This is a genomic window from Trichocoleus sp. DQ-A1 (assembly GCF_039961955.1).
Classification (GTDB): Bacteria; Cyanobacteriota; Cyanobacteriia; order Cyanobacteriales; family FACHB-T130; genus FACHB-T130.
In genome coordinates this window covers 115343-173013 of sequence record NZ_JAMPKE010000007.1, presented here as the reverse complement: position 1 = coordinate 173013, position 57671 = coordinate 115343, and the positions used below count along the sequence as shown (strand labels likewise).

Sequence of the window (57671 nt, the reverse complement as noted above, 5' to 3'; positions counted from 1 at the left end):
GCAGATGTCGTGGCAAGTGGCATTCAGATGGCAATTGTCGTCGGTGGCGGCAATATCTTTCGCGGTGTCAAGGCAGCTTCGGCTGGCATGGATCGGGCGACAGCCGACTACATCGGGATGATTGCAACGGTGATGAATGCGATGACCTTGCAAGACTCCTTGGAGCAAATCGGAGTACCGACACGAGTCCAAACAGCGATCGCCATGCAGGAAGTAGCGGAGCCTTACATCCGGCGTCGCGCCATTCGCCACTTAGAAAAAGGACGGGTCGTAATTTTTGGGGCTGGATCGGGAAACCCCTTCTTCACCACTGATACGACCGCTGCCTTGCGAGCGGCGGAAATTGATGCGAATGTAATTTTTAAAGCAACCAAAGTAGACGGGATCTATGATTCAGATCCCCATCTCAACCCAGGGGCGCGTCGCTATCAGAGCCTGACCTACGGACACGTCCTCACTCACGATCTGCGGGTGATGGATAGTACCGCGATCGCCCTGTGCAAAGACAACAACATCCCCATCGTTGTGTTCGACCTCTCGGTGCGGGGCAATATCCACCGCGCCGTTACGGGAGAAGCGGTGGGAACAATTGTAGGAGGATCTTGTGAAATTAGCTGATGTTGAAAATCATATGCAAAAGACAATTGAGGCAACTCAACGGTCTTTTAATACGATTCGGACGGGACGGGCAAACGCCTCTCTCCTTGACCGGGTGTCGGTGGAATACTATGGTTCCCCAACCCCTCTAAAATCTCTGGCAAGTATTAATACACCAGATTCTAGTACGATTACCATTCAGCCGTTTGACCGCGGCAGCATGAATCTGATCGAAAAAGCGATTTCTTTATCAGATGTCGGTTTAACTCCGAGCAATGATGGCTCAGTCATTCGATTGAATATTCCACCCCTAACGACCGAGCGTCGTAAAGAACTGGCAAAAATCGCTGCCAAGTATGCTGAAGAAGGAAGAGTTTCTGTTCGCAATATCCGCCGCGACGCCGTAGACTCAATTCGCAAGCAAGAAAAAAATAGTGAAATCTCTGAGGATGAAGCGCGAGACTTGCAGGAAAAAATTCAAAAGCTAACTGACAAGTACGTTGCCAAGGTTGATGAGCTGTTAGCCGAGAAAGAAAAAGATATCACGACCGTTTAAAGTCATTAGTCACTCGTCATGGGTCGCTCGTCAAAAGCGATCGCGTTAGAGCTAAGGACTCAGGACAAAAGGCTAGAAACGGATACTAGGCAGGTTGAAGCGCTTGTCCATCTAAAGCAGGGCGAACCAGGAAAGCAACGTGCATAGGATAGCCCTGGGAGTAGATCGCATCGATGTACCGCAGGGCTGTTTCTCGATTTTTGCAGGTGCGTAAAACTTTCTCGTTGCCGTTGGCGTATTGGATGCGTAATTCCCAGAACATCGCTTTTCCCCTTATGAAAATAGTAGAAACACCAAATAGTCGGTCAGCGACTTTATAAAACTTTCATGAACCTATCCTATAAGCTTTATATAAACTTTGCACTCAGTAAAATTGATGAATTGAATAAATATCGCGATCGCGCTCTCTAGTTGTCTGGAAGAAAAAGCTGAACGACTACGTACTGGAAAACACGGTTTGTCTTCTAGAAGTCAAGAGAAAATTTAAATCAAGGCGAATAATATTTATCTTAAAAATCCTGAAAGCCTGAAATTGTATACGTTTTACCGAGATAAGCATAATTACGCAAATAGCTAGCTGGTAGGGAAAGCAATTAAGCTTAATTACCAGTGAGTGTCAAGCGTGAGGATGTAAATTCTTCGCTTAACAAGCTTAAATTGCAAGTGTGTTCAGAAGCAAAAATTAACACGATGTTTGACTGCATTATTGTCGGTGCTGGCCCAGCAGGTGGAACCGCAGCTTATCATCTAGCTAAGGGAGGACGTTCGGTTTTAGTCTTAGAAAAAGACGCAATGCCGCGTTACAAACCGTGTGGGGGTGGAGTATCACCAGCGATACAAGAGTGGTTTGATTTTGATTTTTCTCCAGCGATTTCCTTAAAGCTCAAATCACTCCGCTACACCTGGAAAATGGGCGATCCGGTGGAAGTAGGGCTGGAAACAGGACAACCGATTTGGATGGTAAGGCGAGACGTTTTCGACAACTTCCTGATGCAGCAGGCGCAGCAACAAGGCGCAGAACTGCGAGACAACACTGAAGTAACGGGGATTGAGTTTAAGAGCGATCGCTGGCAAGTCAACACTGCCAATGGACCCGTTGAAGGTCGCTATCTGATTGCCGCAGACGGAGCCAAAGGGCCAATGGCTAAGTGGTTAGACTTTAAAGAGCGCAAACGGCGTCTGGCTGGAGCCTTAGAAGCAGAAATACCCGCCCAAAATACCAACCAACAAAAGATTCATTTTGAATTTGGGATGGTCAAAAATGGCTATATTTGGAACTTTCCTAAAGCAGACGGCTATTCTATCGGCGTTGGCACGTTCATCGGCGGTGAACCCCAAGACTTTAAGAAAATTTTGGCTGAGTACGCCAAATCTTTCGGCGTAGAGGTCAATCAGAGCAAGCAATATGGTCATCCCCTTTCTCTATGGGATGGCAATCAAAGGCTGCATACGCAAAATGCAGTTTTAGCCGGAGAAGCCGCCTGTGTCGTCGATCCGTTTACTGCTGAGGGAATTCGTCCCTCAATGTTTAGCGGCTTGAAGGCAGCGGAAGCGATTGACAAATCACTCTCCGGGGATGGCAATGCTCTGGAAAGATATACCAGCACGATCGCCGAAGAATGGGGATCGGATATGCAGTGGGCACAACGCTTAGCAGGAGTGTTTTACAGAGTTCCTGGGATTGCTTATCGAGTCGGTGTTAAGCGCCCTGGTGCCACTGAGCGCATGGGCAAGATTCTGTGCGGAGAGAGTCGTTACTCTGAAGTGGCAGAGAGTGCTATCAAACGCCTCAGTAAGAGCATGATACCGGGAATGGGTGGGTAAAACGATTGAGCATTTAGTTAGTAAGGGTTGACTTCTTTTGGGTGGGCAAAAGCCCACCCAGATAAGATTTGGTAGGTATTCCTCACTCTACAAAATTAAATTTTTGAGAGTGCAACCCCCTTTTAAATCGTCAGTGGTGCAATTTCCTCATGTGTTATATTGGGGCTTTCATCCAGAAACTTGCTAGGTTATGTCTTCTAGGACTGCAAAGTTATCCAGGTTCGGGCTGATGATTTTAGCAGCGGGATGCTTAAGCTTCCTGACGCTAGGTTGTCAAAAATCAGAGGCTGACGCTAAAAAGTATGTTGACTCAGGGAATACTCTAGCTCAACAAGGCAAATTAAACGAAGCGATCGCTGACTACAACAAAGCCGTTGAGATTAATCCCAAGGATGCAGAAAGTTACAATAAGTTAGGAACTATTCTGGTCAACCAAAAGAAATTTCCTGAAGCCAGTGATGCTTTTCAAAAGGCAATTGCAAATAGTCCTAAAAATATAGAGCTATATCATAAATTAGGATTTGTTCAGGTTCAAGAAAAGAAACTGGAAGAAGCATCTGCTACTTTTAAAAAGGCAATTGAAATTGATCCGAAAAATGCCAAATCCTATAATGACTTAGGATTTATTCAGGTCAATCAAGGCAAATTACCTGAAGCGGCTGCCAACTTCAAAAAGTCAATTGAAATTGACCCGAAAAACGCCAGGTCTTACAATGATTTGGGAGTTGCTTTAGGTGCCCAAGGTGACAGTAAATTACCCGAAGCGACTGAGGCTTTCAAGAAGGCAATTGAAATTGACCCGAAAAGTGCAGATGCACACTATTTCTTAGGGGTTGCCTTGGTCAAACAAGGAAAGTTAAATGAGGGAGTAGCAGCTCTCAAAAAGACCACCGAAATTGCTCCGAAAGCAGCACCTGCTTACTTTGGTCTAGGGGTAGCTCTAAATCAACAAGGTAAGAAGTCTGAGTCAATCGAAGCGATGAAAAAAGCCAGAGACTTGTTTAAAGAGCAAGGTCAAACTCAGCAAGCTGACCAGATCGATCAGGGATTAAAGGCTTTAGGGAAACAGTAACCAGTTTTAACACTCCCGTTCCCTGAAAAGAGGATAGGGTTTTTACTCCCAGGAGTAGGGGCACAATTGTTGATTTAAAAAGTAGGGGCACGGCAATGCTGTGCCCCTATAATGGTTGAGCGATAAGGTTTTCTGAAAGTTCTGTAACTAGGCAACCAGCCCCAGGGAAACACTGAATACGGTTTGGTTAGGGCGAAAAATACCAAAGTTCGCATTTGTTGGATTTCGTTTCTCCACCCAACAAACAATAATTTTCACCGAACCATATTGGGGAGACAGACCCAAAGCTGGGTTGGGATGTTGGCAACAGGTACTTACCATCCTCAACTTTGATAATGCTGAATACTCGAGCGGCTGAAAGTCGCCTACTCGACTGCATCCCTTGCAGCAACAAGCATGGTAGAACTGGGACAAGCACTTTTATAGTTTCGACATGACGATTTACTTTTATAAATTTGAAGATCCCTACGGATGTTTTTCCAACTTTTCTCCTCATAACATTTATCTGCTGGGTCAAGATTGGATGACGGTGGAGCATTATTATCAAGCGCAAAAATTTGTTGGCACCGAGGATGAAGCGTTAATCCCAGCGATCGCTAGCGCGAAGACGCCAATGGAAGCCGCGACACTGGGACGCGATCGCACCCGCCGCATCCGTCCGGACTGGGAACAAGTGAAAACCCAAATTATGCGCGAAGCCGTACTAATCAAGTTTCTAACTCACCTAGAGATTCAATCCATTTTGCTTTCGACCGGCGATCGCCCAATCGTGGAGGATTCTCCCACCGATTATTACTGGGGTTGCGGTGTAGAAAAAACTGGACAAAATCATTTGGGAAAAATCCTGATGAGTGTCCGTCAAGAAATCCGGCAACGGTTAGGAAAAAAGTAGCGTTACTCCTTTGTGAATTTATATATTTAGCTAATCTGAATTAGCGATTTTTTTAGGGAAAATATTTTTAGCTTTTTATAGCATGTCTTATATAAACTGTCAACATTTTTGAGTTATTTTTCCTTGAAAATATTAAAGTTAACAATAATTTTAAAACTTTTATAAGATCAATAGTTTTACGAATACCCAGTATGACTTTTCAGTTACAGAATAGAAATATACAAAAACATTCATGCCTGAATTTATAAAAGTGGTGGATAGAGGGAATGAGCTTAAGTGATAATACGCAAACAATGCAGCACGAAATAGACCAAGCAAGCTTATTACACGGAATTACCAATCGGATTCGGCGATCGCTAGAATTGCCAGAAATTTTGACATCGACAGTCGCTGAAATTCGCTCATTGCTTGAAACCGACCGCGTGATGATTTATCGGTTTCATGCCGATGGCAGTGGAGAAGTGATTGCCGAGGCAATTGATAACAATCGCCTGCCATCTTTGATAGGGCTAAATTTTCCGGCTGATGACATTCCTCCCCACGCCCGCGAGATGTTTCTGAAAGCTCGCCAGCGCTCAATTGTCGATGTTTCCTCAGGGTTGATTGGTCTGAGTTCCTTGGATTGCGCCCAGACAGGTACTGCTTTGAAGGCGGAAGATGTTCGCTATCGCCCAGTAGATTCCTGCCATATTGAATATCTCACGGCAATGGGAGTCACATCTTCCCTCGTGGTGCCGATTCTATATCATGATGCCCGCACGCAGGAGACCCAGCCGGAACTATGGGGTTTATTAGTCTCGCATCACGCTGAATCGCGTTCGGTTTCGGAACAAGAACTGCAAATCGTCCAGTTAGTGGCAGATCAAGTTTCAATTGCGATCGCTCAATCTACCTTACTCGAACTCGCCTGCGCCCAAGCAACGCGGGAAGCGCGGATTAACCGAGTCGCCACCCTGCTCCATGCACTACCAACGATTCAGCTTTCTGAAGCCCTTACGGAAACGGTTGCAGCCTTTAAAGGTTGTGGGGGCAGAATTTACATAGCGGCAGAAAATCCAAGTCAAGCAATCCTATTTGCCTGCGGCGATCAACCGATGCTAGGAGCCATCGGGAAAGATCGTCCGCTTGAAGAGCATCCCGTTTGGCAGGAATATTTAAAATTACAAGACACTGCCTGCAATCCCATCAAGGCAGTGACGGATCTCTATAAAGAACCTCATCTGCGAGTCATCGCGCCAGCGTTCCGCACGACTCGAATTCGGGGCATCCTGATTGTCCCCCTCCAGTATCGTCAGCAGTTTCTGGGATACTTGTGCATTTTTCGTAATGAAATTGATACGGAAACTTTGTGGGCTGGAAATTTCGACCCGGATCGGAGACAACTGCAACCTCGTAATTCCTTTGAGGCATGGAGGGAACTGAAACGAGGTCAAGCACAAGCGTGGACGCCGGGAGAAATTGAACTCGCTCAAGCCTTGGGTCATCACTTCTCAATGGCGATTGAGCAGTATCTCCTGTACACACAGGTGCAGTCTCTCAATAGCAACCTGGAGCATCAAATTCAAGAGCGAACTGTCCAGCTAGAACAGTCCTTAGAGTTTGCCAAAGTCCTCAAGCAAGTCACAGACCAAATTCGCAGCACTCTGGATTTAGAGAAGATCCTACAAAGCATTGTGCAGGAAGTCAGGAAACTGCTAAGCACAGACCGAGTGGTAATTTACCAGTTCACCAGAAGTTGGCAAGGGGAGGTGGTTGTAGAAGCAGTGACAGGTAGCTGGAACTCAATTCTGGGAGAGATATACGAAGATGAATGCTTTCCTCAGGAGTACGCCTCTGCTTACCAGCAAGGAAGGATTCGAGCAGTTCATAACGTAGCTGAGTCAGATTTACATCCCTGTCATATAGAGTTTTTACTGAAAATTCAGGTTCAAGCCAACTTAGTTGTCCCGATTAACATGGGGGAACAGCTATGGGGGCTACTAATTGCCCATGAGTGCCAAGCTCCTAGGGAATGGAAGACTGCTGAAATTGATTTGCTGCAACAGCTGGCAAATGAAGCCGCGATCGCAATTCAGCAAGCCGAACTCTACGAACAAAGCCGTAGTGCCGCTGCTACTGCTACCGCTCAAGCACAACAGTTAGAACAAGCTGCCGAACAACAACAAGCATTGTTTGGAGTCATTACTAAGATTCGAGAATCCCTCGATCTAAATACAATCTTCAAAGCAACGACCACTGAAGTCCGACAACTGCTAGGGGCTGACCGAGTGGCAGTATTTCGCTTATATTCCGCCTCTGGCTCGCTGGATGATGAATTTGTCTCAGAGGACGTATTACCAGCTTTAAAGCCGATTTTAGGAACCAAAGTTTACGACCGCCACTTTTCCCAAAACTATGCTGTACTTTATCAACAGGGTCGGATTCAAGTAGTTGATGACATCTACAACGCAGGCTTAACTGATTGCCATATCGAGCTGCTGGAGCAATTTCAAGTCCAAGCTCAACTCGTGGTGCCGCTGCTAAAAGGGGATATCCTTTGGGGATTGTTATGTATCCATCAATGCTCGCAAACGCGACATTGGGATGTCTCAGAAATTGAGTTCGTCACCCAGACTGCTGTTCAGCTGGGAGTTGCAATACAGCAAGCAGAATTACTCGCTCAAACCCAGCATCAAGCAGAACAACTCGCTTGTGCCCTCCAAGAATTACAACAAACCCAAACCCAGCTGATTCAGACAGAAAAAATGTCGAGTTTGGGACAGCTAGTTGCAGGTGTGGCTCACGAAGTCAACAATCCGGTTAATTTTATTTACGGCAATCTCATTCACGTTGGCGAGTACGTAAAAGATTTGATCGATCTGTTGCATCTATACCAGGAGCGTTACCCCCATCCCGATCGGGAGGTTGCCAAACACGCAGAAGCAATCGATTTGGAATTCATTGCTGATGATCTGCCGAAAATGCTGTCGTCAATGAAGGTGGGAGCCGACAGAATCCGTCAACTGGTGCTGTCTCTCCGGAATTTCTCTCGCCTTGACCAAGCCGAGATGAAACGGGTGGATATCCATGAGGGTTTAGACAGCACGCTGTTAATTTTGCAACATCGACTCAAAGGGAAGGGTAATACTCCTACGATTGAAGTTGTAAAGGCTTATGGCGATCTGCCCTTAGTTGAGTGTTATGCCGGTCAGCTCAATCAAGTGTTTATGAATGTCCTTAGCAATGCGATTGACGCGCTGGAGCAGCAAAACAACTGGGAGCGATCGAACCACCCGATGGAAAGGGGAGAAGCTGCTGGTTATTTGCACCACGCAAGTGACACAGATACTGCCCTAACATCATCAGACGTTAAAACTTCACCCGCTCAGATTACTATCCGCACCTTTTTGAAGGAGGAAGCAGAAAGAATAAAAGGTGAAAAAATACAGGAGCAAGAAGGAAGGATAAAGCATGAAACCGATTCACCTATTCATCCTTTCATCCCTCATCCTGCTAACGTGGTGATTCAAATTATTGATAATGGCTCTGGTATGCCAGAGGCGGTGCAGGCGCAAATCTTCGATCCTTTTTTCACGACAAAGCCGGTTGGTAAAGGCACGGGTTTGGGACTGTCGATCAGCTATCAAATTGTGGTAGAAAAACACGGCGGCGTCTTTAAGTGTTTTTCTCAACCAGACAAGGGCACTGAGTTCTGGATTGAAATTCCCGTTCGCCCACAAAATTGAAAGAAGCAATTGATGCTGGGCCAAAAAACGAACTCTCTACACACTCGGAACCTCACCGCTAACCCCTCTCCGTTGACGGAGAGGGAATATTGAACTCCTTCCCGTTGACCGGGAGGGACAGGGGTGGGGCTAAACTCTGAGTGCTAAAGACAGCACAAATTAGAACTTCCGATCGCTCGAAAAAGTTTTACGGGCAAATTTTCTCGATAGCGATCGCTGCCATTTCAGTACCTGCTGGCTTCCGGGTACTTCGTGCAGCAGCACATACAAACAGGGAATAATAAACAGGGCGAGGATGGTGGCGATAGACATCCCAAAAAAGACGACGATGCCCAAAGGTTGTAGGAATTCCGAGCCTTCCCCGATGCCCAGGGCTAGCGGCAGTAAGCCCAAAACCGTCGTGATGGTAGTCATCATAATCGGTCGCAGACGTTGGGGAGCGGCTTTAATGATGGCAGTTTGGCGATCGCATCCTTCTCGTTCCCGAATCTGGTTCGCTAGCTCGATCATGATGATAGCGATATTCACCACAATGCCCACCAGCAGAACGGCACCGACTAGAACAGTAGCACCGATGGCGGTTTTAGTGACGTAAAGCCCGATAATTCCCCCAGCTAAAGCTAATGGCAAAGTCAGAATAATGGCTAGGGGGTCAATTAACGAGTTGTACTGCACCGCCATGACCACGAACACTAAGAAGGCTGATAGCGCCCCCAAAGTTTTCAGAGAATTTTGCAACTGCTGATTGGTTTCGGCTGCGGAACTAGGAAGTACAGTCACGCCTTCAGGTAACTGCAAATTTTCTAACACCCGATCTACCTCTGCAAAGGCATCGCTGAGGTTAGCTCCTTCGCTGAGACTCCCAGCAATGATAAAAACCTGTCGTTGGTTAATCCGTTGCACTTCTCCAGGCGCTTGCCCTTCGGAAATGGTCGCGACATCACCCAGCCGAACTAAGCTGTTGTTATTGACAAATAAGGGCAGCTCCTCTAATTGCGAAGCGCGTTGCACCGATTCTTCATTGAATTGTACGCGCACATCTACTAAGCGATTGCCTCTTTGCAACTGCGTTGGTACCGACCCCTCGATTGCTGTCTGAATCGTTTGCCCAATGTCTTGCGTCGTCAACCCCAACTCCTCTGCACGCTCCCAATCCGGTCGAATCTGCACTTCTGGTTGCCGAGGGTCAGCATCCGGTCGAAACGTTGCACTTTTTACTTGCTCATCCAAGGCTTGCACCACTTGCCGCCCTGCCTGTTGCAGCGGTCGATCTTCGTTTCCTTGGAGGATGATATCAACATCCGCTCCCCGCACTGGCGAGTTCGTTAGGATGATACCTCGCACCTGACCGGGATTGAGCCGCAGACGAATCCCCGCTAAATTCAGTTTATTTAACTCTTGGGTAACTTTTTCGACAAACTTCTCGACATCTGTACCGGATTTGAGGGTGATGGAGCTGGAACCTCGGAGGGGATTTGCACTGGTGCTACTGCCGAAAAGAGAACCTCCGGCTGTGCTAAATACATAGTCAGTTTCGGGCTGTTTTGTGAGGATTTCGTCAACCATTGCCATCACTTTCCGGTTAGTTTCCACGCTAGTTCCCGGAGGAAACTGGGCAGATAAATTTGCTTGACCAGTGCTAATACGAGGCAGAATTTCTTGAGGAATTTGCCCTGCCATCCACAAGCTACCGCCTCCCAAAACCAGAACCGAAATCGCAATTATCAGTATTCGATAAGGCAGCGCCCTCGTTAAAGTGCGAGTATAGCTGCCAGTTGCCGCCTCAAAAGAACGGTTAAATTGCCGCAACAACTGAAACTCACCTACCCGACTCGACCAGCGGATAGCCAATAGCCGAGATGTGAGAACAGGTACAACGGTCAGAGCTACTAAAAGTGAAGCTGCGACTGCAAAGCAAATCGTCAGAATTAATTCATTAAATAGTAGTGAGAAAAAGCCACCAATTAGCAAGAATGGCACTACAGATACCAGGTTAGCGCCTGTAGCAGCAACCATTGCTGATTCTACTTCCTGGGAACTGACAATCGACTGATCAATTATCTCTTGTTTGTTTAACCGTTGCTTTGTCCGAGTGCCTGGAGTCATGCCAATGCTTTCCGCAATGTTCTCCATGATCACGACGCTGGTGTCAATCGCCTGACCAATCCCCAACGCCAGACCTCCCAAACTGAACACATTCAAAGACAAGTCAAAAAACTTCATCAAGACGATAGCCGTCAGAGTACAAAGGGGAATCGTCAGGGAAATAATCAAAGTTTGTCGCAGTGACCCTAAAAAGAATAAAACTGCTACGGCTGCAAGTAATGCTCCGGAGATGGCAGAAACGATGACATCATTCAGGGAGTTGCGAATAAATTTTGACTCATCTAAGGTGGGTAGCAGTTTCATGTCTGCGGGAATTACACCCGATTGGCGGAGTTCTTCGATGCGTTTTTTAACTCCTTCCACCACCTCGATAGTATTGGCATCTGGTTGCTTTTGAATGCTGAGTTTTACCGCTGGTTGCCCATTAAGATAGACAAATACCCGCTGGTCTTCTGTACCATCAATGACTTCGGCAAAATCTCTTAGATAAACGCGAGATTGTGGTAAAAGTGTAGGGCTTTGCGCTCCTACTGGGCTGGGAGTTGAGGAAGCAACTTCAAAGGAGAGATTGCTAATTTCCTGTGCATCCTGAAAGCGTCCGACGGTACGGGTTAGCGTTTGGGAGTCGTTGCCTTGCAAGCGACCCCCAGAGATGTCCTGATTGCGATCGCCTAAAGCATTCAACACATCTACCAAACTCACCCCCAGCGCCTGTAAGCGATTCAGGTCAATTTGCACCCGCACTTGTTCTTCCACCCCACCCGCAACATCGACGGCGGCGACACCATTGACTACACTGAGTTCGCGGGATAATTCTTCATCGGCAAATACCCGCAAATCCGCATCCCCCAGGGAAGAGGATTGCAGCGCCATTTCGTAAACGGGTAGCTGGGAGGGGTCAACTTTAAACAAACGCGCATCTTCGATGGTGCTGGGGAGTCTGCTGCGACCCCGGTTAAAGGCAGCAGTGGCATCGTTGAGCGCTTGGTCAATGTTGCCTCCCGGTTCAAAGAATAAGTCTAAACTCACCTGCCCTTCGCGGGTTTGGGAGTAAACTTGCACCACTCCTTGTGTGGTACTTAGAGTTTCTTCTAGCGGCTTGGTAATTTCATCAACTCCCACTTCGGGGGAAATTCCAGGCGCTTCTACCCGCACGCCAATTCGCGGATATGTGATAGATGGCAACAAATCGACTTGGAGTTGGGAGAGAAAGAACACTCCCATCACCAACACAGATAATGTGAGCATGAGTGTGCCGATGTGACGGCGGATGGCGATCGCGCTTAGGCTAAATCCAGACATAATAATTTTGAATTTTGAGTTCTGAATTTTGAGTGAATTCGGAATTTTGAGTGCATGAGTGAGTTTTGAATTAAGAATTCAAAGCTCAAAACTCAAAACTCTAGGGCTTTGCGGTTTCTGATAAAACACTTAAGCTTACAAGTTCGCCATCCTTGAGCGGCTTACCAGCGCGGCTGACAAATCGCTCTCCTGGCTTTAATCCCGACATAATTTCTACTTTTCCATTTACGCGATCGCCCACTGTCACCGATCGAGCCTGCACTCTTGGCTGTTGCCCTTCACGAGTCACAACAAACACCGTCGCTTTGCTAGATTTGGCATTTTCTTGGGAGTTGGAAGCGCTCTCTCCCTCGCTCCTTGCCTGTCCCCCTTGTGCCTGCCTCCCTTGTGTCTGTCCCCCTCTCCCTCCTGCTTCTTGCAGCGCCGTTTGCGGCACCACGACCCGTGGGGATGCATTTGAGGCAAAGCTGACCCGTGCCAATAGTCCGCTGCCGATCTCACCCTTGGGGTTGGCAATCGTGACTTCTACCGGCACTTGACGAGCCGCTACATTCGCCGCCGGAGAAATGCGAGCTACTTGTCCAAGAAATTCCCTGTTCTTGAAGGCATCTAATTGCACCCGCACCGATTGTCCAGCCCGGATATTTGACAATTCCAATTCTGAAACTGGCACCACTACTGTGACGCGGCTGAAATCTCCAATTTTTAAGATTTCACTACCTGGATTCGCTAAATCCCCCGGTTCTAACCCTTTAGCAACGACAACGCCGCTAATGGGGGAAGTTAATACTGAATAAGATTGGCGTTCGCGATTTTGAGCCAGTACAGATTGTTGCGCCTTGACTCTGCCTTGAGCCGCTACGACTGCTTGCTGTTCTGTACTCACCTGTGCCTGAGCAGAGAGCAAAGCTTGTTGAGCCGTTTGAGCTTCGGTTTGAGCTAATTCTGCTTGTTGCTGCGCGATCGCACCCTGTCTCGCCAAGCCAGCCAGTCGCGCCGCATCCCGCTGTGTTTGCTGCAATTCAACTTTTGCCTGTTCCACCTGTGTCCGGGCATTCGCTACCTGAGTTCGGGCGCGGGCAACTTCTGCTTGAAGCGTTGCGAGTTCTGCTTGCGCCTGATTCACGCTAGTCAACAAGGTGGTGTCATCTAACTGGGCAACAATTTGACCCTGCGCCACCCGATCTCCCACATCTGCTTTAAGAGAGAGCAGCCGTCCTTCCACTTGGGGTTGCACCGAGACTTCTCTGAGTGGGCGAGTCGTGCCGATAAATTTTACATCTTCTTGAAGCGATTCGCTGCGAGCGATCGCCACATCCACTGGTGTAGGTTTTCCTTGCCCCCCTTCTTGCCCTCTGGGAGATTGAGCCTCCGCTTCTGCTTTCGGCAGAATGCCACAACTGGTCAACCCAGGCATCCCTAAAACAGCAAATATCAATATAAATAGGGGAATTTTTTGATTTTGCCGTTGGCTTGTTGATTTTTGACTCGTTTGCTGCCGAGAGGCTTGAGCAGCAGATATATCAGGAGACATACGCTTAAGTTGCACTTGGGTGTTCCACTCAGGAGACGGTTCGGACTCGCCTTGGGCGGGGCTGTCCAGCGGTGAGATGCAAAGGCAACAGGTTAGCTCTGTGCCTGCCTGTCTATTTAGACTGCTGATAGTTTACAAACGTTCACTTTACAAATCATAAAGTGCGAAGGCAGTTCTCTTGGTCAGCCTTAAGGTCGGATTTTGGCATTTGCCTTCTGGTTTTGGGCGAGCGATCGCCCTGAGCAACATTCCAGCTGCTATGCTTTTTTTAAAACCCTTGACAAACTCTCAAATCCTTGCGTTACCAATTCTTGCGGGTTAAAAATCTATTTCTGTCAGTCGTCCTGGCGGTGGCTGGGACTGTAGTAATTAGGGCATCCGAGAACGTACCCGTACAGGCTCGTCCCGCGCCTGTATTTACACGCCATTTAGAGACAATTCAAAGCAGCGTACCGCCTGGGTTGATTATGCGCTTGCCGTCCCAAATTCTCCTCAGTGGCCCCACCGATGTAGATCCTTCTGAGTTGATTGTCCGCGTCTTCCCCTCAGAAACTCCGTTAGCTTATACTGTTAGCCTTTTTACCTGCTACAGTAATCCCCAACCGTGCTTAGTCGGAAGTTTTTCGGTTGAGAAAAAGAATTCTCTCAATGCGATACGAGAATTAGAAAAACATAAAGCAGCAGGCGATCGCATCACCTTAAGGAAAGATATTAGAGGATATCTATTGGAAGGAAAAAAGCAGAAGCCATCCTATGAATTTTCTTCAGTGATGTGGCAGCAGGATGACTTCATTTATCGCGTTAGTTTTCCCACTATAGAACGGTCAAATATTCTCTTGATGGCGAATTCAATGGCTAACGATGTGCCGCTTTTCCGCAGGGTTTCTCGCCCACTTCCCTGATACTCATCCCAAGTTGCGTTCAGACAAAGTAGGGTCTTGAACGCAACTTAATTAGTATTAATTCCAGTAATCTACAATCCGCTGAGCGTCTCTAGCAGCTTCTCCACTTCAGCATTATGGTCGAGGAAGGAGAACAAATGTTTATAGCGCAGAATTCCCTGTTTATCCAGTACGAATTGGGCTGGCAGAGGCGCACCCAAAGCTTGACCCGTACAGTAAGCTCGAAACGTCCGACAACTGGGGTCGCTGAGCAAGGGCATCTTTAAACCCAGGTCTTTGACAACCGTTTTGCTCTGCTGTTCGTCGGTACTGGTAATCATCAAAACCTCGACGCCCAAACTGGTAAAGCGCTCGTAGTTTTCATTCAGCGCTTTGATGTGAGGAAAGCAAAAAGGACAATATTGCTTTTCGGTGAAGATGCGGGTGAAGGCAAGGATGACAGGTTGCTTTCCCCTGTAATCTGATAACTTAACTCTCCTCCCGTTAGTAATGTCCGGCAGTTCAAATGCTGGAGTCGTTTCACCCAGGTCTAAACGGCTGGTTGCTGGAATCGGCAAGAAATTCTCAAAGAAGCGTTGATTTAACAGTCCGCTAAAGTCAGTAGATGTCAGCATCGGTATATCATTTTGGTCTTATTGCTGTAATTGTAATAGTTCTTTACTTTTTTGCGAACAGGGGCGAATCGTCGAGAGCGATCGCATCCTTCATCCCTCAAAAAGTCGCCTCTCCATTTCAGGAATGCGATTAACTAACTGACGGATTACTTCTTCTTCTTAGAAGTCCCTGAATTTTGTTGTAACATCACTGGGCGCAAGACCCACGTATCAGGATTTACTCGCAGATTCACAGAAAACTGGCGATCCTGAGGGACAAGTAGCCTCTCTTACAAATCTTGGCTATGTGTTATAAGGAGGCTTTGGTAATTGCAAAGAAAATTCCTTTGTTCAGGGAGAAGGGACAGTTTTAGGAAATTTGGGCGTAGTTTTCTTTTCCTTAGAAGAATATAAGCAAACGATTGAGTTTTACGAAAAAGCTTTGGACATTTGGCGGCAAATCAGCAATCAACAGTCTGAAGCCCTTACTTTGGACAATCTGGAAAAGGCTTACCGTGCCTTGGGAGACTATGAAAAAGCGATCGCATACAATCACCAGCATCTAGATATCGTGCAAGCAGCGTTACAGGAGTTAACGCGATCGCAAGCATCAAAAACTAAACCCCAATACATCTGATAGGAAAAATCTCATCAAATGTATTGGGGTTTTTGATTAATTGACGACTGAATCAGTTCTGAAACTAACTCGACACCAGAAATTTAGACGGCAGAAAAGAAGACCTTTGACTTGACGGGGTCGGGAACCATCGTCTTGTCACCGGGTTGCCAACCAGCGGGGCAAACTTCGTCGGGGTTAGTTTGTACGTACTGGATTGCTTGCAGCGTCCGCAGAGTCTCATCGACGTTGCGACCAAAAGCCAGGTTGTTAATCGTAGCGTGCTGAATCACGCCTTCTTTATCAATGATGAACAGCCCCCGGAGTGCAATGCCTGCCTCTGGATCGAGGACATTGAAAGCAGCACTAATCTCTTTCTTAATATCGGAAACGAGGGGATAGTTTAGGTCGCCGACGCCGCCGGACTTGCGGTCTGTCTGAATCCATGCCAAGTGGGAAAATTCACTGTCTACAGAGACACCAAGGATTTCAGTGTTGAGATCCTGAAATTTTGAATAAGCGTCGCTAAAAGCTGTAATCTCTGTAGGACAAACGAATGTAAAGTCAAGAGGATAGAAGAACAAGACTACATATTTGCCACGATAGTCAGACAGTTTGATGGTCTTGAATTCCTGATCGACCACAGCGGTTGCGGTAAAGTCCGGGGCGGTTTGTCCAACCCGAAGACAGCCTTCTGTGTGGTGGGTCATGAATAGATTCTCCTTAAATGGAATAGATTTTGCATTGACTCGTGCTGAGTCAAGGGTAATCTAGTTGAGGTCTACCCTAGACGCAACGACAGCTAATTTACGAACTGTAACAACTATATCATACTCATAACGAGTTTGAGTAGGAATGAAGAATTTGGATACGCGCGAGTGGCTGCTGACCAACGGGTTAGGAAGTTTTGCCAGTGGAACGGTTTGTGATGCTCGGACTCGGACTTATCACGGTTGGTTAATTGCCGCCCTCGATCCGCCGAGTCAGCGCACTTTATTACTGTCTCACCTGGATGCCAGTTTGGATGTAGGAGGACGGGTATTTGCACTAGGGACAAATTTCTGGATAGATGGAAAAATTGACCCTTTGGGCTACGAGTTATTGCGTTCTTTTGACATTGACCCCTTTCCCCGTTGGGTTTGGGGTGAAGATAACTGGCAGCTAAGCAGGCAGCTGGTGATGCCCTATGGCTTAGTAGAAAGTAGCTCACAGAGCGTAAGTAGCGGGAAGGAGACTGAGCAAGTAGGTACTCCCCAGTTTTGTCACCGGATTTTGATTCAGTACCGCTATGAAGGCACTGAGTTGGCTACGCTGAGGTTACGCCCGGTAATTGGCGATCGCGACTTTCACCACCAGCAATCCGGCGCTTCCGGATTGTCCTTCTCGCAATTAGTCGGTCAAAAGCAAATTTGCTTGCAAGGGATGCGTCCTGACTGGACTGGGACTCCCTGGCAATTGCGCTGGAGTAAGGGTCGCTATCAACCAGACACCGTTTGGTATTGGCATTATTACTATCCAGAAGAGAAGCGGCGGGGATTGGGGGACAAGGAAGACCTCTACAGCCCTGGATACCTGACAGTACCCCTACAACCGGGAGACTCCCTCACCCTAGAAGCGAAAGTGGGATTATGTAACTCCAAACAATCACAGCTCAGTTCCCTAGACTTTGAGCAAGCAGTGCAGGTTGAGCAACAACGACTGAAAGCGCTTCGCCGTCCCTTGTTGAGGGTTCATGGCAACGAACCCTCAACCATTGACAATGACATTGTCAATGATATTTGGCAGCAGCTGTTGCGAGCAGGCGATCAATTTATTGTCTACCGCGCTTCCATTGCTGGCCCGACTGTGATTGCTGGCTACCCCTGGTTTAATGACTGGGGACGCGATACGCTAATTGCTCTACCAGGACTAGCTTTAGCGACTGGGCGCTATGAGTTAGCGAAGGGACTGCTGGAAACTTTTGGGCGCTATTGTCGGAATGGTTTGATTCCGAATGCGTTTCCAGATACTGGAGCTGAGCCATTTTACAACAGTATTGATGCTGCGCTGTGGTGGATTGAAACTTTGGGTCTTTACCTAGAAGCAACGCAGGATTGGGATTTTCTGGCTCAGCAATATCCTGTGGTGCGGCAGATTTACAAAAGCTTTATGGCTGGCACCCTGTACAATGTCCGGATTGATGCCACGGATGGGCTAGTTACCTGGGATGCGCCAGGAGTGGCGCTTACCTGGATGGATGCGGTGGTTGATGGTCAGCCGGTAACGCCTCGTCGGGGTAAACCTATAGAAATTAATGCCCTCTGGTACTCTGCTTTGTGCTGGGCTAGCCGATGGGCAGAATTGTTATTAAGGGAAGGAGGCGCGAATTCACAGAGGCGGATTAACCAGCGAGAACGCTATATTCAGCAGGCGCAACAGGTGAAGAGATCGCTGCAAAAGTTCTGGAATCCGACGCTGGGATATTTCTACGATACGATCGCACCGGATGATGTGCGAGACCCCACAATTCGTCCGAATGCAGTTTTGGCGCTCTCGCTCTATCATTGCGGGTTTCCTACCGAGCAAGGGCGGTCTGTCCTCAAGGTAGCAGGCGATCGCTTAGTGACACCCTACGGTCTCCGCAGTCTCGACCCCGCCGATCCCCGCTATGTGGGGACGTATGCTGGGAATTCTCAATATCGCGATCGCGCCTACCACCAAGGTACGGTTTGGAGTTGGCTGATTGGCCCCTTTATCCGAGCCTGGAAGCGCCTCTACGATTCAGAACCCGTCCCTTTTGATTGGCAGCCGATGATTGAACACTTGCAGTCCTCAGCCTGCCTGGGTTCGGTTTCGGAAATTTTTGATGGCGATCCGCCTCATGCAGCTCAAGGAGCGATCGCTCAAGCTTGGTCTGTTGCCGAACTCATCCGGCACTACTCTGACTGATTAGCACCCTTACTAGCATGGAGGAATGAGTACCATCACAAGCCTACTCATTCTTCAGTCCTGGCTTTTCATAACTTTTAAAATGGCTCTGGCGGGATTTGAACCTGCGACCTTGGGCTTATGAGTCCCCTGCTCTAACCACTGAGCTACAGAGCCAAGTTTTCTTGAACAACCTTATCATCCTAGCATACTGGCGGGATTATTGCTATCCCTCACGCAAGAAAAGAAAAAAGACAAAAGAAAATATATTTTCTTTTGTCTTTTGCTTTGTCTTTTGCCTTTTTTTAGCGTCGGGGTAGCAAAGCTATTGGGTTGATAGCTCCTTTTCCAGATGGATGCAACTCAAAGTGAAGGTGAGGTCCAGTGCTGCGTCCGGTGCTGCCCATCTCAGAAATCTGCTGACCTTGCTCAACTGCTTCGCCTTCGCGAACCAGGAGCCGGTTGTTGTGGGCATAGCGAGTCAAACTGCCATCCGGATGCTGAATGTCCACCAGATTTCCATAACCACCTGAATTCCAGCGTGCATAGACTACGACACCAGGAGCTGCCGCCACGACGGGTGTGCCAACCGGAGCCGCAATATCAATCCCCTTGTGCATCCGTCCCCAGCGCCGACCATAACCAGAGGTCAAAACGCCCTTTGAGGGCCAGATGTAGCCATTGAATTGGATTTGGCTATCCGGCAGGTAGGGATTTGGACCAGGGAGGGGCGGTAACTCTGGAGCAACTTGTTGCCCGAAGGGGGGCCGGAGTGTCGGGTTATAAGTGTCCGCTCCGGAGGGCGCTGCTGCCACCAATGGCTTCTGGGTTCTAGCCCGTGGTGCAGCAGGTGGGGGCACTTTGATTTCGATTGCCGCCTGCGATCGCTGTTGTTGCCGTTGCCGCTTTTGCATTTCTGCTTGTACGGCTTCGTTATAACGATTTGGGCTGAATTCTGGATTGATCGGAGTCGAGTATTCAGAACGTTGCAACGGTTTGTTGACGACAGGTGCAACCGGCTCGAATGCGGGAGTCACTGGCACCGAGATGTTAGCAACCGGAACGTTCTGTGAGTTAGCGGTATCCCCGTTTTGCTGGGTACGATACTGCTGCCGTAGTTTGATGATGTCTTCCCGTAGTTTCTCAATCTGGGTGCTGTACTCAGAGTTTTGCTTCAAGCCAGCAGACTGAGTTTGGTTCCTCTCGGCAATCGGTGTGGCAGCGGGTGTGGCAATGGGTAACGGATTACCCGCTACTAACATTGGTTTGACGATAGGTACGTTAGCACTACTTTGCACCCGTACCTGTGTTGCTGCGACGGGTAAGGGAACAGCCGTTGGCAAAGTAGGAACGGAGAGATTCGGTACAGCAACATTAGACTTGGATTGTCTAAGTGCAGCGTTCAAACCAGGAATTACAGTTACAGTCTGTTTTTTCGGGATTTTCAGTGCTTGATTCACTCGAATCATGTTCGGGTTATCTAACTGATTTATCCGCAGCAGTTCTCCTCTGGAAACGCCGTGAATGCGAGCGATCGCATCCACCGTATCTCCCGCCTTGACCTGGTAAACATCTGCCGTTACCCCATTAGGTTCGACGACGGCAATCGGTACGGGTGCCACTGTCTGGATTGGCAGCGCTTGGTTAGTCGCGGTCGGTACTGGGATTGGTACGCTTTCATTCACCCCTATCGCCTGCGGGGATGCTTCTAGCGATTCCCGTGCCTGTGCCGATGGGAGGTGGTTAATCACCCGATTGGAGGCGTTTTCTCCTGGCATCTGCACCGCGATATTGCGTGGTACGGACGGTACTTGGTTGATTACCTGATTGGGGGCGTTTTCCCCTGGCATCTGCACTGCGACCGGAATTTGCACTCTAGGAGCAGCTATTTCTACCTCAGCAGCTTCAGAGCTATCAATTTGGGCTGGTTCAGCGACTTCTAATTGACCAGCAGATGCTTTTGTCGTCTCCTCAGACCGCAACTCCGCCAGACTGCTCTGCAAGCGGCTCCGCTGCTCCTTTAAGCGGCTCATGGCAGCGTCTTGTCTTGCTTTTAATAGCTCATTTACGTTGCCGGGAATCGTGACTGATTGACCCACCGGCAGTCCATCCGATGTTGTCGCTCCAGATGATTGCTGCACCTGTATCGGGCGAACACCATAAGACTCAGATAGCTTTTCGACGGTATCGCCCAGCTTAACTTCGTGAACAATACCGTTCACTGAAGGAATTTTCACCACTTGCCCAGATGGAAGAGCTGAGCTGGACTTGATGTTGTTGGAAGTGGCGATCGCGGCAGGTTCTACCCCATAGTTCTTCGACGATTGCCAAATTGTCTGTGCCTGCTGCACCTTGTGTTCGATAACGCGCGGTGCTGGTTTCGATTCTGCTTTAGCGTCCAGCTCCACCTTCGGGGAAACGGCCTCAGATGTGAATTCTGGCTCTACTACCTTTGGGGAAGCAGCGACAGATTTGGATTCCGGCTTTATTGCTGCGACTGAAGCAGTTGTTTCTGGCTCCACTTTTGAGGCAGGAGCGGCAACAGCAATATCTGTTGCCGCAGGAGCGTTGGTAACAGTCGGCTCTGTGGCGACCGGATCGGCTGCCTTTGCTTCATCGCCTTGTTGAGGCAGCAATAGGCTGGAGGTGCCCATTGAGATTGCCAATCCAATCATGGCGGCAGAGGTGCGAGCCCGACGGTTAACCTCTGGAGAAATTGGCTTCAATAAACCTGACTCTCCCCCGGAAAGCTTTCCTGCGGACAGATTCGCTTTCGCATCTTTGTCTGCTGCACAGGAAGGAACTGATTTAATCTTGTGCGTGAATGGGCGTTTCAAACACGACCTCCTACTTATGACGAGCGCTTAACTGTCCCTGAATGATTGTTTTTTACCAGTCAATGGGACAAATCACATCAAAAAGTGATTAGGATCACTGCCGGTAATCATACCTAGGCAAGATTACCCTGCTTTTTTGATTTAGACAAGTTTACATGACTGGGAAAATTTAATCATGCACGACCTACATTTGACCCACCCTGCTGAAGACTTCATCATTGCGTTAATCAGGAGCCTTTTGTCAAGAGCTGGCAAGTCAATGGTGTATTCCTTTCTAAGGCGTGCATATTGGAACATACTTGCTTGACTTGCTTTACTCCGGAAGACTGAGAAAACAACTTTTTCGTTGTTGGCATCCTGCTGTTGATCCATTACAACATGAGACTTTAAGCTGATTTTGCCTTGAATAACAACCGTAGAATCATGGAGAAAACTCTGACAAATGGCATAGAGCATACCGACGCATATTTACTAAAAATCTTCCTAAAGATTGATTCGAGGTTGTTTTAGAGGCTCAGCACTGAAAGATTTTGGATAAAAAAATCTATCAATCAATTTCCCGTTGTTACTCTGTTGTTCATAGAAATTTCTTATCTAAGCCGCGCTCATTCGGTATTCTAGATAGCTGAAGGACGCAAAAGAAACTCTCTCAAGAAAGGGAAAAGAGTCATTCGTCACCGAGTGTTGAGCAAGAAGTCATAGGGAAAGCTCAGCCAGAAATGGTCACAAACAGTTGCCGGTTAACACGTTTGAGATTCCTAGAGAAAAGGTCAAACCAAATTTCTAACCTTTAACTCAATCTGCGAACACCTGACTAAAGATTGATAACACGCAATGAGCAAAGGACTTGTTTGCCTCCTTCAGGAGGACAAAATCCCCAGTTGGCGACGCGCTTCAAACAAACCGACTGCGGCACTAACAGAAAGGTTCAGGCTCCGAACGTGCGGCTGTGACATTGGAATATAGACAGTATTGGCACAAAGGGCGAGAACTTCTGGAGGTAATCCAGTTGTTTCGCTACCAAATAATAGCCAGTCATCTGCCCGAAACTCGAACTTCAGGTAGTTATCGCTTCCCGAAACGCTGAAGCCGATCCATCGTCCCCCTCGCTGCTGATGGAATGCCTGAAAATCCTCTAAACCAATGTGGTAGTGCAGATTGACGTAGGGCCAGTAATCCAGACCGGCACGTTTCAGATAGCGATCGCTAATGTCAAAACCCAACGGCCCGACTAAATGCAATTCCGTCCCAGTGGCAGCACAGGTACGGGCAATATTGCCGGTGTTGGGCGGAATTTGCGGCTTGTAGAGAACAACAAACGGCATGAGACTTACTAATTACTCTGGCTCTAACACTAAAATTCACGCTGGAAACTCAAATTATACCCAAAGAGACATGAACCTATACATATTTGTTATATGACTCACCCAGATCAAATTGATTAAATATTCTAATTCCCGAATGATTCTTTTTAGCCAATAAATTAAGCCATAAAAAGGCAAAAAAAGAAATCAGGGGCTAGGAAGGATCGAAGATAAAGAATGAAGGCTTTAGGATAATTCTCTGCCTTCAAGCTTCATTCTCGATCCTTCAAGTGCTTCAGGCAACTAGGCTCTCGCACAATTTGTCTTCCAGTTCGCGCTCTTGGTCTGCCACCGCTTGAATGGCGTCAATCATCACGTTGGAAGTGTCAAAACCTTGGTTTTGGAGATTTAACCATCGCTGAGCCGAATTTCCTTCCCGGAGAATCTTTTTCAGGGGTGACAAGAAACAGCGAAAGCCCATCTGTTTAGACAGATCCCAAACTTCGCCGGTTATTTCTTCAATCCAATCCCGCGCCAGAATCGGTCTGCCGTCTTGCCAATGTCTCAGAGTTGCATCCAAACTTTGACGGGCGGCGGCGTCTTCGTTGGCGTCAGTCAGGGTAATTAAGTCTTGTGAAGACAATTGACTCATTTCTAGGGGATCGAGGCTGGGGTCATCAATCAACTGCAAAAGTCGCGCTTCTAGCAAGGCTGTAACCGCCAACAAGGCAACCGGATCGATGATTAGGTCGCAAATTCTCAGTTCTAGGCGATTAAGGTCGTAGGGGCGCTGGTTGCCATTTGGTCGCACGGATGACCAAAGGTGGCGGACATTTTGCATTGTCCCGGCGGCTAATTGGGCTTTCGTCCACTGGATAAAGTGGGCGTGGCTTTCAAATAAGGGAACGTGGGCTGGGGTTTTTGGAAACAGTCCCCAGCGAGTCGAGTGATAGCCAGTGGCTTTCCCATCCAAAAACGGGGAAGAAGCACTGAGAGCGAGGTATAAGGGTGCTTCTAGGCGGACAAGGCGAATCGCCCGCATCAGGGTTTCGGGATCGCTGATGCCAATGTTGATGTGGACGCTGGCGGTGACAACTTTGGTGCCGTAAGTGTTCTCAATGTAGTCGTGGTAAGGATTGCTAGGGTCAGATCGCCAGAAGCGATCGCTGCCGCCTAAAGACAGCGTACTCCCCGGAATCAAGGTGTAATTTCCCAGGCGTTTTAGATACTCTCGGAGTTGCCGTCTAGGGCGTAGCAAGGCACACAATAATCGGTCGTAACAATAAAAGGGTTCTGTGATATATTCCACGTTGCGGCTATCCGGCTCCCGCATGAACCCGTCTAGGTCTGCCACAATCCGATCGGATAAACCCACAATGTCACCATTGGGGGTGCCGGTATACATTTCAATTTCAAAGCCTTTTGATAGCAAGGGGTTTTTCCTCAGATGAGTGAGTACGAAGTACGGACACGGGATACCGCTACCGTTAAAAAGTGTATCGAGGAAGACGAAATGGCTCCTCTGCCCTTAGTCTGGCATCAAAGTTGGTACTGATGATAGACAGTGGTGGCGGCTCGGTGTAGCAAGGAATGCCGATAAACGAGGGAGTCAAGATCGTCAGCATAACCCCCGCCAATCACACAGGCGACTGGGTAGCCGAGTGCCACACAGGTACTCAAAACTTGCATTTCCCGGCGGAAGATTCCGGTGTCTGTGAGGGCGAGTTTGCCCAAGCGATCGCCAGCATGAGGATCGACGCCAGCATCGTATAAAACAAGATCCGGCTTGACTTGTGAGAGCAAATCTGGGAGATATTTTGCCAAGGTTTGTAGATAGGCGTCATCTTCCATCCCAATCGGGAGAGGAACATCTAAGTCACTTTGTTGTTTAGTTCCGGGAAAGTTAACTTCGCAGTGCATCGAGAAGGTGAAGACGCTGCTATCTTCTTGGAAAATCACGGCGGTACCATCTCCTTGATGGACATCTAAATCCACGATCAAGATTTGGCGCACCAATCCCAGATGTTGAAGCACGCGGGCAGCAATGGCTAAATCGTTGAAAATACAGAAACCCGAACCATAACTGGGAAAGGCGTGATGAGTGCCACCCGCAGTATTGCAAGCTAAACCGTGAGTGAGTGCCAGTTTAGCAGTAAGAATCGTCCCGCCCACTGCCACGCAGGTACGATTCGCTAATGCGGGACTCCAGGGCAATCCGATTCTTCGCTGGGCTTTGGCGTCGAGGGTGCCTTCGCAGTATGCTCGGACATATTCTGGGGTGTGAACGAGTTCTATCCACGCTGGCGGAGGAGGTTCGGGCGGATGAATTTGCTCTGGATGCGCGACGCGATCGCTTAAGAGCATTTCGTAGAGTTTGCTGAATTTGGGCATGGGGAAGCGATGCCCTTCTGGAAGAGGTACGACATAATCCGGGTGGTAAATAATTGGCAAGTCCATATTTAAAATTTTGAACTGCCAAGAGGCAAAGGAAGAGAGGATTTCCGAGGCAATTTTCCTCAGACGCTACGCGATCGCAATATTTTCCAGGCAAAACCGCTAACCAGGCAACCTAAACCAATACTGAACAAGATGACAATGACCAAATTCGCCAAGGGGATGACTGCGGATAGTTGGTTGTCGATTTGGTTAGGGTAAGGCTGGGTAAAATCTTTTACCAACGCCGAGGAAGCAGAGGCGGCGACTGAGGCGGTTCCCACTCCCAGACTGGCAGCGGCGATAATATTTTCCAGATTGCGATCGCGCTTAGCTTGTTCAATCTCGACGATGCCTCGAATCGTGTTAATCACATCTTCTAGCACTCTCAATGCAGGGCTAAAGCTGGCACGATCTTGTTGAATTTGAATTTCGTATTGCTTGACTATTTGGTTGAATTGTGCCAGAAAATCCAGCTCGGTTTCTCCATATTTGCTAGCTTCTTGTAGCAAGTAATTAAAATGTTCTTGGTATTGTTTCTGATATGTCTCAATCGCGTGTAACTGAATTTCCAGATGGTTTAAATCTGAAGCATATTGGGACAATATTTTTATATTCACTTCTAAAATTCTCTGCAATTCTTTTAACGGTAGCTGCTTGAGCATTTCACCCGCTTGAAAAATATAGCCGAAATTCTCTTGCAATTGCTGTCTGAGTTTCTGAGCTTCACAATAAGACCAAATAATTTTATTGCGGTAGTAAAACAACTGCATCCAGACCTCAGAATATTTAGCAGCTTCAGTTTCGGCGGCTACATCGGGATAAAAGATAACCAAAACATGGTGATTCTCTTCCATGTCCCAACGCTGGGGAGGTAGCCACACTTCAAAAACGGTTGCCCCTAAAAACTTTCCTTTGCTTGGCTTTTGCTGTTTCCATCTCCCAAACTTCAAAGTTTCGTAAGCTTCTTGGGCGAGACATTCTAAAGGGGTTTCACAGTTCCGAGGCAAAATCCCGGAAACGATCCAAGTTTTCCCAAGATTGCCTTGTTTATCAGCAGCAAGATGTTTGAGGGTAGGAAAGCATTTAAAAGATTGCAGATAGTCTCGATCGTTAATGTGGCAATTAAACAAAAGCCCATAACTATCGCTAAATCGCACGGGATAATAAAAGCCTTTGACTGGATATCCTTCCGTGCGAGATTCAAAAGCATAAAAAGCTTCAGTTTCCCCCGCCAAACGCAATAATTCTAAATATTCTGGCTCGTTGTAATTTGAATCGTCAGCAGCGACAAGAATTCTTTGCAATTCTAACGGGAAGTTATCCCAAAACGCGAGCTGGTTTTGGTTGATTTGCTCTGCATCGTCTCCCAACCCGTTTCTCAAGTGGTAAACAAATAGATCCAGGTTAGGAAGAAATAACAGGTTCATCGGAAGAGTAAACATATTGCCACCATACCTGGAGATTCAAATCACCGCTATGCCAACCCCACTTCAGAAGAAAGGAAGTAGAAGTTGCGAGAACTTTTAAACAAAGCCCGCTGGCGCGGACTGAGAACCAATATAGAGTGTATGACGAAACCTGCTCAAGGTAGATTTAGAAGCGATCGCTAAATTTTGCGTAGCATCTCTTACCCACGCAGGATTCAGCCCATTTTAGACTTGAAGATAAGGCAAACGAGCGATCGCTGTAGATACGCCGGATACAACACCTCGATATCTTCGTGTCCCAGCAACTCCCGGCAAGGGAAGAAGTTTAAACTGGATGGAGAGAAGAGAAATCAGCAAGCGATGGGGAGGGAGGAGAGAAAATGCAACACAAAATCGTCTGGGAACAGGGCAGCAATAACCCTGACAATACCAACAACTTCGCAACCATCCGCGAATGGTGGGCAAGTCTCATCGACAATAAAATCACTTGGCGACAGCGAATCATTCCCCAGACGGGCGATGCTACCGAACTCGACTGGGAACCCCAACGCTTTGACGAAGTATTTGAGATTCAAATCCCTGAGATTCGCGGTATCACTCTCTACTGGCGCAAAATCAACGAAGAGCGAGAACGCAGCACTACCCCTACCAAACTCGAACTCGATACCCTTCGCCAGCAACTTTATATCTATCCCCAATCTCAAAAAGAACTGGTTATTCGGGTAGGGATACCAGAAACCATCTATCAAAAGATTGAATTTAAATCTCCCCAATTGCAATTTGCTGCTAAGGAAGGTGAAAACCACATCCTGACTCTGCGAGATACTCAGCAACAGTTGGAAGTGAAAGCCATTCTCAGCCCAGAAAATTTGAGACAGTTGATCGATCAGTTGAAGCAACAATTGTCGTAACTACGCTGTATCTTTTTTCTATAGGTCGCGCCAGCATATGAGATAAATCGTGTCTCTACAATTGTCTCGCTGCGATGTGTAGCCGCGATAGGGGCAACTCTGGAGGTTGCCCCTATCACCAGTCTCATAACATATACAAATAGATTTGAGATAAAACTATCAACATGAAGCAATGGATTGTCCCGATTGCCTTTATTCTTAGCGGATTTCTGGTGGGGATAATTTTTGATAAATTTTTTCTTCCTAGACTCAAAAGAATAGCTGTTAAAACTCGGTTGCCAGGGAATGAAATCGTTTTTCATTCCCTGCGTGGCATCCCCAAAATTTGGTTTATTGTTGCTGGCTTTTACGGAGCCATTTTTACCCTTCAACTAAATCAGGTTATTCCTGACCGGATTTCTGGCATTTTTCAGAATATTCTGACTGTTATTTTCCTCTATTCTGTCACCTTAGTTTTAGCCAGACTGACGGCGAGTTTTGTTACGATATTTGGTCAAAGAACACCCGGAGTTTCAGCTTCATTACTATCTAACCTAGCCAAAATTGTCGTTCTGGTTTTGGGAATCTTGATGATCTTGCAAACGCTAGGGATTTCCATTACACCTATTTTGGCAACCTTGGGAATTGGCGGTTTGGCAGTTGCTTTGGCATTTCAGGATACCCTATCTAACTTATTTTCAGGATTATATTTGATTATTTCTGGACAAGTCAGAACTGGCGACTATGTAAAACTAGAGACGGGACAAGAAGGTTACGTTACCGATATCACTTGGCGGAATACGGTGATTAGAGAACTGCCAAATAATCTAGTCGTTGTGCCTAATACAAAACTGGCTTCTGCCATTTTTACGAATTACCATTTACCAGTGAAAGAAATAACTTTACCAATTCAAGTAGGTGTTAGTTACGATAGCGACTTGGAACACGTTGAAGAAATAACGGTTGAAGTTGCTAAGGAAGTAATGCAAGAATTAGCAGCCGATATTTCTGATTTTGAGCCTTTTATCTTATATCAAAACTTTGGAGAATTTAGTATTAATTTTACAGTGTTTCTTAGAGTTAATGAATTTCTAAACCAACGAATTGCCAAGCATAAATTTATCAAAAAATTACACCGACGCTATCAACAAGAAGAAATTACTATCCCTTTTCCAAGTAGAGAAGTTTATGTAAACCAGAAGGGAAATAATATTGCTAATGAGTAACATAAACGCTGAACGAATAGAAGCCGCAGCTATCCAAATTGGATAGCTGCGGCTTTCTTTAGTCGTCAGACTAACGATTACCGACGATTACCGACCCTGACGACCCGGACTGCCAGGCGCAGCGCCTGCTCCTTCGTCGTTACTGGGCTGGTTCCGATTGGAATTGCCTGGATCGCAACCTTCTGACCCATTACCGACCCCTTGGTTGCAATTCTGACGCTGATTCGTGCGTTCGTTCCCCTCTACCTCACGGTTATCGCCAGGGACGTTTTCTGGCTTGGGAGTATCAACTTCGCGCACTGTGGGGGGTTTCGCACCTTCTCCCGCCACGTATGGCGAGGCGATGTTCTGAGCCTTCCCAGTGCTGACTAAGGCTTGGTAGAGGAAAGCACACACCTCTGCACGGGTGGCGACTTGATTGGGTTTGAGTGACTGGACATTGGGATAGTTCACCACCAGACCCCGTTCTGTTGCCGCTGCAACCAAACTGCGGACGTCGCTAGGGATGCTAGCGGCATCGCTGTAAACTTGCAGCAGCGTCTGGGTGGTACTGGCAGAAGAGTAGTTCATTCCCTTCGCCAATGCCACTAAGATATCCAGACGAGAAAGCTTTTGGGTGGGGTTGAATGCATTGCTGGAAACAGCGCCTAAAAAGCCCATTTCATAGGCTTCTTGGATAGCACTGTACGCCCAGTAATCCGAGGATACATCCCGGAAGGCGATCGCATTCCGCACTTTATTCATCTCAAACGCTTTCCGCAGCATCGCCGCAAACTGGGCGCGAGTCACCGGCTGATCCGGTCGGAATCGACCATCGGGGAAGCCTTCGATAATTTCTAACTCCGCCAGTTGGGCGATAAAATCTTTTGCCCAGTATCCCTGCGGAACATCGGGAAAACTCGTCTGGATGTTTCGAGTGACTCCCACGTTTGCATATCTTGCCAGCAGCTGGCTGACTTCGTAGGTCGCGTTCTCGGCTTCTACCCCAATCACCTGCACCAACTGACCGGGAGCTGATGTCAATAAGGCAGCCATTCCTGAACTGTAAACGCTCATCGTCTCACCCGCCAGCATTGATTCACCGCTGGTAAATGAGCTGGAATAAACGCTAGTCGCCGCCGAAGTCGAAATCTCGCTCGATTGGAACTGGCTGACGTTAATTTGCTCGACGCTGCTCAGGAATGTTACCCGTTCCTGAGAGTCGATTTGGGTGTAGTAGTTGTAGGCGGTGGTACCGCTGTCGATGTTGCCATCCATGTCGGCATCAATGCCGTACACAGTCCGCACTACGCGGGTTTCAGACGGATTTTCTGACAAAATTAGGTTAACGGCGGCGTTTTCAGACAAGCATTCAAACTCGCTGTAGCCAATCAAGCGATTTTGGTCGTATAGACGCACGACCACGCGATCGCCCGGATTCACACCTTTGACAAACTTCGCTTTTTGCTTGATTTTGTATCTGAAGTCGCCGAGATACTGCTCTTGGGAATAGCTGTTGCCTTGTTTCGACTTCACGGATACGCGAGTAATTACCTCTGTGAGGCTGCCTGCGGGTTGCAGAACGGCAAGACTAAAGTTCCCTGCGGATTCGGTCATTGCCACCGTAGACCGCTGTTCTGTGCGGACGGTACTCCTTTGCTCGGTGGTTTCCGTGCGACGGGTTGTTGTCTGTTGCCCAGTGGTGGTACTTTCCGACCGGAGTCGAGCCGTCAGCGTCTGGGTCGCTGCTTCATCCCACTTCACGAGCGTTCCAGATTCGTTGGTGCGATAAACCCAAAATCCCTGTTCTTTGGCGCTACCGACCAGTACCAGCCAGCCGGGAACCAGTGCCTCGGTGCAGGCAACACCTGCTTCTGCTAACTCCAAGCAACCATTTGACCAAGTTTGCTTCGCCACCTGAAGGATGGTTAAGTCAGAACTTTGCATTCCTGTCCGTTGGGCAGCATCCTTTAAAACAGCTTCAGCAACCGCTGTTGGCAGCTGGGCGGTATCGTCTTCTGCTTGGCTGAGCAGATTTCGACCCGATAAGGGCAGATTGCCCATTGTTTGTCCAACTTGCGCGATCGCAGGGGCAACCGTTGTCATACTTAAACCGGCAGCAGCAAAAACCAGGCTGCCTAAAAATACCAAGGAACTTCGCTTCATTAATCTCTTCTCACACCTAAACAAAACGGGTAGCGTGACTTTTCAAGTCGGTTAGATGTTCCCTGGTTTATCTCTTTTTAATGATAGAGACTATTACGATAGAAAAATAGTTAAGGAATCTTAATAATTATCGTGACGACTCAGCAGCTAAAAACAGGAAGCACTTTTGAAAAACTCAACTGGACTTGGCGCGGCTACCGGATTCAGTACACAGTCATGGGCACAGGTCGCCCTCTAGTGCTGATTCACGGCTTTGGCGCTTCCATTGGACACTGGCGCAAGAATATGCCAGTCCTCGCCGCTGAGGGCTACCGAGTATTTGCCCTAGATTTACTCGGATTCGGCGGTTCGGACAAGCCAGCCCTCGATTACACTCTCGAATTGTGGGAAGAACTACTCAAGGATTTCTGGGAAACTCATATTCAGGAACCGACCGTCTTTGTCGGCAACTCGATTGGGGCATTACTCAGCTTGATGGTAGTGGTGAATTCTCCAGAAATTTCCGCTGGTGGCGTGCTGATTAACTGTGCCGGGGGCTTGAATCATCGCCCCGATGAGCTGAATTTCCCCCTGCGACTGGTGATGGGAGCCTTCACGAAGCTGGTCAGTTCCAAAGTCGCTGGCCCGTTCCTATTTAACCGCATCCGCCACAAAGATCGTCTCCGTCGCACGCTCAGACAGGTCTACGTGAACCCTGAAGCTATCACGGATGAACTGGTGGATATGCTTTACGATCCTTCTTGTGACACGGGCGCTCAGCAGGTTTTTGCCTCAATTCTCACGGCACCCCCTGGCCCTAGCCCAGCTGAGTTGTTGCCAAAAATACAACACCCGCTGCTGGTACTTTGGGGAGAAGATGACCCCTGGACGCCGATTAAGGGTGCGACGATTTATAAAGAGCTAAGTGAGAATGGGCAACCCGTGAAGGTTGTCGGCATTCCCAAAACGGGTCACTGTCCCCATGATGAACGTCCGGACGTGGTGAATCCTTTGATATTGGATTGGTTGGCGCAGCTGAGCAGTCAATAAAACTTAGTCAGTAAAAGTTTCGGTTCAACTGTCGTTGCACCGACTTGTGCATTTGAGGTTCTGAATTTGAGGGAACGCGATCGCACTCGCTTCGAGATCGCGTCCCCTCGCGTCTGATTCACCTAAAGTTACATCCAACCTCTCCGATCCTTTCTTGCCTTCCTTGAAAAAAAAGGAAATTAGGATTACTCCATTCACCGCCGATCCCGTTCACGGAAATCAATCTCGGAGCGGACAGACTCGTGGGGCGCGAGCGGTTTAAATGGATAAAGCACGGCTTGCTGTGATGAGGAGCATCCAACTCATCACGACTATAGTTAGGAAGATGCGGTAGGAACCATAAATGCTATATCGCAAAGAACCAGAGGGGCTGATAGCGATCGCGCAGCTTGCCCATGCATGGGTATCGGGTCAATTGGCACAAGCTTGGGGAAATGAGTATTTTGGGAAGCTGGAACCTAGAAAAGAGGTTTGCTTAGGTGCCCAGCAACATGATATTGGCTGGCTGTCCTGGGAAAAGACGCCTACCTTCAACCCAAAAACTGGTTTGCCGCACAGTTTCACGGAATTACCGAGAAAAATCCATATAGATATTTGGTCAAAAGCCGGAGAATTAGCGATCGCCCAAGGAAGATATCCAGCGCTGCTAGCTTCGCTGCACGGTACGCGCCTCTACGAGCATTACGACTCTAGTAATGACTCCCCAGAAGATATCCAGCTTGTGCAGGACTTCCTAGGGCACGAACAGGCTTTCCAGAAGGAATTAATTGACTCCCTCCGCAACGATCCGGATTACGCACCCTACAGCACACCAGAAGCGATCGCCCGAAATCGGCAGTTAGTGGGAATCTGGGATTGCTTATCGCTGATCTTGTGCATGAAGTTAAGTAAAGAGCGTTCGGTAGAGAAGGTTCCCACCGCTGAGGGTGAAATTACCCTGAAGCTGACGCCACTAGCAGGCGATCCAACCCAGGTAGCGGTAAGTCCTTGGCCTTTTTCAGAGAACGCGGTGACGCTGGTTTGTGAAGGACGCTATCTATCGGAAACCTTCCCAGACGAGGAGACGATGCGGAACGCGATCGCGAAAGCACCTTGGGTGACGATTAAAACTCACCTGCATCCCGTGTAAGCACCGACTGGATTATGTAATTAATCGGTATTCATCAAAGCAACATATTGTGCTTACCCATAAAGAAGTCAGTAGGGGCAAATGCTTTGCCTCTGCTGACTCTATATTTTGCTTTTTTTACCCAATATTCCTACTAGACTTGCTTTCAAGAGAGATGAAGAGCGCCTGCTCTCTTATCCAAGAGTAGGTAATTTTATCGTCGTTTTTCAAGAGAATCTTCGGGGTTCATTGCGACGCTCGTTTAGGCAATAAACCCCGAAAAATCAACTCATTTCAACTGCCCTTTTCCAAAAAGCATAAGTGTCACTTCCAATTTTTTGACTATCTTCTGAATAGATATCATCTAAACATTTTAAAAAAGCTTGGGCATAATTTTCTAATCCCAGAGTTGTCAAACATTTTAAAATCCTGGTAATCCGGAGGTAATTATGATTAAGAGGCTGAATCCAAGCCCTTTTTCTATCTTGATATTGGTCAGATTTGGTTATTTGAATATTATTGATGTTTCCTTCGTTGCATTTGAATCCGTAAAACCTGAGCATTATTTTAAATGACTTTTGCAGACGTGTTTTAAGTAAGGGATCTGTCCGAAAAGCTTGAACAATTTCATCATTTAGAATCAGTGCATTAGGGTTGTAACCACTTTTATCTTTCAGGGGGAAAAGCCACTGAACATAGTCATGAATCCGTTCAAGCTTTTCGTAATTCCATGACCAAATCTCGTCGATCATCCGTCCTTCTGAATCAGGCTGTTGACTAAGATAGAAAGCCACAAGAGCCGGGGATGCTTTAGCAACCAATTCTTTGTCAGATGATTTTGCCATAAGTGTTCCTCTGCAATTAATCAAATGTTAACAATCTGGGAAATCAGCTAGATTCACGCTCATTCTAAAGCTGGCAGGGCGATAGAAAAGTCTATGAGTACTTTTGTTGCAAACGACCCTTTAGATCCGAGGAGATAACTAGAGTATTTAGCATTCCTCGTTATGGAACTATCTCGCTTTCCTCACAAAAGCTACAGTGCCTAGTAGCGCTAACAACAGTTATTAACTGTTGCCTTCATTACAATAACCGTTGATAATTTCAACAATGCCAATGTAGCTGCTAGCGTTAGGCGATCGCATGAACTGACATCCGTGTCTGACTACTCAAACCGAGGTGCAAGCGATGAGTCAAGATACGCTCAATTTAATCCACGACAGGCAAAATCGCGGTTATACCAAGCTAGGTTGGCTGGATAGCGATCGCACCTTTTCCTTGGGGGGTTTGTTTGACCCAGAGCCAATGAGATTTTGCACTCTCAGGCTGATTCACGATGATAGAGTCTTACCCGGTTCTGGTTTCGGTACCCACAGTCATCATGACATGGAAATCCTCACCTACGCCCTAGACGCCCTAGAAGGTGCTATAGAAGAGCATCAAGATAGGTTGGGGATGGGGAATCGGACAGGTACTTATCCAAGAGAAGCACAGATGATGAGTGCGGGCGCTGGCATCACCCACCGTGAATTTAATTTCTCTGAAACTAATCCCGTCTACTTTCCCCAAATTTGGATGATTTCCGATCCAGAAGAATTAGGTAAAAAACGATGACACAACCCATTCGCATTTTGCTCCAGACAACCATCCCGACAACAGAAGATGACTGGAGCATTTGGCGCTTCTCGATGTTACGCGACTATCTCGCATCTGTTACAGATGAAGCGGGGAATCTCCTGTTTGAAGTGACAGAACGCGATCGCGTGTTAGATGCAGACGGCAACGACCCAATTTTAAGTACCCTCGACCGCTCGGATTTTGACCAGCTATGGCTATTTGCATTAGATACTGGCGAAGGTCTGACGGAAAAAGATTGTGCGGGAATCAATGCATTTCGCAAACGCGGTGGTGGTATCCTCACCACCCGCGATCATCAAGATATGGGTTGCTCCATGTACGGTCTGGGTGACATCGGCGCGATCCACTTTTTCAACACCAAAAATCCAGACCCCGACGAATCTCGCTGGTGCATTGACGACCCCTACACAACCTATATTTCCTGGCCTAACTATCATTCTGGGCGCAATGGCGACTATCAAAAAATAACCCCCACCGAACCCATTCACGAACTTCTACGCAATCCCAATTCACCTTCTGGATTAATCGAATATTTTCCCACTCATCCCCATGAGGGCGCAATCGGAGTTCCCGCAGGCGCAAAAAATGCTCGTGTTATTGCAATGGGCAAAAGCTTAATTACAGGTCGTCCCTTTAATCTGGCTGTTGTTATCGAAAGTGAAAAAGACACTGACGGCAACACCCTAGGGCGTGCAGTTGCTGCATCGAGTTTTCACCATTTTGTCGATTACAACTGGGACATCGAAAAAGGTTGTCCTAGCTTTGTGGATGAGGCTCCCGGCGATGGCATGAACCAAGAGCCACGCGCCCTAGAAGATATCAAGACTTATGCGCGGAATGTTGCTTTGTGGCTTGCGCCCTAATGCGTACAGGAAACTGTACCCGTGTTGCTAATTTTGCTTCTGTACGCTCATCTACACCAGGACAAGAAATTAACCAGATTCTGAGCAACTTCCCAAAGAATCTGCCGAAACTTCATTGATAAATCAGTCCTGAAATTTTTGCAGAACACTCAATAAAAGCAAAAAAGTCTAGAGTAGAAACGGAGGGAGCAGTGGAAGTATAGAAAATCCGATGAAGAAAGTCGCAATTGTCACGGGTGCCAATCGGGGGCTGGGTTTTGAAACTTGCCGACAACTCGCAAAGCAAGATATCCAAGTGATTCTGACCAGTCGTGACGAAGCACAGGGGAAAGCAGCCGTTGAGAAATTGCAAGCTGAAGGCTTAGATGTAGTTTCTCATCTGCTTGATGTCACCAGTGCAGAGAGTATTGAGCATCTTGCTCAGTTCATCCGCAATCAATTCGGGCGATTAGATATTCTAGTGAACAATGCTGGAATTGCTAGAGATCCTTTAGGAGATCCAGAGAGTAGTATCTTCAACACCAAGGTTAGTACCATCCACGAAACGATGGAGACGAATTTACACGGCCCATTACTGCTTTGCCAAGCATTAATTCCGCTGATGAAAGAGCATCAGTATGGGCGTGTTGTGAACGTATCATCGGGTGCAGGACAGTTATCCGACATGAACACTGGATTTCCCGCTTATCGAATGTCCAAAACCGCATTAAATGCCCTTACCCGGATTTTTGCAAATGAGTTGGAAGGCACCAATATTTTAGTGAATTCTGTGTGTCCTGGCTGGGTAAGAACCGATATGGGTGGCCCAAATGCTACCCGGTCTGTAGAGCAAGGGGTTGAAACAATTGTGTGGCTGGCTACTCTTCCAGATGATGGCCCCACGAGTGGTTTTTTCCGCGATCGCCAACCCATTGATTGGTAAGCACAATCGCATCCCATTTCTATATCTATTTGCTTTAGGTTAGACAGACGCGAGCAAGTGCGTTCCTACAATTTTTGTAGTCCCACCTTTAAAAGGGATGAGTAGCTTATTTTTATCATCTCTCTAAAGTTAGGTTTTTTGAACTAATGGACTCAAGTACAGGAAGTTGAACAATGTCGGCAAATTGATCTGCAAATTGAGCCTTTTCTATCTCCCTTTTTCGAGCTTCCACTTTAAGGCATTTATTTTGCACAAGATTTTTTTTAAACAACCAATTAGGTTAGATTATGGCTCACTTAAATCAGCGTCACCCTGAAAATATTAGTGGCGATTTTTACGTTGATACGACTTGTATTGATTGCGATACTTGTCGTTGGATGACTCCAGAGGTGTTTTATCGCACCGATGAGCAGTCAGCAGTTTATCATCAGCCAGAAAATGAGGCTGAAAGATTAAAAGCAATGCAGGCTCTTTTGTCTTGTCCTACGGCTTCCATTGGGACTGTGGAGAAGCCAAAAGACGTTAAAGATGCTCAGCACAGTTTTCCGATTTTAGTCGCTGAAAATGTCTATCATTGCGGCTATCATGCAGAAAATTCCTATGGCGCTGCTAGCTATTTAATTGTGCGACCGGAAGGCAATGTGTTAGTTGATTCTCCTCGCTTTACGCCTCCTCTGGTGAAGCGGCTAGAGGAAATGGGAGAGATTTGCTATATGTATCTGACGCACCGAGATGATGTAGCGGATCATCAAAAGTATGCCGAGCATTTTGGGTGTCAGCGAATTCTCCACACCGACGAAATCTCTTCGGGTACTCGCAATGTGGAAATTCAGCTAACTGGCTTAGAGCCAGTACAGTTGGAGCCAGATTTGTTAATTATTCCAGTGCCCGGTCATACAAAAGGTCACACGGTTTTACTGTACAAAAATAAATTTCTGTTCACGGGAGATCATCTGGCTTGGTCGCCAAGTTTAAATCACTTGTTTGCCTTCCCCGATGTCTGTTGGTATTCCTGGCCTGAATTGCTTAAATCAATGCGAAAGCTGGCTAATTACTCGTTTGAGTGGGTGCTACCCGGTCACGGACGCCGATACCATGCTGACAATGAGACGATGCGCCAGCAGATGCAGCAGTGTATCGCCTGGATGGAAGCGCGTTAAAGTCTTTTTGATTTTCTCAACGCCTCTTGAACAAGGGGGTTAGAAGCACACCGCGTCAGAAGGATAGCGCCTCAATGCGTAACTTGTGACGCCAAAAACTGATATGGCAACGGCATTCCTAAGTGGGGTGCCGTTTTTTTTAGTTGATTTCCTGAAGTTAGCAATTTCGGCTGTCAAAGGTAACGGCTATGTATCCAGAATGACTAGAATCTCATGAGCGACTTCAGCCTGGTAGTTGTCGGACTGTTAACTGCTGGGAAAAACTCAACTTTGCCACCCTCAGCCGTAATGCCTCAGCCATCCGAGCGATCGCTCGATGCAACTGAGCCTCAACCCGTTTTAAAGCCTTCCGTCACGGTTGAAGTCACGCAGCCAGAATTCTCAACCTCCAATCGCCTGACTTCTCAAACCAGTCCCGTTTTGATCCCCCCAACCCCCCTTAAAAAGGGGGGAAATCCAGTCAAAGTCCCCCTTTTTAAGGGGGATTTAGGGGGATCGATCAACGTTTTGCCACTTAACCAAAAATCGTACACGATAGCCGCAAGCGGGGGGAATGAGGGGGGTAAGGGAAGGGGGAATAATATTACTCCCCTCGCCTTGCAGGAGAGGAGTCGGGAGAGAGGTTTGTTAGCCCAAATGAGTTCTCCGAATGCCTCCCAAGAGATACCCGCAGCAACTCAGCCGAACGATGCTGGCTTAGAAAATATCGCTGACGGCGATGAATCAGCCGATCCGATGAGTCAATTAACATCAGTCGATCAACTGACAGATGTTACTCCGGAAGATTGGAGTTACCAAGCCCTAAAAAACCTAACAGAACGGTATGGAGTCATCTCCGGCTACCCGGATGGCAGCTTTCGCGGCAACCGTTCTCTTAGCCGCTACGAATTTGCCGCCGCCCTCAATGCTGCCCTGGAAAAAATTTTCACGCAACCCCAAGGCATTCCTCAAGATGATTTAGCAACCCTGCAACGGCTTCAACAAGACTATGCCACGGAACTAGCGGAAGTGAAAGGTCGAGTCGATAACTTAGAAAGTCGGACAGCACAGCTCGAAAATCACCAATTTTCTACCAATACTCGACTATTTGGGCAAGCAATTGTTGGCTTGCAGGGAAGCAATCAAGTAGATGTGGATTTGTTCCCCAGAGATGGGGTGCCGGAACGTTCTGGTCAGGCTCAGTTGACTCTAGCAAGTAACGTTCAACTGTCTCTGGCAACCTCGTTTACAGGACAGGATTTACTGCTGACGGGGCTTCAGGGTGGAAATCTCGCCTCTTCTGCACCCTTTGTCTTTACCAATATGGGTCGATTATCGACTGAGTTAGAAACTAACAACGACCTGGTTTTGAGCGACCTTTCCTATCGGTTTCCAGTCACGGATAACTTCGGCGTTATTGTTGGTCCGGCTGGTGTTAACCCTGCCAATACATTTCGCGGTATCAATCCTTTGGAAGGTTCGGGAGATGGTTCGATTTCCTTATTAGGTCAGCGCAACCCCATTCTGTCAATTGGCAACGGCACGGGCGGCATTGGATTTGACTGGCAAATTAACAAACGCCTGAGTTTACAAGCCGTCTACAGCGCTGAACTTCCTAGCTTTACCAGTAATAGCAGCCAAGGTGGACTATTTGGCGGTAGAACCAGCGCGGGCGTGCAGTTAACCATTGCACCTACAAATAATCTGGATATTGGGTTGCACTATATCTATTCACACTCTCCCGATGGTTTGCTGGGTATCGGCACCGGCGACAATCAACTCATTTCGCCCTTGGCACCGATTATTTCGCCATCGACTTCTTTTGCCTTTAATACTCATGCCGTGGGAGGGACTTTGGCTTGGCGCGTCAATTCTAGATTGACTTTAGGGACTTGGGGCGGGTGGACTTCTTCAGACCCGGTCAATCTTTCGGGTTCTGTGGAAACTACGAATTGGATGTTATTTTCTGCGTTTCCTGACTTGTTTGCTAGAGGAAATTTGGGGGGAATTTTGTTTGGACAGCCGCCGAAAATTACTTCCAGTACCTTGCCGGATGGCTTCAATCTTCCCAACTTTTTGACCAATTTGAGTGGAACGCCGGGAGGGCGTCGCGACACGGCTTTGCACCTAGAGCTGTTTTATCGAGCCAGATTGACGGATAACATTTTCCTGACTCCAGGGGTATTGGTGGTTTTCAACCCCGACCATAATGCGGCAAATGACACGTTAGTCGTGGGAACGATGAGAGCAACTTTCCGGTTTTAAGGAGAAAAGCCAGTAAAAGCGAAAAAGCTCTGATAAATGAAATAACCTGTTGCGGTTTCGGCAAAATTCCCCAGTATATGTGATTGAGTGAGGCACAAACTGGCGGAAGCTTTGCTTTGCCATCGATGCGATCGCTCTATTTTTTGGCTAACACCAATCGGAAAGAATATTTATGCGATCGCTATCTTCAAAAACTCAGCTGAGCTTGAGCTTACTGATTAGCAGTAGTTTAACCGCGACGATCGTCGCCTTGGGAGCAGATGGCGCTTTTGCCCAAGTAACCATCAATAGCACTGGCACCGTCACAGGTACCTTTACCCTTCCCCCGGCTAACCCAAATTTCAACCAAAGCACGACTAGAGTTGATACTAATGCCGCAGGGCAATATTTCCGCAACGGCGTCCTCGTCTACACTGCACCCAATCCTGGCTATGTAGGAACCAAAGCCGATGGCACTCATTATGTAGACTTTCGCGGTATTCCCGTTGTCTCCACGAATGGAACGATTACCTCTCCAGTTCTAACTAGCGGCAATCTTCAACCCAAAAAGCAAACCGGGCAAGAAGGAACCACCTTATTTGGCACAATTCAGGATGAATTTGTCGCCAGAGGCTTCTGGGAAGGCGTTGTCACCGATCCAAAAACTGGGCAACAGTATCAAGGTGTATTTGAAATTAGGGGTCAGGGGCCTAGATATAGCGATGCCAACGGAGGCACCAGCCCCACCGTGTTTGATTTTGGATCTGAATACAATTTCGGCAACAACTTGCCCCCTACCGTGCCGAAACCCCTCCCTACTTTTACTATCCCTGCCGGTGGTATGCCGGTGAAATTACAGGTGAAAGTGCCTGCAAATGCCGTTTTAATTACTCCAACACCTGTCCCAGCACCAACACCTGTCCCAGCACCAACACCTGTCCCAGCACCAACACCTGTCCCAGCGCCAGCACCTGTCCCAGCGCCAGCACCCACCTCCTCAACACCCACCCCAGTAACCTCTCCAGTAACCTCCCCAATAACCACCCCAGTATCTGCCCCAGCACCCATTAGCAGTGGCGGTAGTCCAGCCAGTGGAGGAACCCCATCCCCATCCCCATCCGGGGCAAATGTGCCTCCCTCACTCTTCAGCCGCAATGACTCTACTGAGGTTAATCATGTAGTTTTGGAGTCTTCCGCGACAGCCGCAACCAGTTGTACGCCTAATCAAGGCAGCAACTCAACAAGTGTCTCATCTTCTGCCAACGAGCAGACGGCAGGATGCTCGATTGAGCTGACGACATCTGAGCAACCCATTGGGCCTCGGAGTCGAGTGCTGCTGCGTTAATGGAGGGTCTGCCAGCGTTAATTTAAGCAGTAGAGACGCAGAGCTGTGTGTCCCTACAAAGCTAATTGACTAAACGCTTCTAGCCAGTACAAACTTCTAGCCAGTACAGAATGCTCAACTGGCTAGAAGTTGAGAAGGCGTCACGCGCCACAATTGCTCTAGCCGATTTGCTGGCATCGTCAAATACAAAATATCGCCAGCACTAAGGCAAGTTTCCAAAACATCCCAACCGTGAATCGTTTGGCAGTTGGTTTCGATATACAAAGGCACAAAGTCGGCGTCCATTGCCGATTCTTGAACGCGCTTGCCACAAAACGGATGCCCTGGTGTAATCATGGTGGCTAAGGCGATCCAAAGACTATCGCCAGTTATCCCATTACCTAAAATTCGTCCTCCTAAAGCCGCTGCTGCAAAGGAAGGTGCGGCTAATTCAGTCGGACTCAACACGGCATCAAATTCAAATACCTTTTGCGCTTGGGATGCAAAGTGGGGGTCTTGATTCCGCACCACGACAGCTAACTTTGGTGCAATCCCTTTGGCGCTAAGGGCAATCTCTAAATTCGCCATATCGTCGCTGGTGACAGCTAAAAGGGCGTCTGCTTTTTCCACATTGGCAGCTTTTAGGGTGGCAGATAAACTGGCATCTCCTTGAATCACGGGCACTTTCAAAGCGCGGACGGTGTTGAGAAAGCGATTGTTGGCGTCCCGTTCGATGACAACTACCTCATGTCCGTGGGTATGGAGTTGGTTGACGATTTGAACTCCGATACCACCGAGTCCGCACACAATGTAGTGACTTCGCCCTGGAACTCGTGCGGCGTCCCAAAATTGTTTGAACCGGGTGCCTAAAACAAAATCGTTGAGGAGAGCATAGCAAATCCCGATTACACCAGCACCGAGCAGCATCATCATTGCGGTAAAGATTTTAATGCTGTCGGGTGCGTGTTCTGCGACTTTCTCGTTACCACCAGCACCCGTAATCATGCCAACGGAAAAATAAAGGGAGTCAACGACAGATATTTTTGCATCGACACAAACATAAGTGAGGGTGGCAACAAAAACGGTGATCAGGAGGACTAGGGTAACAACTGCTATCGGTTGACCGTATTGCGGAAACTGTTGGAAGTTGGTCAGGACTTTGAAAAGTTTCGGAAGTACGGGTTTGCCGGAGGTGCGGACGCTGGGTTGGGTACCAACAATTAAGCGATCGCCTGCTTGTAACGGTTGCCCATACACGACGGCAGAAATGAGATCCATCTCACCATCTACCGGCAAATAATAAATCAGCATCCGAGAACGGTCATCCCACAAGTCACTTAACTTGCGACCGATCCAAGGATGCATTTCATTAATATATTCTTCGTGGATCGGCCAAGTTTGGTTAAACAGCCGCAACTGTCCAATCGCTCGACTTCCTAAGGCGGCAAAGGCAAACACGGGCGCGGCTAGGGCAGCAACGCTCATGGTGACGTGATCTGCAAGCGTCTGGTTAAGGCGATCGCCCAAGCTAGTATTAAATAATCGATTGATAATCCGAATCCGAGGATTGAGAATTCGTGCCTGGGTAAGAATCGCTAAGTTCAGCGCCTCGTCTTCCCCAGCCAGCACTAATGTGTGGGCTTCCTGAATCCCCGCTGCTTTCAGGGTGGAAGCTGCCCGTAATTCTCCAATTACGACATCATAATCTTCACCAGGAATCGATTCGGCATGGATGCCAATCACGCTCGCTCCCTGCTGTCTTAGCAAGCAAAATATTTTATACCCAGTCAAACCCAAGCCGCAGACAATAATTCTGGGTTTCATCCCGCCTAATCACTGCCTAAATATTCGTGCAATTGAATATTCTTACTGAGTTCCGCTCAAAGGACTGTAGCCGTATACACCGCTAAGACATTGCTTGTCTTCAGGTGGTCGGGATGATCGCTGAATACACCATGCAGGCGATCGCGTTGTGAGTGCGAGATCGTTTCGCTCACATCTTGCACCAGTTGTAATAATCCGCCAATAAAATCCGCCAATAAATCGATTTTATCGCGGGTTTTGGAGCTAATTGAGAACAGTGCAAGATGTCAAACTCACTTCTTTTTTGCACTGTTGCACGTGTGGATTGCTGGGTACTGCTACCTGTTTTTTTCTGCTTTTACTTGGAAACTTTAGCTCTGTGGACTATTTATGGGTTAGTTTCAAGACTAGGTCTGCCCTTCGAGAGAATTAGCAAACTGGTAGATTAGGTTATCCTAGTAATTAGCTAGAAATTCGCTCGACTGCGTCGTAGTCGATACCGTTAAGTTAGTGGATCTCAAAGGGTGTATCCTCCTTATTCAGATGTTGAGTCATTGAAGTTAAATCAACTCTACAGCTTAGATATACGCTCCGAAAATATGTCTCAAATTATTTATAAAAACATCTGTTAACTCAATGACTTACCACGTAATTTATGACGGCAACTGTAATCTCTGTGTCACCCTTGTGCAATTGCTGGAAAGTTTAGATAAGGGGCAGATGTTTCAATACATCCCGATGCAAGATATAGAAGCCCTCAAACACTTTGGAATTACTGCCCAAGATTGTGAAATGGGAATGATTTTGATTGATGCCAATACGCCTCAGAGACGGTGGCAGGGAAGTGATGCAGCAGAAGAAATTGGGCGATTGTTGCCAATGGGGAGCGTATTTGTGGATGCATATCGAGCTTTACCGGGGGTGAAGTGGATGGGCGATCGCACTTACGAACAAATCCGCGATAACCGTTACACGATTTTTGGCAAGCGTTCTTCCACTTATCAATCTAGTTATCCCGCTAGTTTTTGTTCTCCGGGATGCGTTACTGAATAAGAGAAAACAAAAATAGTACAGGGAAAACTGAAAGCGATCGCCCAAACAAGGCAACACCCTAAAAGTAGAGGGGAAGCATTGGGATACTCTCGCCAAAGCTTTCCTTCCCCAGGTAGACGCTAGGCAGTAGTTTTCGTTTTTAAAATAATAGTTAGCTATCGCTGTCCTGTTGCGAAAAGTCGCCGCTTAAAAGCTGGTGGCTTGGTTTTACAATTGCTGGCTTGGGGCGGTGATTTAACAAGGGCGGGAAAAAAGCTTTATCAAGGTTTTATCGGGGGGTTATCTACTGCTGTAGCGACTAGCTGCGAAGTAGATTTAGGAGATTTGGGCAATGAACAAGAGATTTACGAATAATCGGGTTGCCGATAGAACAAAGAGCTTTTCCGAAGGATTTTGGAACAGTGGCGGCGCGATCGCATTAGCGCTGCTTGCCATGCTTCTTCCTGGTTGCGTAGCTGTCCAGAAAGAAGCGGCTGCCCCTGAACCTACCACAGCCGTTGAAAAAGTTGCTCAAAACACGGATCAACTGATCGGTCAAACAGTAACGGTCAGTGGCGAAGTTGAAGAAATTATTGGTCCCAAAGCGTTTCAGTTAGAAGACGACAAAATATTCAGTGGCGAAAAAGTGTTGGTTTTGAATGCAGTTCCTGCCACAGTTGCGATCGCTGAAGGTAAGAATGTTACGGTGACAGGGCAAGTTCGTAAATTCGTCCTGGCTGATTTTGAGAAAGAGTACAACTTAACGAATGATTTAAATGTCAAGAAGAAAATGGAAGCCGAATTTGAAGGCAAGCCGGTAGTCATTGCTCAGACAACCCAAGTCATCGAGTAATTCCCTAGGGATTACCCATTCGACTTAAGCGATTTCTTCGCTGTTGAACAGTTCAAATATTTGCCGACAAAAGTGCTTCAGCTTTTCTCCTACTTCAGGCACTGGCTGGGATTCCCCGACAAACTGCCACTCCTCTACGGTCGAGAGTAACCACTGTTTGCCTTTATGGTCAAAACCTGCTAATTCGACACCGATAGCACGGCGAATCCCAGTCACAGGGTCTTCGTAAAAGCGAATCTGTACCAAGATGCTGCGGCTTTGAAATAAGCGACTTCTGCCAGGAAAATGGAAGCCGATATCAATTGAATCCGGATCGACTAACTCTCTAGTATCCGGGTCGTTTGCCCAAGGTTTTAAATCTGCTCTTGCATCAGGAAACTCAGATTTGTAGAGATTGACAACAGCAGCAATCTTACTAGCGACTTGTATGTTTGTGGCCTGTTCAGCTGCATTCACTTCGCTTGGGTTCCCCTAAACTTGCGCGTTTTCAGTTGTTTTGGCGTTTAAATATAACAGGATGTTCTCTATTTCGCAACTTGGTAGAGCATCCTTCTTTAAGTTTATTCATTGACGCGATAAGAATGGTAAATCTGGATACTATACAAGGGCAATTTTTTAAGGTATATTTAAATAATGGGAAGATGTGCATTTCTCAAATTTGCGGTTAGATTTCCATTATAAAAAATAAATATAAAATAAAGATAAACTACTAATAATATACCAGGAAAAATTGCTAAATCATCATGAAATCCTTGAACTTCTAATATTTCAACAGCCCAATTTTAGATGCAATTTTAACCAGAATACTCAAATTAAAACTTGACTTGCTTTGCCGGAGATTCCCGCTTTTGCGGTAAGCTCAAGCAACCGGGAGATGTGCAGGCAAAGATAGTGTCAACCAATGAGCAATTAATCAAGATCGGTTCCTTGGAATGGTTTTACCGGGAAGAGAATCCGATTGGTAGAAGTGATAACCTGCCAGTTCTGCTGCTGCACGGGTTGCCGTCGCAGAGTTATAGCTGGAGCGGGGTAATGCCCGGATTAGCAGAGAAAGGGTATAGAGCGATCGCGCCTGACTGGATTGGTTTTGGCTTCTCGGCGAAACCAGAGCGGCGGGACTTTGCGTATACACCCGATACCTTCATCAACGCACTAGCAGAATTCATCCAACACCTGGAAATCGAGCGATTCTATCTGGTTGTTCAGGGATTTTTGGGTTCTGTGGGACTCCAGTACGCCCTGCGTCATCCAGACAAAATCGAGCGCTTGGTTATCCTCAATACACCTGTGGCAACGACTGCCAAGCTGCCTTGGAAGATTCAACAACTGGGTCTGCCTTTTGTCGGCGATATGATGACGCAAGACCCGCTCTTGGTGGACAGAACCTTAGAAGGTGGTAGCCGCTACGTCATCCCAGATAAGGATTTAGACGTTTACCGCCGTCCCTACCTCAAAAGTTCGGATGCGGGGCGAAGTCTCCTGTACACCGTGCGGAATCTCCAGCTTCAGCAGTCGATGGCAGAAATAGAATCCGGTTTTCAAAGCTGGACGCAGCCAACTTTAATTGCCTGGGGGATGAAAGACCCCTGGCTTCCCTTCACTCAAGCGCAACAGCTAGCGAGTGCCATCCAGAGGGCAGAAATCATGAAGATGGAAGAAGTCGGGCATTATCCTCAAGACCATTGGTCGGACAAAGTCAGCGATGCGATTCAAGGGTTTCTGCGTCGTCAGGCAATTGGATAATGGGTGATATCATCTCTTTTTCTCTTCTCCTCTCGCGTTTTCCCGATTTTTCTCTAAAATAACAGGGGAAATTTGATTCATGGTTTCAAAAAATAGCATGATGGCACGTTATCGGTCTATTTTGGGTTTAATTTTGGCAGTGGTAGCCACGTTTATGATTAGTTGCGGTAGTGCAACTGCGGCAACGAAATCGGCTCCTACTTACACGGCGGCTCAGATTGAGCAGATTCAGCAATCGCTTCCGGGAATTCAAGAACAGCGCGATCGCCTTAACACATTGCAAACCTTCATCCAACAACGGCGATGGGTAGATGTGGGTACATTTATTCACGGGCCACTAGGAGATTTGCGACGGAATATGAACCGTGTGGCGGATAGCTTGGCTCCTAAGGACAAACAGGCGGCGCGTCAAGCAGCAAAAGATTTGTTCAGCGATCTGGTCAGAATCGATCAGGCTGCGAAAGAGGCGGATTATCAGCAAGCGGTGACAAATTTCCGCTCTGTATTGCAAGAGTTCGACGCCTTTATGAACTTGATTCCGAAGGCATAGCCAATTAAGGGGTAATTGGGAAAAAGTTATTAGTCCTGGGTCATTTGTCATGAGTTCGTTGCTACTGACTCAGAATTCAGGGCTGATCGTCATTACCGATTACCCCGTTACCGATTACCCATTTCTCATGCGCTCTTTCTGATGCGCTCTCAGATGAGTCAGGTTGTAATTATTGGATGCGGCGTTGTTGGGGCTGCGATCGCTTATGAACTCAGTCTAATTCCAGGGCTAACAATTACAGTCTTGGACAAGCAACCACCCGCACAAGCCGCCACTGGCGCTGCATTGGGCGTCTTGATGGGCGCGATCAGTCACAAAATTAAGGGCAATGCCTGGAAAATGCGGCAGGCTAGCATCCAGCGCTATGAAACCCTGATTCCAGAGCTAGAAGCGCTTTTAGACCGTCAGATCCCCTTCAACCGCCAGGGAATTCTGATGCTCTGCTTTGCCGGTGAAGATTTATCTCGTTGGGAAAAACTGGTAGAAATTCGCCACACTCAAGGCTGGCACCTGGAAATTTGGGACGCCGCCCAACTCCAATCTCGCTGTCCTCAGTTGAGTCATGAGATAATCGGCGCGATTTATTCTCCCCAAGATCGGCAACTCGACCCGGTTGCTCTGACTTTAGCGCTGGTTGATGCTGCCCAACGCAACGGCGTTACCTTTAAATTTGGCGTCACCGTTTTAGAAGAGGAAGCAACAAATACGGACGTTCGCCACATTCAAACAACCGCAGGGCAAGTTGATGTTGATTGGTTAATTGTGGCAGCGGGGCTTGGTTCCACCCCACTCACAGCGTCTTTTAAACAACCGATTGATATTCGCCCGGTATTGGGACAAGCGTTGCACTTGCGCCTAGCGCAGCCAATGGGGCGTGCAGATTTCCAGCCGACAATTACAGGCAATGATGTCCACATTGTGCCCGTAACGGACATAGAATACTGGGTCGGCGCGACGGTGGAGTTTCCCAACAATGGGGATGAGATAGTGGCAGATGCAGCACTTTTGGAGAAGGTCAAACAGCAAGCGATCGCTTTTTGCCCAAGTCTAGAGGAAGCCACAATCCTTAAAACTTGGTCGGGATTGCGTCCCCGCCCCGAAGGACGCCCCGCCCCGGTTATCGGTCTTCTGCCCGGTTATAGCAATGTTCTCCTCGCCACAGGTCACTATCGCAACGGCGTTTTACTCGCACCCGCCACCGCTCAAGCGATTCGGGAACTGATTGCGCGATCGCTCAATCAAGATAAATAATCGTCAAACTATGTCTAGTTTTGCTTTTTTGTTTAAATGGTTAATTTACTTAAAATACTTAAAGTATTTTTAGCGATCGCACTTCTATTCGTTGCCTTTAATTTAAGAGCGCCTTTCCTCCCAAGCATAAAATTTTATTTCTTTTTATGTTTACTTGCAATCGATTTAGCTTTAATTTTCACTGAAATCAAAGCCTTTACTCCCTCGAAGCTTAAAAAAAAATTCCTGAATAAAACAATCCTCGTGATTGCTTGCCTAAGTCTTCTTATAGCTTTAACAGTTGAAATAAGATTTAACTTACTGAAACAAAGTCTATTCCATGCCAAAGCATCCCAAATAGAAAAGCTGGGTCAGCATTTTATTATTGGCTATCGAGACTCGAATGAAGTCAAGAAACTAGTTTCTAAAAAAGCCATAGGCGGTATATTTCTCACAACCAGAAATATTAGAAATAAAACCCAAGAAGATATCAAGCAAGAAATTAGTGCTTTGCAGGAGATTCGCCGCAGTCAAGGTTTATCTCCTTTATGGATAGCGACCGATCAAGAAGGGGGTGTAGTATCTCGATTATCTCCCCCTCTAACCCGATTACCTCAATTATCAAAAGTTATTTCTGAGTCTGCAAATATAGAACAAGCAAAAGAGAAAGTCATCAAGTATGCCAAAACTCAGGCGAGTGAGCTATCTACAATTGGAATTAATCTAAACTTTGCCCCTGTGTTGGATTTAAACAAAGGAGTGATAAATCCAAACGATAAATTTTCTAAGATTTATAAGCGAGCTATTTCGTCTGATAAGGAAGTTGTTGAAAAATTTGCTTTGTTATATTGTCAGACGTTAGAAGCTAATGGGGTTAGATGTACGATTAAGCATTTTCCGGGATTGGGAAGAGTAGAGACCGACACCCATCTTGAAAGTGCAGAATTGCATACTTCAGTGAATGAATTAGCGCAGGATGACTGGGTACCTTTCCGGACATTAATGAGTAATTCTCATGCTTTTACAATGTTGGGTCATGCTAAATTGATGGCGATAGATGCTAAACATCCCGTCTCCTTTTCCCAGAGAGTAATTAGCATGATTAGAAATGATTGGCAACAGGATGGGGTTTTAATCACTGACGATTTTTGTATGTATGCAGTTTACAACAGTCAAGATGGTTTGAGAAATGCTACCGTCAAGGCGCTGAATGCCGGAGCCGATTTGATATTGATTGCTTACGATCACGATTTATATTATGAAGCGATGGATGCTTTAATCAAAGCTGATAATAAGCGCCAATTAGAGAATGAACTGCTAATAAAAAGTAGCAGCAGGTTAGAGCAAACCAAAAAGGCTCTCTATGGATTGCCCAAAGGGTTGCCGATAAGTGGAACAAACGGTTGAGATTAGAGGCGGCGTTAACGAGGGGTTTGCTGTATATTAATAAATGTAAACAATAGAGCAAAACTTTAGCACTTCAGCCGTCAATATGTCTAGCAAGCCTCTAGGAAAAACCCGCCCCCTCTGGCAAGTGATTCTTTTATCGATTGTCACCCTGATGCTGTATTACGGCTGGTATAAGTGGATAATCCAAGAAGAATTACGTCGCTACAAAGGTTATGGTTGGTCAGGAACTTTATGCTTAGCGCCTTTTGTTTTGGGGGTAGCAGTTCCCCAATTGTTGCGTATATTCGATCCTGATGTCCCTGGCTGGTTTGGTTGGTTTTCCTTGCTGGGAATTGCCTGGATTTACATTGTGCAGTTCAGACTCTATAAAACTGTAAACGAACTCTACAGCGAAGCTGGGATGAAAGAACCACTGATTGTCTGGTGGATTTTTGTACCAGGTTTAAATCTAATTGTTGGCTTGAGACAAATTCACTTTTTAAGTGAGTATTGGGCAAGTAAACAAGGGATAAGTGTTAACGATCCGCTTGCTGAGAGTATTCCTTTTCTCTCTGCGAATGCTTAACGCTGTACAAAAGATAAATCTAAAGAGGAAGCTGATAAAGCAATCCTATTTTAGGGGTGAGATGCTAGCGCTTCAGATCCCCGACTTCCTGGAGAAGTCGGGTAATCTCGCCGTCACGAATCATTTGGGACGGCTATAAAGGAATCGAGGGGCGATCGCCTGCTTGAAAGCGTTGCCAAGATGTTTTCAAAGCTGAAGGAGCAGGATAATTAGTGTCATAAACAACAATTACATTCGTCAGGTTCCGTCCTGCGGGAAGTAAAATTCTTCCATTATGAGCTAAAGCTTCTGAAGCACCGCCATCCAAATTCATTGCTTCAATACAGCCAATCGCTTTCATAATGTTGGCTTCTTGTTGTAAAGATAGACTAGCAAGAAAAGAAATTAAAAATAACTGTTTTCGATTCGCTGGAAACCCAATCGCAGTCCGATATCCTACACCGAGAACATGAGGATCGGCAAAGCCTTCTGATTGCGGCGAGATAGAAATTTTTCCTTGTTTAATCAGTCTTGGTCCGCAAGTAATTGAAAACCAGTGTTGATCCCAATTCGGCTGTCCTTCTGTTCGGGCGGTAATCATTTCTAATTGATTACCTGCTTTAATCCCCAAGGTAGTCCCATAATTTTCCCAGCGGCTGTATTTAAGAAATCTGCCAGCCGCCACCATGTTACCCATCACCCACTTCTGGTTACTTTTATCAAAAAAGGTGCCATTGGCTACCACAGCAGCCTTCTGACGCGCTACCAACTGGGCAAAAGGTTCATCACCATTGCTCACCGTTGGCCCGTTGGCATAAGTCGCATTATTTGCTAATCCCAGAGTGATGAAAGTTTCTGGGTCAGAGAGGTCAATCGTGGTTTGATAAAAAGACACCCCAGCCACTGTTTTTTGGGTAAGTTGCACGGGTTTTCCTTTGGCAACAGCGGGATTTACGTTGGTTTTGGAGGACGGTTGAGATGGTTTAGGCGTGGCGCTGGTTTTTGGAGTTGGCGAAGGTAAAGGCTCAGGAGAAACGCTCCTTATTGGTGTTGGCGTACTGCTAGGTAAAGGGTTTTGAGCGACCCCGTTTTGAGACTCCCATAAAGCGATCGCTTTCTCCCATAACTGACGAACAAGACTAGCAAAATTGGAGCGGTTTTGGGGAATTGAGAAGAATTCGGTTAAAAATTGGGCAAGTGCCAAACCTACTAAAAATAAAAAAGTGCGCCGCAGCATTTTACGGCAACCATTGGGTTGTTTTCGATCTGGCATAACTTCGCTTACTTCTCGTCTAGCGACTAAATATTGAGCGATTGGAGTAGAGCGATCGCGTGCATCAACAAGAGCGATCGCTCTACTCAGTTTTAGCAGAAGCCGCGATTTTCAAAGATTCCTGAAAAATACCTACACCTTAGCCCCATCAACGATTCAGGCTATTCGAGAGGTGATTGTAGAGTGAATAAGGTATCGGCGAAAGTCATGAAAATGCGTTTGAGTTCGGCTTCCTCAACGCGCTTAACCGCTTGTTTCACACTCACCCACTGTCGCTTTCTAAAGCTAGCTTCGGGCCAAACTTCCAGCACCGTTTTCACCTGCATTAAAAATACCTCAACCTGGCAGGTGCCTCCCCCTTTTTGATACTCGTAAGTCCCCATCAAAGTCGGTAGCACCTGACCGATGATTCCCGCCTCTTCCCAGGCTTCTTTGGCTGCCGAAGTTTGCGGGGTCATAAACGGCTCAATCATTCCTTTAGGAATCACCCAGCGTTTTCCTGTTGAGGAAGTGATCAACAAAACTTCGATTTTTCCGTTTTTGATGCGATAGGGGATGACCGCCGATTGCTGATAACGCTGGGCTGATTTTAGATTCATGGAACTTATCTTTTTTGGCGATGTTTGATAGGGGATTGCTCCTTGGATTTGCTCTTCAAACCAGGCAGATAATGACTGATGATTGAGTGAGATAGCAATCGATTTGAGTTGAGCGATCGCTCTCGCGCATCCGCGCCGCTACGCGAACACCTCCCGCACCAGGAAAGCCCACCGATCCGCAACTTCCTCAATAATCTTAGTCGTTGGCTTCCCAGCCCCATGTCCCGCTTTAGTCTCAATTCTAATTAATACGGGTGCAACACCTGTATGAGCTGCTTGCAAAGCGGCAGCAAACTTGAAACTGTGGGCAGGCACCACCCGATCGTCATGATCCGCTGTTGTAATCATCGTGGCTGGATAAGAGGTCCCAGGTTTGAGGTTGTGCAGCGGCGAATAGGCATAAAGCGCGTTGAACTCCTCCGGGTTTTCCGGAGAACCATAATCCGAAGTCCAAGCCCAGCCAATCGTGAATTTATGGAAGCGCAGCATATCCATCACTCCCACCGCTGGCAACGCCGCACCGAATAAATCCGGGCGCTGAGTCATACACGCACCCACCAACAATCCCCCATTACTGCCGCCGCCGATAGCAAGTTTTTCCGGGGTTGTATAGCCGTTAGCAATTAGCCACTCCGCCGCCGCAATGAAATCATCAAAGACATTTTGCTTATTCAGCTTCGTTCCTGCCTGGTGCCACTCCTCTCCATACTCGCCGCCGCCGCGCAAATTAGGGACGGCATAGACACCACCCATCTCCATCCACACCAGACTGCCAACCGAGAAACTAGGCGTCAGGGAGACGTTAAAACCGCCGTAGCCATAGAGATAAGTAGGGTTGCTTCCATCTAGTTGCAGCCCTTTTTTGTAGGTGATAAACATGGGCAGATGGGTGCCATCTTTGCTGCGATAAAATATCTGCTTTGTCTTGTAATCATCAGGGTTGAAATCAACTTTCGGTTGACGAAAAATTGTACTTTCACCACTAACCATGTCGTAGCAGTAAATAGTGGCAGGTGTGGTAAAACTGGTGAAGCTATAGAAAGTTTCCGTATCGTAGCGTTTACCGCCAAAACCTCCAGCCGAACCAATTCCCGGTAACTCAACTTCCCGCACAAAGGAGCCGTTCAGCTCAAAGATTTTAATCTGAGTCCGGGCATCTTTTAGATATTCAGTCACAAACTGATTATTGAGGATTCCCACACCTTCGAGGACTTCTTCCGCCTGCGGGATGATTTCTTGCCATTCCTCCTTACTTACTGGAGAGGAGGGAAGATTGAAGGTATCAATTGCGATCGCGCGACCGCGAGGCGCATCTAAGTCAGTGCGAAACCAGAAGATTGAGCCATCATTGTCGATAAAACTATAGCTAGCTTCAAACTCACTAATGAGTTCTATAACTTCAGCGTTTGGATCGGTTAAATCTTTATAGAAAATCAGATTTTTGGGGTCAGTTCCCTTCCAAACGCTGATAATCAGATAACGTCCATCTTCGGTAACGCCACCGCTAAATCCCCATTCTTTTTGGTCAGGGCGCTGATAAACCAGGACATCCTCGGACTGTGGCTTACCCAGCTGATGGTAGAAAAGTTTTTGATAGTAATTAACGTCTTCTAATTTGGTTGTTTCGTTCGGTTCATCGTAGCGGCTATAGAAAAAGCCTTGGTTGTCTTTAGTCCAAGACGCGCCAGAGAATTTAATCCATTTGAGATGATCGGAAAGGTCTTCGCCCGTCTCAACATCGCGTACCTTCCATTCTTGCCAATCTGAACCAGAGGTGGATAAACCATACGCCATCAAATTCCCATCTTCGCTGATAGCAATACCTGACAGAGCAATGGTGCCATCCTCTGAAAGTTTATTGGGATCTAGCAAAACTTTTGGCTCGCCATCCAGGGACGTTAATGTATAGAGAACGCTTTGATTTTGCAAGCCGTTGTTTTTGAAATAGAAGTAGCGATCGCCTTCTTTAAAGGGAAGACTGTATTTTTCGTAGTCCCACAGTTCGGTTAGCCGCTGCTTGATTTTTTCCCGAACCGGAATTTCATTTAAATAGCTAAAAGTAACTTGATTTTGAGCCTCAACCCAAGCCTTAGTTTCATCCGAGTCCGGATCTTCTAGCCAACGGTAAGGGTCAGATACCTTTGTCCCGTGATAGTCATCAACTTGATCGACTTTTTGGCTAGTGGGATAAGTGAGGGGTTTATCTGGATACGACATAGGGTTGGACTCTTGGCAACACTGTCCAGTCTAGCGCCAGATTTGGTTGAGAAGAGGGCGATCGCTCCCTTCCCAATCCAGTTTGCATGGGCAATTCTTTGAGAAACCCAGTTTCTGGCAAAAAACTAGAGAGCAAATTACATAAGTGCCAAATTGTGAGAGATAAGTATTCCAGTAGATAATCGCGATCGCGCTGCCCTAATTGAGAGTTATGCGTCTCCAAAGAATTGGTCTATTTTTTCTCCCCTGGTTTACCTTCACTGTCTCAACCCCATTGCCTGTCAATTTTCCAGGAATATTGGCTACACAAAAGGCGATCGCGCAAACGCCCAATGACCAGAAACTAAACCAAAATCCCGCAGCCAAACCTGCTGTATCGGACAGTTTTATTGATTACTTCGCACAAGAAGCTCAACTCAAAGGGCATGAAGGAAGTGTCAACAGCGCTAGTTTTAGCCTGGATGGGAAGTTGATTGTCACCGCAGGAACTGACGGCACCGCGAGGGTGTGGGATACTTCTGGCAAGCAGATAGTGGAACTGTGGGGGCATTCAGCGAGTGTCAGGAGTGCCAGTTTTAGTCCTGATGGACAGCGCATTGTCACCGCATCGTTTGACGGTACTGCCCGTGTGTGGGATTTGTCGGGCAAACAGCTAGCGGAACTTACTGGGCATCAAGGCAATGTTTATAGTGCCAGTTTTAGTCCCGATGGAGGACGTATCGTCACCGCAGGTGCTGACAAAACTGCTCGCGTGTGGGACACTTCGGGCAAGTTACTGCTGCAAATCAAAGGACATTCAGGCAGTGTCTACAGTGCGAGTTTTAGTCCAGATGGCAAACGTCTAGTCACCGCATCTGCTGACAAAACTGCCCGTGTCTGGGATTTGTCAGGCGTAGAGACGCGATTAATCGCGTCTCTACAAGGGCATACTGATACGGTTTGGAGTGCCAGCTTTAGTCCGGATGGGAAGCGGATTGTTACCGCTTCTGATGACAAAACTGCCCGTATCTGGGATACCTCTGGCGTAGAGACGCGATTAATCGCGTCTCTACAGGGGCATACTGACAGTGTCTTAAGTGCTAGTTTTAGCGCCGATGGACAGCGAATTGTCACCGTATCTGTTGATAGAACTGCCTTGGTGTGGGAGTCCTCGGGCAATTTGGTAGGTAAACTCCAACAGCATGAGGGCGGTGTCAACAGTGCCACTTTTAGCCCAGATGGAAAGTGGATTATTACCGCATCTAGTGACAGCACCGCTCGTGTGTGGGATACCTCCAGCAAGTTGCTAACTGAACTACGAGGGCATTCAGCCAATGTTAGCAGTGCCAGCTTTAGCCAAGATGGACAGTTGATTGTCACCGCATCTACTGACGAAACGGCTCGTGTGTGGGACTTGTCACGCAAGCAACTGGTGAAACTGAAAGGGCATCAGGGCGCTGTCAACAGTGCCAGTTTTAGTCCGGATAGCAAGCTGATTGTTACTGCATCATCTGATGGGACTGCCCATGTGTGGGATACTTCTGGCAAGTTGCTCTCAGAATTCAAAGGACTTCAAAACAGTTTCTGGAGTGTCAATTTTAGCCCGGATGGCAAGCTGATAGTTACCCCGTCAGATGATGGAACTGCCCGTGTGTGGGATACTTCTGGCAAGTTGCTCGCAGAACTTAAAGGGCATTCTGGCGCAATTTACATTACCAATTTTAGTCCAGATGGACGGCGGATTGTCACCGCATCTGATGACGGCACTGCCCGTGTGTGGAATACTTCTGGCAAGTTACTCGCAGAGTTCAAAAGGTCGTCTGGTATTGGTCAGGTGAGGTTTAGTCCAGATGGCAAGCTGATTGTTATGACAGGTTCGTTCAGCAGTACTGCCTCTGTGTGGGATATTTCTGGTGAGTTATTCACAGAACTCACAGAGCATCAGAGTGGTATCAACAGTGCAAGTTTTAGCCCAGACGGCAAACTGATTGTTACTGCATCTTTGGACAAAACCGCCCGTGTGTGGGACATTTCCGGCAAGTTGCTTGCAGAACTCAAAGGGCGTCAGGGCTATGTCAACAGTGCAAGTTTTAGCCCCGATGGCAAACTGATTGTCACCGCATCCTATGACGGAACCGCTCGTGTATGGGATATTTCTGGCAAGTTGCTTGCAGAACTCAAAGGACATCAGGATTCCGTCAAAAGCGCCAGTTTTAGTCCAGATGGCAAGCGGATTATCACTGCATCTGGTGACGGCACTGCCCGTGTGTGGTACTTGTCTGACAAACTGCTAACCCAACTTCAGCAGCTTGAAACACCTGATTCTGATAAGCCAAAAACCCAACGAGAGATAGTCTTCAGAAAAACCAGTAGTAGTGCCAGTTTTAGCCCGGACAAACAGCATGTTCTCAGCGTCTCCACTGACGGCACTGCCTGTGTGTGGGCCATGTCCGGTAAGCTGCTGGTCGAAATTAAAGGGTATTCTTATTTTGTCAACAGCGCCAGTTTTAGTCCAGACGGTAAGCTAATTGTTACTGCATCCGATAACGGTACTGCCCGTGTATGGAATTTGTCTGGTAATCTCCTAATCGAATTAAAAGGACATCAGGGAAGTATCAGAAGTGCCAACTTTAGTCCCAATGGCAAACTAATAGTCACTGCATCCGATGACGGTACTGCCCGTATTTGGGATTTATCTGGTAATTCCCTAATCGAATTAAAAGGACATCAGGGAAGTATCAGAAGTGCCAACTTTAGTCCCGATGGCAAACTAATAGTCACTGCATCCGATGACGGAACAGCCGGTGTATGGAATTTGTCTGGTCAGTTGCTAGCTAGACTCAAGGAGAGTAGGAAATTATTTGTTAAAGCCAACTTTAGCCCAGACGGAAAGCTTGTTGTGACAACATCCAACAACAACATTGCCCGTGTGTGGGACATTTCTGGCAAGTTGCTAGCAGAAGTCCAAGGATATCAGAATAGCACTATTGATAGTGCCAGTTTTAGTCCAGATGGCGAACGCATTGTTACCGCATCTAATCGCAGCACTGCCCGCGTGTGGGATACTTCCGGCAAGCTTTTAGCAGAACTTAAAGTGCATCAGGATATCTTCGGCGGCAACCTTGACAGCAACCGTGCAAGCTTTAGTCCGGATGGCAAACTGATTGTTACCAAATCTGAGTCATTTAATGACGCAACTGTTCGTGTATGGGATACTTCTGGCAAATTGCTGCTGGAACTCCAAGATTTTGCTTCGAGTTTGAGGAGTGCCAACTTTAGT

46 protein-coding genes, 1 tRNA gene, 1 pseudogene and 1 riboswitch (2 of these 49 running past the window's edge) are annotated in these 57671 nt (G+C 47.3%); of the genes and pseudogenes, 28 read left to right on the top strand and 20 right to left on the bottom strand.

Going from position 1 to position 57671, the window contains the following annotated elements:
* Window positions 1-618, top strand: the 3' portion of a protein-coding gene (gene pyrH, locus NDI33_RS09770; protein WP_190411994.1) for a UMP kinase. The gene continues 111 nt to the left of window position 1, outside the view; only the last 618 of its 729 coding nucleotides appear in the window; the start codon falls outside the window, past its left edge; its stop codon occupies window positions 616-618.
* Entirely contained in the window at window positions 605-1153 is a 549-nt protein-coding gene (gene frr / locus NDI33_RS09765) for a ribosome recycling factor (RefSeq protein ID WP_190411993.1), read from the top strand. The genes pyrH and frr overlap by 14 nt, the downstream gene beginning before the upstream one ends.
* A gap of 85 nt (window positions 1154-1238) precedes the next feature.
* On the opposite strand, the gene NDI33_RS09760 is transcribed toward frr, so the two are convergent.
* The gene (locus NDI33_RS09760) at window positions 1239-1415 is read right to left on the bottom strand and encodes a family 2 glycosyl transferase (protein WP_190411992.1); all 177 of its coding nucleotides are present in this window, start codon (window positions 1413-1415) and stop codon (window positions 1239-1241) included.
* A 428-nt stretch (window positions 1416-1843) separates the two neighbouring features.
* Between NDI33_RS09760 and NDI33_RS09755 the strand changes: the two genes are divergently transcribed.
* The 4 genes from NDI33_RS09755 to NDI33_RS09740 all read left to right on the top strand — a co-directional run bounded on the left by NDI33_RS09755 (window position 1844) and on the right by NDI33_RS09740 (window position 8666).
* Window positions 1844-2977, top strand: a complete 1134-nt coding sequence (locus NDI33_RS09755) for a geranylgeranyl reductase family protein (RefSeq protein WP_190429905.1) — start codon at window positions 1844-1846, stop codon at window positions 2975-2977.
* Between the two features lie 190 nt (window positions 2978-3167).
* Complete coding sequence (locus NDI33_RS09750; protein WP_190529175.1) at window positions 3168-4049, top strand: tetratricopeptide repeat protein; 882 nt, start codon at window positions 3168-3170, stop codon at window positions 4047-4049.
* A gap of 433 nt (window positions 4050-4482) precedes the next feature.
* On the top strand, window positions 4483-4941 hold the full coding sequence (locus tag NDI33_RS09745; protein ID WP_190676621.1) for an NADAR domain-containing protein: 459 nt from the start codon (window positions 4483-4485) through the stop codon (window positions 4939-4941).
* Between the two features lie 266 nt (window positions 4942-5207).
* Window positions 5208-8666, top strand: coding sequence for a GAF domain-containing protein (locus NDI33_RS09740; protein ID WP_190676619.1), 3459 nt, complete (start codon window positions 5208-5210; stop codon window positions 8664-8666).
* A gap of 159 nt (window positions 8667-8825) precedes the next feature.
* Here NDI33_RS09740 and NDI33_RS09735 read toward each other — a convergent pair whose 3' ends face one another.
* Complete coding sequence (locus NDI33_RS09735) at window positions 8826-12074, bottom strand: efflux RND transporter permease subunit (RefSeq protein WP_190676617.1); 3249 nt, start codon at window positions 12072-12074, stop codon at window positions 8826-8828.
* A 100-nt stretch (window positions 12075-12174) separates the two neighbouring features.
* A complete protein-coding gene (locus NDI33_RS09730) occupies window positions 12175-13608 on the bottom strand; it encodes an efflux RND transporter periplasmic adaptor subunit (protein WP_242033173.1) in 1434 nt (477 codons plus the stop codon).
* A 296-nt stretch (window positions 13609-13904) separates the two neighbouring features.
* On the opposite strand from NDI33_RS09730, the gene NDI33_RS09725 reads away from it, so the two are divergent.
* Window positions 13905-14510 (top strand): hypothetical protein, encoded by a 606-nt coding sequence (locus NDI33_RS09725; protein WP_190429752.1) that lies wholly within the window; start codon window positions 13905-13907, stop codon window positions 14508-14510.
* A 71-nt stretch (window positions 14511-14581) separates the two neighbouring features.
* On the opposite strand, the gene NDI33_RS09720 is transcribed toward NDI33_RS09725, so the two are convergent.
* Entirely contained in the window at window positions 14582-15124 is a 543-nt protein-coding gene (locus tag NDI33_RS09720) for a peroxiredoxin (RefSeq protein WP_190429751.1), read from the bottom strand.
* A 355-nt stretch (window positions 15125-15479) separates the two neighbouring features.
* On the opposite strand from NDI33_RS09720, the pseudogene NDI33_RS09715 reads away from it, so the two are divergent.
* A pseudogene (locus NDI33_RS09715) lies at window positions 15480-15740 on the top strand (tetratricopeptide repeat protein); the annotation flags it as partial.
* Between the two features lie 83 nt (window positions 15741-15823).
* Here the strand turns inward: NDI33_RS09715 and NDI33_RS09710 are convergent.
* A complete protein-coding gene (locus NDI33_RS09710; RefSeq protein ID WP_190411983.1) occupies window positions 15824-16429 on the bottom strand; it encodes a peroxiredoxin in 606 nt (201 codons plus the stop codon).
* A 145-nt stretch (window positions 16430-16574) separates the two neighbouring features.
* Between NDI33_RS09710 and NDI33_RS09705 the strand changes: the two genes are divergently transcribed.
* Window positions 16575-18647 (top strand): amylo-alpha-1,6-glucosidase, encoded by a 2073-nt coding sequence (locus NDI33_RS09705; protein ID WP_190676612.1) that lies wholly within the window; start codon window positions 16575-16577, stop codon window positions 18645-18647.
* 83 nt (window positions 18648-18730) lie between these two features.
* Here NDI33_RS09705 and NDI33_RS09700 read toward each other — a convergent pair.
* From NDI33_RS09700 to NDI33_RS09675, 6 genes are all read right to left on the bottom strand, one after another.
* A tRNA-Met gene (locus NDI33_RS09700) sits at window positions 18731-18803 on the bottom strand.
* 128 nt (window positions 18804-18931) lie between these two features.
* On the bottom strand, window positions 18932-21463 hold the full coding sequence (locus NDI33_RS09695; protein WP_190676610.1) for a peptidoglycan DD-metalloendopeptidase family protein: 2532 nt from the start codon (window positions 21461-21463) through the stop codon (window positions 18932-18934).
* Between the two features lie 860 nt (window positions 21464-22323).
* The gene (locus tag NDI33_RS09690; RefSeq protein ID WP_190676608.1) at window positions 22324-22788 is read right to left on the bottom strand and encodes a tRNA (cytidine(34)-2'-O)-methyltransferase; all 465 of its coding nucleotides are present in this window, start codon (window positions 22786-22788) and stop codon (window positions 22324-22326) included.
* A gap of 274 nt (window positions 22789-23062) precedes the next feature.
* The gene (locus NDI33_RS09685) at window positions 23063-23491 is read right to left on the bottom strand and encodes a hypothetical protein (protein ID WP_348245632.1); all 429 of its coding nucleotides are present in this window, start codon (window positions 23489-23491) and stop codon (window positions 23063-23065) included.
* Window positions 23485-23569: riboswitch (cyclic di-GMP riboswitch) on the top strand. It overlaps the preceding gene by 7 nt.
* A gap of 737 nt (window positions 23570-24306) precedes the next feature.
* A complete protein-coding gene (locus NDI33_RS09680) occupies window positions 24307-25224 on the bottom strand; it encodes a histone deacetylase (protein WP_190676604.1) in 918 nt (305 codons plus the stop codon).
* 59 nt (window positions 25225-25283) lie between these two features.
* Window positions 25284-26645: a hypothetical protein gene (locus NDI33_RS09675; RefSeq protein ID WP_190676602.1), complete on the bottom strand. Its 1362-nt coding sequence runs from the start codon at window positions 26643-26645 to the stop codon at window positions 25284-25286.
* Window positions 26646-27010: 365 nt separating this feature from the next.
* Between NDI33_RS09675 and NDI33_RS09670 the strand changes: the two genes are divergently transcribed.
* Both NDI33_RS09670 and NDI33_RS09665 read left to right on the top strand, forming a co-directional pair.
* Window positions 27011-27541, top strand: a complete 531-nt coding sequence (locus tag NDI33_RS09670) for a hypothetical protein (protein ID WP_190676600.1) — start codon at window positions 27011-27013, stop codon at window positions 27539-27541.
* A gap of 212 nt (window positions 27542-27753) precedes the next feature.
* A complete protein-coding gene (locus tag NDI33_RS09665) occupies window positions 27754-28746 on the top strand; it encodes a mechanosensitive ion channel family protein (protein WP_199302488.1) in 993 nt (330 codons plus the stop codon).
* An 87-nt stretch (window positions 28747-28833) separates the two neighbouring features.
* Here NDI33_RS09665 and NDI33_RS09660 read toward each other — a convergent pair whose 3' ends face one another.
* The gene (locus NDI33_RS09660; protein ID WP_190676596.1) at window positions 28834-30891 is read right to left on the bottom strand and encodes an S-layer homology domain-containing protein; all 2058 of its coding nucleotides are present in this window, start codon (window positions 30889-30891) and stop codon (window positions 28834-28836) included.
* A gap of 132 nt (window positions 30892-31023) precedes the next feature.
* Here NDI33_RS09660 and NDI33_RS09655 point away from each other — a divergent pair, with 132 nt between their 5' ends.
* Together NDI33_RS09655 and NDI33_RS09650 are read left to right on the top strand one after the other, a co-directional pair.
* On the top strand, window positions 31024-31920 hold the full coding sequence (locus NDI33_RS09655; protein ID WP_190411973.1) for an alpha/beta fold hydrolase: 897 nt from the start codon (window positions 31024-31026) through the stop codon (window positions 31918-31920).
* Window positions 31921-32263: 343 nt separating this feature from the next.
* The gene (locus NDI33_RS09650; protein WP_190435943.1) at window positions 32264-33049 is read left to right on the top strand and encodes a DUF3891 family protein; all 786 of its coding nucleotides are present in this window, start codon (window positions 32264-32266) and stop codon (window positions 33047-33049) included.
* A 263-nt stretch (window positions 33050-33312) separates the two neighbouring features.
* Here NDI33_RS09650 and NDI33_RS09645 read toward each other — a convergent pair whose 3' ends face one another.
* The gene (locus NDI33_RS09645; protein ID WP_190676594.1) at window positions 33313-33873 is read right to left on the bottom strand and encodes an opioid growth factor receptor-related protein; all 561 of its coding nucleotides are present in this window, start codon (window positions 33871-33873) and stop codon (window positions 33313-33315) included.
* A gap of 343 nt (window positions 33874-34216) precedes the next feature.
* Between NDI33_RS09645 and NDI33_RS09640 the strand changes: the two genes are divergently transcribed.
* From NDI33_RS09640 to NDI33_RS09615, 6 genes are all read left to right on the top strand, one after another.
* Window positions 34217-34642: a pirin family protein gene (locus tag NDI33_RS09640; RefSeq protein WP_190429735.1), complete on the top strand. Its 426-nt coding sequence runs from the start codon at window positions 34217-34219 to the stop codon at window positions 34640-34642.
* A complete protein-coding gene (locus tag NDI33_RS09635; RefSeq protein ID WP_190676592.1) occupies window positions 34639-35529 on the top strand; it encodes a hypothetical protein in 891 nt (296 codons plus the stop codon). Before NDI33_RS09640 ends, NDI33_RS09635 begins: the two co-directional genes overlap by 4 nt.
* Window positions 35530-35740: 211 nt before the next feature.
* Entirely contained in the window at window positions 35741-36451 is a 711-nt protein-coding gene (locus tag NDI33_RS09630; protein ID WP_190533717.1) for an SDR family oxidoreductase, read from the top strand.
* 287 nt (window positions 36452-36738) lie between these two features.
* Window positions 36739-37611, top strand: a complete 873-nt coding sequence (locus NDI33_RS09625; RefSeq protein ID WP_190676591.1) for an MBL fold metallo-hydrolase — start codon at window positions 36739-36741, stop codon at window positions 37609-37611.
* Window positions 37612-37824: 213 nt separating this feature from the next.
* Window positions 37825-39855 carry an iron uptake porin gene (locus tag NDI33_RS09620; RefSeq protein ID WP_190676589.1) on the top strand — a complete coding sequence of 677 codons (2031 nt, stop codon included), beginning with the start codon at window positions 37825-37827 and terminating at the stop codon, window positions 39853-39855.
* A 172-nt stretch (window positions 39856-40027) separates the two neighbouring features.
* A complete protein-coding gene (locus NDI33_RS09615) occupies window positions 40028-41179 on the top strand; it encodes a hypothetical protein (protein ID WP_190676587.1) in 1152 nt (383 codons plus the stop codon).
* A 114-nt stretch (window positions 41180-41293) separates the two neighbouring features.
* Here NDI33_RS09615 and NDI33_RS09610 read toward each other — a convergent pair whose 3' ends face one another.
* Both NDI33_RS09610 and NDI33_RS09605 read right to left on the bottom strand, forming a co-directional pair.
* Window positions 41294-42982 carry an NAD-binding protein gene (locus tag NDI33_RS09610; protein WP_190676585.1) on the bottom strand — a complete coding sequence of 563 codons (1689 nt, stop codon included), beginning with the start codon at window positions 42980-42982 and terminating at the stop codon, window positions 41294-41296.
* 56 nt (window positions 42983-43038) lie between these two features.
* Complete coding sequence (locus NDI33_RS09605) at window positions 43039-43197, bottom strand: hypothetical protein (protein WP_190435970.1); 159 nt, start codon at window positions 43195-43197, stop codon at window positions 43039-43041.
* Between the two features lie 400 nt (window positions 43198-43597).
* On the opposite strand from NDI33_RS09605, the gene NDI33_RS09600 reads away from it, so the two are divergent.
* The 3 genes from NDI33_RS09600 (at window position 43598) to NDI33_RS09590 (ending at window position 44846) form a co-directional block, all read left to right on the top strand.
* Window positions 43598-44014, top strand: a complete 417-nt coding sequence (locus NDI33_RS09600; protein ID WP_190676583.1) for a DCC1-like thiol-disulfide oxidoreductase family protein — start codon at window positions 43598-43600, stop codon at window positions 44012-44014.
* A 201-nt stretch (window positions 44015-44215) separates the two neighbouring features.
* Entirely contained in the window at window positions 44216-44368 is a 153-nt protein-coding gene (locus NDI33_RS09595) for a hypothetical protein (RefSeq protein WP_190529125.1), read from the top strand.
* Window positions 44346-44846, top strand: a complete 501-nt coding sequence (locus tag NDI33_RS09590) for a hypothetical protein (protein ID WP_190676581.1) — start codon at window positions 44346-44348, stop codon at window positions 44844-44846. Before NDI33_RS09595 ends, NDI33_RS09590 begins: the two co-directional genes overlap by 23 nt.
* A 24-nt stretch (window positions 44847-44870) precedes the next feature.
* On the opposite strand, the gene NDI33_RS09585 is transcribed toward NDI33_RS09590, so the two are convergent.
* On the bottom strand, window positions 44871-45302 hold the full coding sequence (locus tag NDI33_RS09585; protein WP_190411960.1) for a hypothetical protein: 432 nt from the start codon (window positions 45300-45302) through the stop codon (window positions 44871-44873).
* Between the two features lie 435 nt (window positions 45303-45737).
* Here NDI33_RS09585 and NDI33_RS09580 point away from each other — a divergent pair, with 435 nt between their 5' ends.
* The 5 genes from NDI33_RS09580 (at window position 45738) to NDI33_RS09560 (ending at window position 50344) form a co-directional block, all read left to right on the top strand.
* Window positions 45738-46589, top strand: a complete 852-nt coding sequence (locus tag NDI33_RS09580; RefSeq protein WP_190676672.1) for an alpha/beta fold hydrolase — start codon at window positions 45738-45740, stop codon at window positions 46587-46589.
* 79 nt (window positions 46590-46668) lie between these two features.
* On the top strand, window positions 46669-47139 hold the full coding sequence (gene psbQ, locus NDI33_RS09575; protein WP_242029085.1) for a photosystem II protein PsbQ: 471 nt from the start codon (window positions 46669-46671) through the stop codon (window positions 47137-47139).
* 153 nt (window positions 47140-47292) lie between these two features.
* Entirely contained in the window at window positions 47293-48390 is a 1098-nt protein-coding gene (locus NDI33_RS09570; protein ID WP_190676578.1) for an FAD-dependent oxidoreductase, read from the top strand.
* Between the two features lie 36 nt (window positions 48391-48426).
* A complete protein-coding gene (locus tag NDI33_RS09565; protein ID WP_190676576.1) occupies window positions 48427-49776 on the top strand; it encodes a glycoside hydrolase family 3 protein in 1350 nt (449 codons plus the stop codon).
* An 85-nt stretch (window positions 49777-49861) separates the two neighbouring features.
* A complete protein-coding gene (locus tag NDI33_RS09560) occupies window positions 49862-50344 on the top strand; it encodes a hypothetical protein (RefSeq protein WP_190676574.1) in 483 nt (160 codons plus the stop codon).
* 133 nt (window positions 50345-50477) lie between these two features.
* Here the strand turns inward: NDI33_RS09560 and NDI33_RS09555 are convergent, their stop codons facing one another.
* The 4 genes from NDI33_RS09555 to NDI33_RS09540 all read right to left on the bottom strand — a co-directional run bounded on the left by NDI33_RS09555 (window position 50478) and on the right by NDI33_RS09540 (window position 54635).
* On the bottom strand, window positions 50478-51596 hold the full coding sequence (locus NDI33_RS09555; RefSeq protein ID WP_190676572.1) for a phosphodiester glycosidase family protein: 1119 nt from the start codon (window positions 51594-51596) through the stop codon (window positions 50478-50480).
* Between the two features lie 161 nt (window positions 51597-51757).
* Window positions 51758-52195, bottom strand: coding sequence for an NUDIX hydrolase (locus NDI33_RS09550; RefSeq protein ID WP_190667546.1), 438 nt, complete (start codon window positions 52193-52195; stop codon window positions 51758-51760).
* 138 nt (window positions 52196-52333) lie between these two features.
* Window positions 52334-54412, bottom strand: coding sequence for a prolyl oligopeptidase family serine peptidase (locus NDI33_RS09545; RefSeq protein ID WP_190676570.1), 2079 nt, complete (start codon window positions 54410-54412; stop codon window positions 52334-52336).
* On the bottom strand, window positions 54396-54635 hold the full coding sequence (locus NDI33_RS09540; protein ID WP_190676568.1) for a hypothetical protein: 240 nt from the start codon (window positions 54633-54635) through the stop codon (window positions 54396-54398). The genes NDI33_RS09545 and NDI33_RS09540 overlap by 17 nt, the downstream gene beginning before the upstream one ends.
* 75 nt (window positions 54636-54710) lie before the next feature.
* Here NDI33_RS09540 and NDI33_RS09535 point away from each other — a divergent pair, with 75 nt between their 5' ends.
* Window positions 54711-57671 carry the 5' end (the start) of a CHAT domain-containing protein gene (locus NDI33_RS09535; protein ID WP_199302486.1) on the top strand. 3300 nt of this gene lie beyond the right edge of the window, so the window shows 2961 of its 6261 coding nt (coding positions 1-2961); it begins with the start codon at window positions 54711-54713; its stop codon lies beyond the right edge, outside the window.

Excerpts from the sequence above, each read along its gene's own strand:
- NDI33_RS09760 (WP_190411992.1), bottom strand. The coding sequence starts at position 1,415 with ATGTTCTGGGAATTACGCATCCAATACGCCAACGGCAACGAGAAAGTT.
- NDI33_RS09755 (WP_190429905.1), top strand. The coding sequence starts at position 1,844 with ATGTTTGACTGCATTATTGTCGGTGCTGGCCCAGCAGGTGGAACCGCA.
- NDI33_RS09750 (WP_190529175.1), top strand. The coding sequence starts at position 3,168 with ATGTCTTCTAGGACTGCAAAGTTATCCAGGTTCGGGCTGATGATTTTA.
- NDI33_RS09745 (WP_190676621.1), top strand. The coding sequence starts at position 4,483 with ATGACGATTTACTTTTATAAATTTGAAGATCCCTACGGATGTTTTTCC.
- NDI33_RS09740 (WP_190676619.1), top strand. The coding sequence starts at position 5,208 with ATGAGCTTAAGTGATAATACGCAAACAATGCAGCACGAAATAGACCAA.
- NDI33_RS09735 (WP_190676617.1), bottom strand. The coding sequence starts at position 12,074 with ATGTCTGGATTTAGCCTAAGCGCGATCGCCATCCGCCGTCACATCGGC.
- NDI33_RS09730 (WP_242033173.1), bottom strand. The coding sequence starts at position 13,608 with ATGTCTCCTGATATATCTGCTGCTCAAGCCTCTCGGCAGCAAACGAGT.
- NDI33_RS09720 (WP_190429751.1), bottom strand. The coding sequence starts at position 15,124 with ATGCTGACATCTACTGACTTTAGCGGACTGTTAAATCAACGCTTCTTT.
- NDI33_RS09710 (WP_190411983.1), bottom strand. The coding sequence starts at position 16,429 with ATGACCCACCACACAGAAGGCTGTCTTCGGGTTGGACAAACCGCCCCG.
- NDI33_RS09705 (WP_190676612.1), top strand. The coding sequence starts at position 16,575 with ATGAAGAATTTGGATACGCGCGAGTGGCTGCTGACCAACGGGTTAGGA.
- NDI33_RS09690 (WP_190676608.1), bottom strand. The coding sequence starts at position 22,788 with ATGCCGTTTGTTGTTCTCTACAAGCCGCAAATTCCGCCCAACACCGGC.
- NDI33_RS09680 (WP_190676604.1), bottom strand. The coding sequence starts at position 25,224 with ATGGACTTGCCAATTATTTACCACCCGGATTATGTCGTACCTCTTCCA.
- NDI33_RS09675 (WP_190676602.1), bottom strand. The coding sequence starts at position 26,645 with ATGTTTACTCTTCCGATGAACCTGTTATTTCTTCCTAACCTGGATCTA.
- NDI33_RS09670 (WP_190676600.1), top strand. The coding sequence starts at position 27,011 with ATGCAACACAAAATCGTCTGGGAACAGGGCAGCAATAACCCTGACAAT.
- NDI33_RS09660 (WP_190676596.1), bottom strand. The coding sequence starts at position 30,891 with ATGAAGCGAAGTTCCTTGGTATTTTTAGGCAGCCTGGTTTTTGCTGCT.
- NDI33_RS09650 (WP_190435943.1), top strand. The coding sequence starts at position 32,264 with ATGCTATATCGCAAAGAACCAGAGGGGCTGATAGCGATCGCGCAGCTT.
- NDI33_RS09645 (WP_190676594.1), bottom strand. The coding sequence starts at position 33,873 with ATGGCAAAATCATCTGACAAAGAATTGGTTGCTAAAGCATCCCCGGCT.
- NDI33_RS09640 (WP_190429735.1), top strand. The coding sequence starts at position 34,217 with ATGAGTCAAGATACGCTCAATTTAATCCACGACAGGCAAAATCGCGGT.
- NDI33_RS09635 (WP_190676592.1), top strand. The coding sequence starts at position 34,639 with ATGACACAACCCATTCGCATTTTGCTCCAGACAACCATCCCGACAACA.
- NDI33_RS09630 (WP_190533717.1), top strand. The coding sequence starts at position 35,741 with ATGAAGAAAGTCGCAATTGTCACGGGTGCCAATCGGGGGCTGGGTTTT.
- NDI33_RS09625 (WP_190676591.1), top strand. The coding sequence starts at position 36,739 with ATGGCTCACTTAAATCAGCGTCACCCTGAAAATATTAGTGGCGATTTT.
- NDI33_RS09620 (WP_190676589.1), top strand. The coding sequence starts at position 37,825 with ATGAGCGACTTCAGCCTGGTAGTTGTCGGACTGTTAACTGCTGGGAAA.
- NDI33_RS09615 (WP_190676587.1), top strand. The coding sequence starts at position 40,028 with ATGCGATCGCTATCTTCAAAAACTCAGCTGAGCTTGAGCTTACTGATT.
- NDI33_RS09610 (WP_190676585.1), bottom strand. The coding sequence starts at position 42,982 with ATGAAACCCAGAATTATTGTCTGCGGCTTGGGTTTGACTGGGTATAAA.
- NDI33_RS09600 (WP_190676583.1), top strand. The coding sequence starts at position 43,598 with ATGACTTACCACGTAATTTATGACGGCAACTGTAATCTCTGTGTCACC.
- NDI33_RS09590 (WP_190676581.1), top strand. The coding sequence starts at position 44,346 with ATGAACAAGAGATTTACGAATAATCGGGTTGCCGATAGAACAAAGAGC.
- psbQ (WP_242029085.1), top strand. The coding sequence starts at position 46,669 with ATGGTTTCAAAAAATAGCATGATGGCACGTTATCGGTCTATTTTGGGT.
- NDI33_RS09570 (WP_190676578.1), top strand. The coding sequence starts at position 47,293 with ATGAGTCAGGTTGTAATTATTGGATGCGGCGTTGTTGGGGCTGCGATC.
- NDI33_RS09565 (WP_190676576.1), top strand. The coding sequence starts at position 48,427 with ATGGTTAATTTACTTAAAATACTTAAAGTATTTTTAGCGATCGCACTT.
- NDI33_RS09560 (WP_190676574.1), top strand. The coding sequence starts at position 49,862 with ATGTCTAGCAAGCCTCTAGGAAAAACCCGCCCCCTCTGGCAAGTGATT.
- NDI33_RS09555 (WP_190676572.1), bottom strand. The coding sequence starts at position 51,596 with ATGCCAGATCGAAAACAACCCAATGGTTGCCGTAAAATGCTGCGGCGC.
- NDI33_RS09550 (WP_190667546.1), bottom strand. The coding sequence starts at position 52,195 with ATGAATCTAAAATCAGCCCAGCGTTATCAGCAATCGGCGGTCATCCCC.
- NDI33_RS09545 (WP_190676570.1), bottom strand. The coding sequence starts at position 54,412 with ATGTCGTATCCAGATAAACCCCTCACTTATCCCACTAGCCAAAAAGTC.